This is a genomic window from Pseudomonas sp. AAC (assembly GCF_000725445.1).
In the GTDB taxonomy this organism is placed as follows: Bacteria; Pseudomonadota; Gammaproteobacteria; order Pseudomonadales; family Pseudomonadaceae; genus Pseudomonas; species Pseudomonas citronellolis.
Genome location: NZ_KL647096.1, coordinates 225,096 through 278,178, shown reverse-complemented (window position 1 = coordinate 278,178; position 53,083 = coordinate 225,096). Strand labels below are relative to the sequence as shown.

Here is a 53,083-nt window from a genome sequence, read left to right as displayed (position 1 = left end):
GTCCGGCGTGGCCTGGGCGAAGTTGCCGCCCAGGCCGATGAACACCCGCGCCTTGCCTTCGAGCATGGCGTTGATGGCTTCCACGGTGTTGTGGCCGTTGTGCCGCGGCACCTGGAAGGCGAAGCGTTTCTCCAGGGCATCGAGCAACGCCGCCGGCGGCCGGTCGTTGATGCCCATGGTGCGGTCGCCCTGCACGTTGCTGTGGCCGCGCACCGGGCACAGGCCGGCGCCGGGCCGGCCGATGTTGCCGCGCAGCAGCTGCAGGTTGACCACTTCCTGGAGGGTCGGCACCGAATGGCGGTGCTGCGTCAGGCCCATGGCCCAGCACATGATCACGCGCTCGGCGCGGCGGTACATGGTCGCCGCCGTCTCGATCTCGGCCAGGCTCAGGCCCGACTGGCGCTCGATGGCGTCCCAGGCGGTGGCGTCCAGCTCGGCCAGGTAGGCCTCGACGCCATGGGTGTGTTCGGCGATGAAGGCGTGGTCGAACACCGCCGGCTCGCCCTTGGCCTGGGCCTCGCGCTCCCACTGCAGGAGGAACTTGGCCATGCCGCGCACGGCGGCCATGTCGCCGCCCAGAGCGGGGCGGAAGAACGCGGTGTTCAGCGGCTCGGAGCCGTTGGTCAGCATCTCCAGGGCGTGCTGCGGGTGCTGGAAGCGTTCCAGGCCGCGCTCCTTGAGCGGGTTGAAGGCCACCACCTGGGCGCCGCGCTTCACTGCCTCGCGCAGTGGTTCGAGCATTCGCGGGTGATTGGTGCCGGGGTTCTGGCCGAACACGAAGATGGCGTCGGCGTGCTCGAAGTCGTCGAAGGTGACGGTGCCCTTGCCAACCCCGACGCTTTGCCCCAGGGCCACGCCGCTGGCCTCGTGGCACATGTTCGAGCAGTCCGGGAAGTTGTTGGTGCCGAAGGCGCGGACGAACAGCTGGTAGAGGAAGGCCGCCTCGTTGCTGGCCCGGCCGGAGGTGTAGAACTCGGCCTGGTCGGGGCTTTCCAGGCTGTTCAGGTGCTTGGCCACCAGGGCGAAGGCCTCGTCCCAGCTCACCGGGACGTAGCGGTCGCTGGCGCGGTCGTAGCGCATCGGCTCGGTCAGCCGGCCCTGGTACTCCAGCCAGTAGTCGCTCTGCTCGCGCAGCGCGCTGACGCTGTGGCGGGCGAAGAAGGCGGCGTCCACGCGGCGCTTGGTGGCTTCCCAGTTCACCGCCTTGGCGCCGTTCTCGCAGAACTTCACCCGGCCGTCCTCGGGGGAGTCGCCCCAGGCGCAGCCGGGGCAGTCGAAGCCGCCGTTCTGGTTGGTCTTGAGCAGCGCGCGCAGGTTCTTCAGCGGCTGCTTGCTGTCCAGCCAGAAGCGCGTGACGCTGATCAGCGCGCCCCAGCCGGCTGCCGGGCCCTTGTAGGGTTGGTAACGGGGGTTGATCGGTTGCAGGCTCATCGGGATGTCGGGTGTCGGTGGGAGGCCGGCGCCGGGCTGTAGACCCGCGGCGCGTTGTGGTGGGGGAGGTGGACCAGGTTCAGCCGGTGCCCGCGCGCCCACTCGACGGTGAGCGCGCTGGGCGCGGACAGGCTGACCAGGGTGGCGATGCCGGCGCGCACGGCCTTTTGGATCAGCTCCAGGCTGCAGCGGCTGGTGACCACCGCGAAGCCCTCGCGGCAGTCCAGGCGTTGCTGCTTGAGCGCGCCTATCAGTTTGTCCAGGGCGTTGTGCCGGCCGATGTCCTCGCGGCACAGGACGATGCTGCCGCTGTCGTCGACATACAGCGCCGCGTGCAGCGCGCCGCTGCGCTGCGCCAGGCTCTGCGCCTGGTCGATGCGCTGGCGCAGGCCCTGCAGATGGGCCGCAGGCGGCAGCGGCGCCGGCTCCAGCGGGCGCAGTTCGGGCAGCGCCTGCTCCAGCGCTTCCACGCCGCACAGGCCGCAACCGCTGGTGCCGGCCAGGCGCCGACGCAGGCGCTTGAGCGCCCAGAAGGCGCGGTTGGTGATCTGCACGTCGACGCTGACGGCGTCGGCGAGGCGCTTCAGGCGGATGTCATAGATGTCGTCGATGGACTCGACCAGGCCGGCGCTCAGGCTGAAGCCGCGGACGAAATCCTCGAGGTCGCCGGGCGAGGCCATCATCACGGCCTGGCTCAGGCCGTTGTAGGCGATGGCCAGGGCCACTTCCTCGGCCAGCACGGCGCTGCCGGAAGCGGGCCCGCTGCCCAGTTCGGCATAGGCGTAGGCGCCCTCGGCTGCGGCATCCGCGGGCACCGGGCGATCTGGCTGGCAAGGCATGGGGTGGGCACTGTATTCGAATAATGGCCCCAGCCTAAGCCTGGGGGCCGAGGGTGTCTAATCGGCAGCGCCTATGCCGTGATCGATGGCATCTATCACCAAGCTGGGCGGGGCGTTCCGTCGGGTGCCGCCGGCTTTCGGACGACTCCTATCGTTGTCTCCCCGGGTGGCGTCTAGACTTCCTGGCGGCGCGGGCGGCCTGGAGCCGGCCGCTGGAACCGTAACCGCAAGGAGAAAGGACATGGGCATTCTGTCATTCGTTAAGGAAGCCGGTGAGAAGCTGCTGGGCGGCCTGCTGGGCGACAAGGCGCAGGCCGCCGATTCGCTGAAGGAGCACGTGGCCAAGGTCGGCCTGGGCAACCCGAACATCCAGGTCAGCGTCGAGGGCGACAAGGTGATCGTCAGCGGCGAGGCGGCCAGCCAGGAAGAGAAGGAGAAGATTCTCCTGGCCCTGGGCAACGTCGAAGGCGTGGCCGGCGTCGAGGACAGCATCAGCGTGCCCCAGGCGGCGCCGGCGGCGCGCTTCGTGACGGTGAAGAAGGGCGACACCCTGAGCGCCATCGCCAAGGCCGAGTACGGCAACGCCAACGCCTACATGAAGATTTTCGAGGCCAACAAGCCGATGCTCAGCCACCCGGACAAGATCTACCCGGGGCAGGTGCTGCGGATTCCGGAGTAAGGCGGGCAGGCGGGGGATCGATACCCTGTAACGGCGCTCTTCGTAGGATGGGTTGAGCTTGCGAAACCCATGCGGCGGTGGTGATGGGTATCGCTTCGCTCTACACCATCCTACGACGGTGTTCTTCCTACAAGCCCTCGATCAATGCGCGGTAATCCTCCACCGCCGCGAACTCCGCCGTGTCCTTCGCCCCCTGGCGGCTGTCCGGCTGGCGTACCGCCAGCAGGTGGGCCACGCCGAAGGCGCGGGCGCTGCGCAGGATCGGCAGGCTGTCGTCGATGAACAGGCTGCGCGCCGGCTCGAAGCCGAAGTCGGCGTGCAGGGCCTGCCAGAACTGCTGGTCTTCCTTGGGGAAGCCGTAGTCGTGGGAGCTGATCAGGCGGTCGAACCAGGGCGCCAGCTCCACCCGCTCCAGCTTCAGCGACAGCGAATCGCGGTGCGCGTTGGTGATCAGCGCCACGCGCTTGCCGGCGCGGCGCAGGGCGGCGAGGAAGGTGTCGGCGTCCGGGCGCAGGGCGATCAGGTGCGCCACCTCGCGCTTGAGGTCGCGGACCGGCAGCTTCAGTTCGCGGCTCCAGAAGTCCAGGCAATACCAGTTGAGCTGCCCGGCGTTGTCGCGGAACAGCGGCAGCAGCTCGGCGTCGGCCTGCTCGCGGCTGATGCCGTGGTGCTCGGCGTAGCGCTGCGGCAGGTGCTCGAGCCAGAAATGGTTGTCGAAGTGCAGGTCGAGAAGGGTGCCGTCCATGTCCAGCAAGACGCTGTCGATCCCGGCCCAGTCCAGGCGTGGCATGTTCTGCCCTGTCGCGAAGTGCCGTCCTGTCGCCATCGGGGCGCAAGGATCGGCACGGATTATCGGAAAAGGCGGGTATCATAGCCCACCCGGACCCGCCCCAGGAGTCGTCCCATGCGTCAGAAACCCGAGGTGCTCGCCCGCGAGATCGTCGCCAAGAGCCGCCTGTTCGCAGTCGAAGAGCTGCAGTTGCGCTTCGCCAACGGCGTCGAGCGGACCTACGAGCGCCTGGTGGGCAAAGGCCAGGGTTATGGCGCGGTGATGGTGGTGGCGCTGCTGGACGCCGAGCACGCCGTACTGGTGGAGGAATACTGCGCCGGCGTCGACGAATACCAGCTGTCGCTGCCCAAGGGCCTGGTGGAGCCGGGCGAGGACGTGCTGGCCGCGGCCAACCGCGAGCTGAAGGAAGAAGCCGGCTACGGCGCCGGGCAGCTGGAGTACATCACCGAGCTGTCGCTGTCGCCGGGCTACATGAGCCAGCGCATCCAGGTGGTGCTGGCCCGCGACCTCTACGCCGAAAGCCTGCCGGGCGACGAACCCGAGCCGCTGCGGGTGGACCGCATCAACCTGCGCGAGCTGTCCAGCCTGGCGCAGAACGCCGCCTTCAGCGAAGGCCGCGCCCTGGCCGCGCTCTACCTGGTGCGCGACATCCTGATCCAGCGTGGGGAGCTGCAGCTCTGATGCAAGACCTGATTCCATCCGTCGTGGCGCTGGTGCAGCGCGCCGGCGAAGTCATACTGCCGTTCTGGCGCAGCGAACTGAAAGTGGACGAGAAGGCCGACGCCTCGCCGGTGACCGCCGCCGACCTGGCCGCCCACCGCGTGCTGGAAGAAGGCCTGCGGGCGCTGGCGCCGGAGGTGCCGGTGCTGTCCGAGGAGGATTGCGCCATCGCCCTGGCCGAGCGCAGCCAGTGGTCGCGCTGGTGGCTGGTCGACCCGCTGGACGGCACCAAAGAGTTCATCGCCGGCAGCGAGGAATTCACCGTCAACGTTGCCCTCATCGAGCACGGCAAGGTGCTGTTCGGCGTGGTGGGCATTCCGGCCACCGGCCGCTGCTATTACGGCGGCGCCGGTCTGGGCGCCTGGCGCCGGGATGCGAGCGGCGCGGTCGAACCGATCAGCGTGCGCACCGCACCTGCCGAAGCCTTTACCGTGGTGGCCAGCAAGCGCCACTCCAGCCCGGCCCAGGAGCGCCTGCTGGCCGGCCTGGGCGAGCGCTTCGGCGACCTGGCGCTGGCCAACATCGGCAGCTCGCTGAAGTTCTGCCTGCTGGCCGAAGGCTCGGCCGACTGCTACCCGCGCCTGGCGCCCACCTCGCAGTGGGACACCGCGGCGGCCCAGGGCGTGCTGGAGGGCGCCGGCGGCGAAGTGCTGGACCTGCGCGGCGAAGCCTTCACCTACGAGGCCCGCGAGGATTACCTGAACGGCTCCTTCCTGGCCCTGCCGAAGGCGGCGGCCTGGCGCGACGAGCTGATCCAGCTGGCCCGCGCGCTGGATTGATTTCCCACGCCCTGCGCACGAAATCGCTTCCCGTAGCGGACCTTGTCCGCGATAGCCGGACACACCGGCGTGGTTCGCGGATAAGATCCGCTCCTACGGGGCTGCAAGGGAAACACCCGTAGGATGGTGTTGAGCGAAGCGATACCCATCAGCGCAACCGCATGGGTTTCGCAGGCTCAACCCATCCTACGAAGAGCATCTCGGCGCAGCCGGCAAGACAGCTGCCCCTGGCAAGCGAAGCGGTTCGCGAGCAAGCTTGCGCCTACAGACAGATCATCATCGCCGTGACTTTCCATGCCTGAATTACCCGAAGTCGAAACCACCCGCCGGGGCATCGCGCCCTATCTCGAAGGCCAGCGCGTCAGCCGCGTGGTGGTCCGTGACCGGCGTCTGCGCTGGCCGGTGCCCGAGGACCTGGACGTGCGCCTGTCCGGGCAGCGCATCCTGCAGGTCACGCGGCGCGCCAAGTACCTGCTGCTGGAGGCCGAGGCGGGCACGCTGATCAGCCACCTGGGCATGTCCGGCAGCCTGCGCCTGGTGGAGTGCGGCCTGGCGCCGGCCAAGCACGAGCACGTGGACATCGAGCTGGAGTCGGGCCTGGCGCTGCGCTACACCGACCCGCGGCGCTTCGGCGCGCTGCTCTGGAGCCAGGCGCCGCTGGAGCACGAGCTGCTGCGCCACCTGGGCCCGGAGCCGCTGACCGACGCCTTCGAGGGCGAGCGCCTGTTCCAGCTGTCCCGCGGCCGCAGCATGGCGGTCAAGCCGTTCATCATGGACAACGCCGTGGTGGTCGGGGTGGGCAACATCTACGCCACCGAGGCGCTGTTCGCCGCCGGCATCGACCCGCGCCGCGAGGCCGGGAGCATTTCGCGGGCGCGCTACCTGAAGCTCGCCGAGGAGATTAAGCGCATCCTGGCCATCGCCATCGAGCGCGGCGGCACCACCCTGCGCGACTTCGTCGGCGGCGACGGCCAGCCCGGCTACTTCCAGCAGGAACTGTTCGTCTACGGCCGCGGCGGGGAGTTCTGCAAGGTTTGCGGCAGTACCCTGCGCGAGGTGCGCCTGGGCCAGCGCGCCAGCGTCTACTGTCCGCGCTGCCAACGCTGAGCGGGCGCTTTTCCGCTATTGCTATTGGGCGGTTCGCGAGCAAGAACTAGGCGTCCCCCCTCGCTCCTACGAAGAGCGGCCGCCTGTAGGAGCGAGCTTGCTCGCGAACCCTGCCCTGCACCCATAACAACAAGAAGGTCCATCGATGTCCGGCAACTACCTGCCCCGCAACCCTTTCGCCGAATGGCTCGGCCACGGCATGCTCAAGGCCGCCGGCTGGCGCATCGAAGGCGCCTTGCCGCCCCTCGACAAGTTCGTGGTGATAGGCGCGCACCACACGTCCAACTGGGATTTCATGCTGTTCCTGGCGGCCAAGTTCGTGCTGCGCCTGAACGCCCGCTGGTTCGCCAAGCACACCCTGTTCCGTTGGCCGTTCGGCGGCCTGCTGCGGCGCTGGGGCGGCATCCCGATCCAGCGCCACCTCAAGCTGAACACCGTGGAGCAGGCGGTGCAGGCCTTCCGCGACAGCCGCGAGATGATCCTGATCATCTCCCCCGAGGGCACGCGCAAGAAGGTCGAGCGCTGGAAGATGGGCTTCTACCACATCGCCCGCGGCGCCGGCGTGCCGGTGGTGCTGGCGGCGCTGGACTACGGCAACCGCCGCATCGTCATCGGCGAGCCGTTTTGGCCGAGCGGCGACGAGGCGGCCGACCTGCAGCGGATGCTGGCTTTCTACCGCCCCTTCGTGCCGAGGAAGCCGGAGCACGCCTTCCTCGGCGGTTGATGGCCATCACGCTGACAAGCCCTGTCGCGCTGATATAGTTAATGGCAGTCTGCCTGCCAACCCAGCATAAAAAAGGATTTACGCCATGAACCTGTTCCGCGCCCTGGCCGTCGTTCTGGCCCTGACCTTCGGTCTGTCGGCCGTTACCGCCCAGGCCTCCGACGCGATCAGCAACACCTCCAGCGGGGACCCGATCTACAGCACCGATTCGCCGCCGTTCTACAAGATGCTCGGCGACCTGATCATCGCCCGCCCGCTGCTGCTGGGCGCCACCGTGATCGGCACCGCGGCCTTCATCGTCAGCCTGCCGTTCACCGCCCTGGGCGGCAACGTCAAGGAAGCCGGCCAGGCGCTAGTGGTGGACCCGGGCAAGGCCACCTTCGTGCGCTGCCTGGGCTGCACCGAAAGCGGCTACAAGCAGGACTGACCCTGCGCGCCGGTACGCCGGCGCGCCCTTCCCGAGGGGGCCATGGCCCGTAGCGAACTGAAGAAGCACCTGCGCCCGCTGCTCCTGCTGCTGGCGGCGGGCGGGCTCGGCTACGCCTTCTGGTCCAGCGCCGGGCTGCTGCAGCTGGGCGCGGGCCTGGCGCTGTTCCTGTTCGGCATGCAGTGCCTGGAGGAGGGCCTGCGCGACCTGGCCGGCAGCCAACTGGAGCTGTGGCTCGAACGCAGCACCTCGACGCCGTCCAAGAGCCTGCTGTTCGGCCTGTGCGGCACCTTCGTGCTGCAGTCCAGCACCCTGGTCTCGCTGCTCACCATCGCCTTCATCAGCACCGGGCTGATCCATCTGGCCAGCGGCATCGCCATTCTCTTCGGCGCCAACCTCGGCGCCACCAGCGGCATCTGGCTGCTGGCCCTGGCCGGGCAGAACCTCAGCCTGAGCCCGCTGGCCCTGCCGCTGCTGGTGTTCGGCGTGCTGGCCAGCTTCAACGGGCCCAAGAGCAAGGCTGCCGGGCGCATCCTCATGGGCATCGCCTTCATCTTCCTCGGCATCGACCAGATCAAGGAAGGCTTCTCCAGCTTCGGCGACGCCATGGACATGACCGGCCTGCAGGCCGAAGGCGTGCTGGGCGCCTTGCTGTTCGTCGGCATCGGCACCCTGGTCACCGTGGTGCTGCAGTCCAGCCACGCCACCCTGATGCTGACCCTCGCCGCGCTGGCCGGCGGCCAGCTGGAGCTGGGCCAGAGCCTGGCCATCGCCATCGGCTCCAACGTCGGCAGCAGCGTGACCACCGCCTTCGTCGGCTCCCTGGGCGGCAACCGCAACGGTCAGCGCCTGGCCCTGGCCCACGTGCTGTTCAACGTAGTCAGCGGAGTGATCGCCTTCATCCTGCTGGCGCCGCTGACCTGGCTGGTGCGCTGGCTGACCGCCCAGGTCGGCCTGGGCGACAACCTGCTGATCCAACTGGCGGCCTTCCATACCCTGTTCAACGGCATGGGCGTGCTGCTGTTCTGGCCGTTGCAGACACGCCTGGCGCAGTGGCTGATCCGCTGGCTGCCGGACGTCGAGGAGCCTTCGGTGCTGATCACCGACCTGGCCCCGGCGACCGCGGTGCAACTGCCGGAGCGCACCCATGCGCGCTACCTCAGCGAGCGCGCCCTGGACTCGGCGGACGCCGCCGCCAGCGCGGTGACCCAGGAGTTGCAGCACCTGGGGCGCCTGAGCATCGAGGTGATCTGCCACGCGCTCTACCTGCCGGTGGACCTGCTCAACCAGCCGAAGGTGGACGAGGCCGCCCTGCACGCCGGGCCGGAGCGCTTCGCCATGGACGCCCAGGCGCTCTACCAGCAGCACATCAAGGGCGTGTACGGCGACCTGTTGAGCTTCATGGGGCGCCTGGAGACGCCGCTGGACGAGGCGCACCAGCATTTCTGGATGGCCTGCCAGGTGGCGGCGCTGCAACTGGTGGACGCGGTGAAGGACGCCAAGCACCTGCAGAAGAACCTGGGGAGGGCGCTGCAGGGCGAGCCTTCGGTGGCGCGGGAATGCTATCTGGAGCTGCGTCGCCACCTGCTGGGCGCGCTGCGCGAGGTGCGCGCCATCGGCGCCCTCGACCCCCGCCAGCTGCCGGAAGGCGCCTGGGCCGCGCGCCTGGCGCTGTTCGACGAGCAGGCCGCGGAATTCGACGGCGCCTTCCGCAACCGCCTGTTCGCCGCGGTGCGCCGCCACGAGCTGGACGGCGCCCAGACCAGCTCGCTGATGAACGACCTGGGCTACGCCAGCCGTATCGTGCAGAGCCTGCGCAACGTGCTGCAGCTGCGCGCCGAGCAGGGCCTGGACGGCGCCCTGCCCGAGCGCGACGCCGACGGGGCGCCCTCGCTGCTGGTGCCCTGACTCAGTAGTGCACCGTGGTCCCGGCGGCCAGGCCTATGCCGCGCGGGTCGCTGGCGGCATCCACGTTCCCGGTCTTCTTGCGCCACAGCAGCACCTGCTGGTTGCCGTAGGACGGGGCGACTTCCTTGAGGCTGTAGCCACGGCCGTTCAGCTCGGCCTTTTGCGCCTCGGTGAAGGTGCGCGGCTCGTGCTCCAGCACGTCGGGCAGGTACTGGTTGTGGTAGCGCGGCGCGCCCACCCAGCTCTGCACCGAGCGGCCGTCCAGGTACTGCAGCATGGCCAGCAGCACCATGCTGGGGATGCGGCTGCCGCCCGGGGTGCCGAAGGCCGCCAGTTCCTCGGGGCTTTCGATGAAGCTCGGGCTCATGCTCGACAGCGGACGCTTGCCGGGGGCGATGGCGTTGGCCGCGCTGCCGGCCAGGCCGTAGGCGTTGCTGCCCTGGATGTCGGCGGCGAAGTCGTCCATTTCGTCGTTGAGCAGCACGCCGGTGCCGGGCGGAGTGAAGGTGGCGCCGAACGGCAGGTTCACCGAGAGGGTGGCGGCCACCGCGTTGCCCTGTTCGTCGATCACCACGAAGTGCGTGGTGTGGTCGCCTTCGCGCCAGCTCGGCGCCGGCGGCAGGGACGCGCTGGGCGTGGCGCGGCGCGGGTCGATGCCGGCGGCCAGGCGCTTGAGGTAGTCGGGGGCGAGCAGTTGCTGCACCGGGTTGGCGATGCGGTCCGGGTCGCCGAGCATGCTGCGGTCGTGGTAGGCGCGGCGCAGGACCTCGGCCACGTAGTGCACGCGCTGGATGGGCTCGGCCTTCTGCCAGGGCAGCTGGGCCAGCATGCCCAGGCTCTGGGCGATGGCCACGCCGCCGGCCGAGGGCGGCGGCGCGCTGACCAGCTCGCGGCCGTCGCCCAGCGGGTAGCGCAGCGGCTGGCGCTCCACCACCTGGTAGCTGCGCAGGTCTTCCAGGCTCCAGACGCCGCCGGCGGCGCGCACGCCCTGCACCAGTTGCTCCGCCGTCTCGCCTTCGTAGAAGCCGCTGCGGCCGTAGCGCGCCAGGCGCGACAGGGTGTTGGCCAGGTCCGGCTGGCGCAGCAGGTCCCATTCCTCGGGCAGGTTGCCCTGCTGCAGGAAGATGCGCGAGGTCTCGCGGTCCTTGCGCATGGCTTCCAGGCGGCCGGCGGCGCGGGTGATGTAGATGCGGTCGACGGAAACGCCGTCGGTGGCCAGGCGGATCGCCGGCACCAGGTTGTCGGCCAGCGGCTTGCGGCCGAAGCGGCTGGTGAGCTCCACCAGGGCCGCGGGCAGGCCGGGGATGGCGGCGGCCAGCGGGCCGTTCAGCGACAGTTCCGGCTGCACCTTGCCGTTGCGCACGTACATCTGCGCGCTGGCGGCCAGCGGCGCGCGCTCGCGGGCGTCGATGAAGCGGTAGCTGGGCGTCGGCCCGGCCTGGCGCAGCAGGAAGAAGCCGCCACCGCCCAGGCCCGAGCTGTAGGGTTCGGCCACTGCCAGGGCGGCGGCGATGGCCACCGCGGCGTCGAAGGCGTTGCCGCCGCCGGCGAGGGTTTCCAGGCCGGCCACGGTGGCCGCCGGGTGGGCGCTGGCCACGGTGGCCTGGGCGACCGGCTGGCTGGCGGCATGGACGCTGGCGGCGCCGAGCAACAGCAGGCCGCAGGCGAGGGCGAGGGAACGGAAACTGTGGTTCAGCAGGGACATGGCATCTCACGAATCGTCGGGTGGCCCCGGACTGGCATCCGGGAAAAACCACGGGAGCGAATTGGGAGGATAGACAATCCCGCCGCGTCGCGGTTGCCGAATGCCCTGTGGGATTTCGGCGATCCGCCTGTCAAGCCCGCGCGGTCAGGCCTTGCCGGTGATCTTGAGGTACTTGTGCATCAGCTCGTCCTTGCTCTCGACATGGGCGTCGTCGAGGGGGATGCAGTCCACCGGGCAGACCTGCTGGCACTGCGGTTCGTCGTAGTGGCCGACGCACTCGGTGCACAGGTTGGGGTCGATCACGTAGATCTCCTCGCCCTGGGAGATGGCGCCGTTCGGGCACTCGGGTTCGCAGACGTCGCAGTTGATGCAATCGTCGGTGATTTTCAGGGACATCGAAAAACTCCGGCCTTGGCCCATGGCCAGGCTGTCAGCAACAGGAATGCTGCAATTTTGCCGCATTGGCGTGCGCGTTGCACGCCGGCCGGATCAATTGCCGCCTTCCCTGGCGGCGCCCGGTCAGCGCTTGAAGCGCTCGGCCAGGGCGCTGGACACCGCGGGATGGACGAACTTGGTGATGTCGCCACCCAGGGCGGCGATCTCGCGCACCAGGGTCGAGGAGATGTACGAATACTTCTCCGACGGGGTGAGGAACATGCTCTCCACGTCCGGGGCGAGCTGGCGGTTCATGTTGGCCAGCTGGAATTCGTATTCGAAGTCCGACACCGCGCGCAGGCCGCGCAGCAGGATGTTGGCGTTCTGTTCCTTGACGAAGTGCGCGAGCAGGGTGGAGAAGCCGACGACTTCGACGTTGGGCAGGTGCGAGGTGACCTGGCGCGCCAGCTCGACCCGTTGTTCCAGGGGGAACAGGGGGTTCTTCTTGGGGCTGGCGGCAACGGCGATGATCACCTGGTCGAACAGCCGCGAGGCCCGCTCGACCAGATCGGCATGGCCTTTGGTGATGGGGTCGAAGGTACCCGGGTACAGCACTCGGTTCATCGCAGCGTCCTGGTGGTTCAAGGGGCAGGCGTGGGCATTGGCGGGGCTGGATGGTAACGCAGCAGCCTGGATGGGCCAAGCGACCTTGGTAGTGCCCGCCGGCGCGGACTACCGGATTTTCCCGGGAGGAAACCGCCAGCCGGCGCGCAAGGCCCGTGGCAGAGCCTTCGCGCCGGGATCGGGGCTCAGGCCTTGCCCAGGCGCTCGGCGAGGCCGCTGGCCAGCTGCGCGGTCAGGCCGTAGACCGACAGCTGCGGGTTGGCGCCGATGCTGGTGGGGAACAGCGAGCCGTCGTGGATCGACAGGTTCTCCAGCTGGTGGTGGCGGCCGAGGCTGTCGCACACCGACTGCCGCGGGTCCTCGCCCATGGCGCAGCCGCCCATCACGTGGGCGCTGCCCAGGCGGGTGCGGTACAGCTCAAGGCTCAGGCCGTCGATCAGCGCGCGGGCTTCGGCGAGCGTCTTCACGTAGCCGGCGTCGGCATGCAGCGGCAGCACTGTCTTGGCGCCGGCGGCGAACTGCACCTCGGCCATGGTGTGGAAGGCGCGACGGATGCCGTCCCAGGTGTAGTCGGTCATGCGGTAGTCGAGCACCGGGGTGTCGTCGCCGCGCAGGCTCACACTGCCCACTGCGCTATCCGGGTGGAAGCCGTCGCGCATCAGGGCGAGGATCATGTTGGTGTGTGGCAGCTGTTCCATGCGCAGGGCGTTGTCGATGCCGAAGCGGCCGAGCAGGGTGGCCGCCAGGGCCGGCTGCAGCGGCGGCACTTCCAGCTTGTAGGACATGTGCCCGGCGGTGCCGTCGTCCCACTGGAAGTGGTCGGAGTAGATCGACTGCGGCGCGCCGTAGAAGGGGTTGACCACTTCGTCGAACTGCGCGGCGCTGAAGTTCACCACATGCAGGAAAGTGCGCTGGCCGACGCGGCCGTTGGGGTCCGGCGCCTTGGAGCGCAGCAGCACCGCCGGGCTGTTGATGCCGCCGCCGGCGAGCACGTAGTGGCGCGCCTTGACGGTGATCTTGCGGCCGCTGGGCGCCACGCAGCGCGCGTCCATGGCCAGGCATTCCAGGCCGCTGACCTTGCCGCCGTCGTGCAACAGGCGGTTGGCGCGGGCCAGGAACAGCAGCTCGCCGCCCTTGTCCAGGCTGGCCGGGATGGTGGTGACCAGCATCGACTGCTTGGCGTTGGTCGGGCAGCCCATGCCGCAGTAGCCGAGGTTCCAGCAGCCGCGCACGTTGCGCGGGATGACCTTCCAGTGGTAGCCGAGCTTCTCGCAGCCGCGGCGGATCACGTCGTTGTTGAAGTTCGGCGGCATGATCCAGGGCGCCACGCCCAGGCGTTCTTCCATCTTCGCGAACCAGGGGGCCATTTCCGCCGGGCTGTGGCCCTTCACCCCGTGTTCCCTGGCCCAGTGCTCCAGGGTGGCGTCGGGGGTGCGGAAGCTGGAGGTCCAGTTGACCAGGGTGGTGCCGCCCACGGCGCGGCCCTGGAGGATGGTGATGGCGCCGTCCTTGCTCATCCGCGCGATGCCTTCCTGGTACAGGCTGGAGTAGGCCTCCGGCTCCTGCATCTTGAAGTCGGAACTGGTCTTGAGCGGGCCTTCCTCCACCAGCAGCACCTTGTAGCCGGCGCCGCTGAGGATTTCCGCGGTGGTGCCGCCACCGGCGCCGGAGCCGATGACGACCACGTCGGCTTCCAGGGTCAGGTCGTTGTCCAGGCGCGAGCCATCGTGGACTTTCCAGCCGCGGGCCAGGCCCTCGGCGAACAGATCGGGTACGGGCATCAGGGGTACTCTCGGGAATTCTTGTTATGGGAGTGGCGGCGCTCAGACCTTCGGCGGCCCGGGGTAGCCGCAGTGCGCCCAGGATTCCGGGCGCCCGTACCAGGCCATCATCACCAGCTGCAGCAGCGAGCTGTGGCCCATCTTCAGCAGGCCGATGGAGCTGTTCTGCCAGCGTTCCAGGAAATGCTTCACGTCGTCCGCGCTGGCCTTCTCCCAACTGCCCCAGATGCCGGTGAGCGGGCCGCGGGTGACCGGCAGGGCCAGCACGTCGAACAACTGCACGGTGAGCTTGAGCATTTCCGGCGAGAGGTGGTCGAGGGTGTGGTCGAGGCCGGCGAGGCTGGCCTGCACCGCCTCGGCCATGCGCTCGGCCGGCACGGCGCCGGCCAGCATCACCGGGATCAGGGCGCGCAGGAAGGGCAGGTCGGACTCGCGGATGACCTTCATGCCGCTGGCCGGGGTGCTGGCCGAGCAGCCGCTGAGGGTGGCGGTGACGCCGGCGGTGGCCAGGAAGGCGCCGCCGAGCAGGCCGATCTTGAGCACGCCGCGCCGGGAAAGTCCCGGCGCGCTCAGGGAGGTGTCTGTCATTGTTGTTGTTTCACCTGGGTGGAATACGCGGTTTCAGCGGACGAACAGCTTGTAGACCAGTTTCTGCAGCGCCTTGCCGTAGGGCGGGTAGATCACCCGGGCGGCGTTGAAGCGCGGCTTGCTGAACACCGCCTTGGCCTTGCTGAAGGTGAGGAAGCCTTCGTGGCCGTGGTAGTGGCCCATGCCGGAGGGGCCGACGCCGCCGAAGGGCATGTCGTCCTGGGCGACGTGCAGCAGGGTGTCGTTCAGGCACACGCCGCCGGAGTGGGTCTGGGCCAGCACCTGCTCCTGCTCGCGCTTGTCGTAGCCGAAGTAGTACAGCGCCAGTGGTCGCGGCCGGTCGTTGATGTAGGCCAGGGCCTCGTCCAGGCGCTGGTAGGGGACGACCGGCAGCAGCGGGCCGAAGATCTCGTCCTGCATCACCTTCATGTCGTCGTCGACGTTCAGCAGCAGCGCCTGGGGCAGGCGCCGCCCGCTGGCTTCCGGCAGCAGGCGGATGACCTGCGCGCCCTTGGCCTGGGCATCGCTCAGGTAGCCGTTGAGGCGGGTCAACTGGCGTTCGTTGACGATGGCGGTGTAGTCGGGGTTGTTCTCCACCGTCGGGAAGAAGCCCTGCACCACGTCGCGGTAAGCGCTGACGAACTCCTCGACGCGCTGCTGCGGCACCAGCACGTAGTCCGGCGCCACGCAGGTCTGCCCGGCGTTGAGCGACTTGCCGAAGGCGATGCGCTCGGCGGCGTCCTTCATCGGCACGTTCTCGGAGATCAGCGCCGGCGACTTGCCGCCCAGTTCCAGGGTGACCGGGGTGAGGTTCTCCGCCGCGGCGCGCATCACGTGCTTGCCGACGCTGGTGGCGCCGGTGAACAGCAGGTGGTCGAAGGGCAGCTTGGAGAAGGCCACGCCGACGTCCACCTCGCCCTGGACCACGGCCACTAGGTCCTCGGGGAAGACCTTGGCCAGCAGTTCCTTGAGCGCTTGGGCGGTGGCCGGGGTGGATTCGCTCATCTTGATCATCACCCGGTTGCCGGCGGCCAGCGCGGCGGTCAGCGGGCCGATGGCAAGGAACAGCGGGTAGTTCCACGGCACTATCACCCCGGCCACGCCCAGCGGCTGGTACACCACCTTGGCCGAGGCCGGCATGAACTGGATGCCGACGCTGCGCCGCGAGGGCTTCATCCAGCGCGCCACGCGTTTGCGCGCGTAGTGCACGCCGTGCAGGCTGGGCATGATCTCGGCGAGCAGGGTCTCGTCGGCGGAGCGGTGGCTGAAGTCGCGGGAAATGGCCTCGATGATCGGCTGCTGCTCGCGCACCAGCAGGTCGGCCAGGCTCTTGAGCCATTGCTGGCGCTGGCCGGCGCTGGGCTGCGGGTTGGCGCGGTAGGCCTGGCGCTGGCGCTCGAACAGGCTCTGAAGCTGGTTGATGTCCTGCTGCGTCTGCTGCAGGTAGGCGATGTCGGCGACCATGGCGGGCTCCTCGGCGGACCGGCTGGGGGAAGCGCTCCGAGTGGGTGGGGCGCTTCGCGTTGTGCTTGTCGCTGGATTTTTAGAGCAATTACTCTAAAGTGTCAAATAGCATGCCGCGTCAGCGCCGCGCGGCCCACCCAACGAAAAGCTGGGCGGCCGCCTGGAGTGTTACGCCGGCTGCATCGCACGTAGCAATCCGTGTACCTTTGCCCCTTGCCGTAGAAGAGTGATTCCGAGTCCGCGCATGGCCCCACGCATCAAGACCCGCGACCGCATCGTCCAGGAGAGCCTGGCGCTGTTCAACGCCCAGGGCGAGCGCAGCGTCACCACCAACCACATCGCCGCGCACCTGGGCATGTCCCCGGGCAACCTGTACTACCACTTCCGCAACAAGCAGGCGATCATCGCCGAGCTGTTCGCCGAGTACGAGGCGCGCGTCGACGACTTCCTGCGCCTGCCCGAAGGCCGCGGGCTGACCATCGAGGACAAGACCTTCTACCTGGAGGCGCTGCTGGCGGCCATGTGGCGCTACCGCTTCCTGCACCGCGACCTGGAGCACCTGCTGGAAAGCGACGCGGAGCTGGCCGCGGCCTACCGCGCCTTCGCCCGCCGCGCGCTGGTGAACGCCAAGGCCATCTACCGCGGCTTCGTCGAGGCCGGGATATTGCGGATGGACGAAATCCAGCTGGAGGCCCTGACCCTCAACGCCTGGATCATCCTCACCTCCTGGGTGCGCTTCCTCTGCACCACCCAGGAAGTCACCGGCGACCTCAGCGAGGAACTGCTGCGGCGCGGCATCTACCAGGTGCTGGCGCTGGAGAGCGGGCACATCGCCGAGGATTCGCAGGCGGCGGTGGAGCGGATTGCCGAACGGCTGTATGTGCCGTTGACGGAAAGTTCTTCGCAGGGCGCGTGAGTTATCCACAGGGGTGATCGCGGACTGCGTCCTACGTTTGGCTTTTCGTAGGAGCGAGCTTGCTCGCGAACGGTGTTTGCCGGTGAGTGCTTGGTGTTCGCCCAAGAGCGCCCTCTCCCTAACCCTCTCCCTGAAGGGAGAGGGGACCGTTGGGCAGGGTTGGAGGTCCCGCAGTCAGCCGGCAACACCGAAGGTTTCCGGCTGAAACCTTGCCTTGTCTCGGCACGGACAAGCCCCCTCTCCCTTCAGGGAGAGGGCTGGGGAGAGGGAAAGGAATTCAACGTCGCACCGAAGCAACCGGCATACGCCCGTTCGCGAGCAAGCTCGCTCCTACGAAAAGCCGTATCGCCCTTCGCAGATATCACCCCTTGCGCGGCCCCGGCACCAGCGGCTGGCGCAGTTCCAGGCCATGCCGGAGGAAGAACCCCTCCACCCCATCGGTGGCATCGGTGTACAGGCGCGCGCCGGGATGGTCGGCGATGAAGCGCTGCATCAGCGAAGTGCCGATACCTCGCCCTTGGTGGCCAGGCAGCACCGCCAGCTCCGCCAGCCAGGTGGTCTGGGCGTTCTCCGGCTCGGCGCGGAGCAGGCCGACCACCTGCTCGCCCTCGCTGGCCAGCAGCACGTAGCCGGAAGATTCGCAGAGATCGCGCAACTCGTCCGCGTCGTTCGGGTGGCCCCAGCCGACGGCGCGGTAGAGCGTGGCTATGCCGGCGCACTGGGTATCGTCCAGCGACGTGGCGCGGTGGATGCGGATGGTCGCTTCGCTCATGGCTTCCCCTCCTTGCCCTTTGGCGCTTCCAGCCTGGACCATCGCTGGCCGGCAGATGCTGATCCCGGTCAAGCTCGCGTCAGCCGGCGCTGCCATGCAGGGCCAGCAGCCAGTCGGGGATGCGCCTTTCCAGATAGTAGTCCGGCCGCCCTGGCGTGCCGCCGATGAAGCCCACGTGGCCGCCGTGCTCGTGCAGCTCCAGCTCGGTGCTGGCGGAGAGCTCGTCCGCCGGCGGGATGCTGCCGGCGTCGATGAAGGGATCGTCGCTGGAATGGATGATCAGCGTCGGGGTGCGGATGCCGCCCAGGTAGAAGCGGCTGGAGGCGCGCTTGTAGTAGTCGTGGGCGTCGGCGAAGCCGTGCAGCGGCGCAGTGACGCGGCCGTCGAAGTCCCAGAAGGTGCGCATGCCGTCCAGCGGCCCCAGGCGCTCCAGCGCCGCCAGGTGCTCCTGGGCGCCGCGCTGGGCGAAACTCTGCTGCTTGTTGCGCACGTAGGCCACCAGTTCGCGCATGAAGTGCGCCTGGTAGATGCGCGAGAAGCCGATGCCGATGCGGTCGGCGCAGCGGTCCAGGCGGAACGGCACCGACACCGCCGCGGCGCCGCGCAGGGGGCAGTCCTGGCCCTGCTCGCCGAGGTACTTGAGCAGCACGTTGCCGCCCAGCGAATAGCCCACCGCATATAGCGGCGCCAGGGGACGCATGCGCCGCAGGTGTTCGATGACCGCCGCCAGGTCCTCGCTGATGCCCGAGTGGTAGCCGCGCGGCAGCAGGTTGGGTTCGCCCGAGCAGCCGCGCCAGTTCAGCGCCACGCTGGCCCAGCCGCGGGCCTGCACGGCGAACTGCAGGCCGCGGATGTAGTGCGAGTCGGAAGAGCCGGTCAGCCCATGGACGGCCAGCACCAGCGGCGTGCGCGCACTGTGCGGGCCGTGCCAGTCGAGGTCGAGGAAGTCGCCGTCCTCCAGCCACAGCCGCTCGCGCTCGCGGCGCAGCACCGGCGCCTTGCGCAGCAGCGAGCCGTAGAGCGTCTGCAGATGCGGGCCGGGGAGCCACCAGGCGGGTTGGAAGGGCAGAGTCATGCGGGCACGGCTCAGTTGCGGATGAGGTTCATGATCAGGTGGATCATCAGTTCTTTCTGTCGCGGATCGCTTTGCGCCACCAGCAGGGCGATGGCGGCCAGGGCGTTGTCGTTGATCTTCAGTTCGCCGTCGTGCTTGAGGTGATGCTGGTTGCGCTGCAGGAACCAGATGAACAGGAAGGCGCCGATACGCTTGTTGCCGTCGGTGAACGGATGGTTCTTGATGATGAAGTAAAGCAGGTGCGCAGCCTGCTCCTCGATGCTGGGGTAGAGGAACTGGCCGGCGAAGGACTGCGTGACGTTGCCGAGAATGCCGAGGAAGCTGTCGTCCTTGGGGCGGCCGAACAACTCGCTTGCCTCGCCCTTGGCCAGCAGGTCGGTCTTCAGGGCCGTGATCGCAGCTTGGGCATCGGCGGGTTCGATGGCGTAGCGGATGCTTTCATCGAAACCTTCCGCGGGCAGGCGCTCGCTGTCGAACTGGTTGAGCAGCACGAAGGTGCGCGCATAGCCGGCGATGACGCTCACCAGGCCCCGGGCCTCGGGCAGGCTGGCCTGGTCGATGAGGTTCTGCTGGAACAGCGTCAGCGTCCGCTCCAGTTCGCGAACCCGTGCCTGCTGGGCTTTCAGGCGTTGCTCGTTGAGTGCGTAACCCTGGACCAGGTAGTCCTTGAGTACCTGGTTCGCCCAGATGCGGAAGCGTGTGCCTTGCCGGGAGTTGACGCGGTAGCCGACGGAGATGATGGCGTCGAGGTGATAATGCTTGAGCCGGCGCTGCACCTTTCGCCGGCCTTCCTCGCGAACTACTAAGAAATCCTTAGTAGTTGCCTCTTCCTGCAACTCGCCTTCCCGGTAGATGTTCCTCAGGTGCATCAGCACGTTTTCCGGCGTCGTGGCGAACAGCTCTGCCATCTGCCTCTGAGTCAGCCAGGCGCTTTCGCCTTCCAGACGAACTTCGGTGGTCTGGCCGCCGTCATCCGCCTGGTAAATGGCGATGGGGCTCTGCGTCGGTTCGTCCATTGGCTGCTCCTTGCGCCTGGTGGTTTGGCTTATCGGCTGCTGCGCCGCCACAGCGCGTAATGCACATTCCCCGCCTGCTTTTCCCGGTGCAGCCGCCAGTTGACCGGCAGGCCGAGGCTGGAAGGGGCGCTTTCGCTCTCGGTGTAGATCCAGGCGTCAGCAGCCAGCCAGCCGTTTTCCTCCAGCAGGCGGCAGCTGTTCTGCAGCAGGTCCTGATGGAAGGGCGGGTCGAGGAATACCAGGTCCACCGGCGCCGGGGCCGGCTTGGCCAGGTAGGTGAGGGCGTCCTGCAACTGCACTTCGCCGTTCTCGCACTTGAGGGTGGCCAGGTGGCCGCGCAGGGCGGCCACGGCTTCGCGGTTCAGGTCCAGGGCCAGGCCGCTGCTGGCGCCGCGGGACAGGGCTTCGAGGAACAGCGCGCCGCTGCCGGCGAAGGGGTCGAGCACGCGGGCGCCGGGAACGTAGGCGGCCAGCCAGTTGAACAGCGTCTCGCGCACCCGGTCGGGGGTCGGGCGCAGGCCCGGGCCGTCGGGGAAGGCGAAGCGGCGGCTGCGCCACTCCCCGCCGATGATGCGCAGCTGGCCCTGGCCGCCGTGCTGGCGGGCGTTGGCGGGGGCGGGCGCCTTGGGTCTTCTGTTCATCAGTGCTCCGGAACGCCGAGGGGCTGTTCGGCCGGTTTGTCGGTGGGCGGCGGCAGCGGTTTCTGCGGCACCGTGGGGCCGGCGGTGACGATGACGAAGGCGTCCGGGTCGATGTGGCGCTGCATGGCCGCCTTGACCTTGTCCACGTCCAGCGCCTGGACCTGGGCCAGGAAGGTCTCCAGGTAGTCCGAGGGCAGGCCGTAGAAGCCGATGGCGCCGAGCTGGCCGACGATGTCGGCGTTGCTCGCGGTGGACAGCGGGAAGCTGCCGGCCAGTTCGCGCTTGGCGTCGTCCAGTTCCTTCTGCGTCGGGCCGTTCTTCACGTAGTCGCGGACGATGTCCTGGACCAGCTTGAGGGTGCCTTCGCTGAGTTCGGCGCGGGTCTGCAGGCCGATGGTGAAGGGCCCGCGCGCCTGCATGCCGGTGAAGCCGGAGGACACGCCGTAGGTCAGCCCGCGCTTCTCGCGCACCTGGTCCATCAGGCGGGTGCCGAAGCCGCCGCCGCCGAGGATCTGGTTGCCCAGGTACAGCGCCGGGTAGTCCGGGTCGTTGCGGGTGATGCCCAGCTGGGCCAGCAGCAGGTGGGTCTGCTTGGAGGGGAACTCGATGTGGCTGGGGCCCGGCTTGGGCACGGCCGGCTGGGCCACCGGCGGCAGCGCCGGGCCCTTGGGCAGCGCGGCGGAGACCTTGGCGGCGATGGCCTCGGCCTCGGCGCGGCTGAGGTCGCCGACCAGCGCGATCACCGTGTTGCCGGCGGCGTAGCCCTTCTGGTGGAAGGCGCGCAGCTGGGCGACGCCGATCTTCGGCACCGACTGCTCGTTGCCGTCGCTGGAATGGGCGTAGGGGTGGTCGCCGTAGAGGCGCTTGAACAGTTCCAGGCCGGCCAGCTTGCCGGGGTTCTGCTTCTGGTATTCGAAGCCGGCCAGCACCTGGTTCTTAATGCGCGCCAGGGCTTCCTCTGGGAAGGTCGGCTGGCCCACTACCTGGTCGAACAGGGCGACGGCGGCCTCGCGCTTGTCCTTCTCGCTCAGGCTGCGCAGGCCGGCTACCGCCATGTCGCGGTAGGAGCCGTTCATGAAGTCGGCGCCCAGGTCCTCGAAACCGGCGGCGATGGCGCTGGTGTCCTTGCCCGGCACCCCTTCGTTGAGCATGGCGTTGGTCAGCATGGCCAGGCCCGGGGCGTCGCCGTCCTGGCTGCTGCCGGCGGCGAAGGTCAGGCGCAGGTCGAACATCGGCAGCTCGTGGGCTTCGACGAAGAGCACGCGGGCGCCTTCGGCGGTGGTCCAGCGCTGGATGTCCAACTGGCGGTGGCCGGGCTTCTTGCCGGCGGCCTCGGCCAGCGACTGCAGGCCGCTGGGTGCCGCGGCGGCCGGCGTTTGCGGGGCGGGGTTGCTGCCGCCGGCGGGGCGGCTGACGCAGAACGCCAGGCCGGCGATCAGCAGGAGGACGACCAGGCCGAGCAGGCCGTAGCGCAGGCCATTTCGTTCACTCATTTGCTCGGCTCCTTGTCGGTATCGGCTTGCGGCAGCACCTGGGCGAGGGTCAGGCGCGAACGGACGAAATAAGTGCGGGCGGCTTTCTGGATATCTTCGGCCGTGACCTGGCGGATGGCTTCCAGGTCCTGGTCGGCAAGGCGCCAGGACAGGCCGACGCTCTCCAACTGGCCGATGCTGCTGGCCTGGGCGGCGATGGAATCGCGCTCGAAGACCAGCCCGGCGATCAGCTGGGCGCGCACGCGCTCCAGTTCTTCCTGGCTGGGCGAGGTGGTCTTGAGTTCGTCGAGCTGCTGCCAGAGGGCCTTCTCCACCTGCTCCAGGGTCTTGCCCTTTTGCACGTTGGGGGTGGCGCTCAGGGTGAACAGGGTGTCGCCGCGGGCGAAGGCGTCGTAGGAGGCGGAGGCGCCGGCCACCAGTTCCTGGCCGCGCTCCAGGCGCGAGGACAGGCGGGCGCTGTAGCCGCCGTCGAGCAGCGCGGAGATCAGCCGCAGGGCATGCACCTCGCGCGGGTTCTCGCTGCTGCCCAGGCTGGGCACGTTGAAGCCCATGATCAGGCTGGGCAGTTGGGTGCGCACCTCGAGGGTGAGGCGGCGCTCACCCGGGTCGGGCACTTCCAGCGGTTTGCGCGCCGGTGGCAGTTTGCGCCGCGGGATGTCGCCGAACCAGCGCTGGGCCAGGGCCTTGACCTCCTCGGGCTGGACGTCGCCGACCACCACCAGGGTGGCGTTGTTCGGCGCGTACCAGGCCTTGTACCAGGCGCGCAGGTCGTCGATGGTCATGCGCTGCAGGTCGGCCATCCAGCCGATGGTCGGCGAGTGGTAGCCGCTGGACAGGTAGGCCGCGGCCTTGAAGCGCTCGTAGGCGAGGGCGTAGGGCTTGTCCTCGGTGCGCAGGCGGCGCTCTTCCTTGATCACCTCGATCTCGCTCTTGAACTGGTCGGCCGGCAGCGTCAGGTGCGCCATGCGGTCGGCCTCCAGTTCGAAGGCCACCGGCAGGCGGTCCTTGGCCAGCACCTGGTAGTAGGCGGTGTAGTCGTCGGTGGTGAAGGCGTTCTCCTCGGCGCCGAGGTCGCGCAGCACGCGCGAGGCCTCGCCCGGGCCCATCTTGCTGCTGCCCTTGAACATCATGTGCTCCAGAGCGTGGGACAGGCCGGTGAGGCCGGGCGTCTCGTAGCTGGAGCCGATCCTGTACCAGAGCTGGGAGACCACCACGGGGGCGCGGTGGTCTTCGCGAACCACCAGCTTCAATCCGTTGTCCAGTACGTATTCGTGGGTCGGCTGGGGTTCGGCGGCGACGGCGAACAGCGGCAGGCAGAGTACGCCCCAGAGCAGGCCGAGCGCGCGGCGGGGAGGATTCTTCATGGTCGAACAGGTCCTTGCTGGTGGCCCGAAGGGCGGTGGCATGGCTGTCGGGCAGCCGCCTAACCCCGGCAGGCGAGGAGATGCTAGGATACCCATCCGTTTTCCGGGCGGCCACGTCCCGTGCCGCTCCCTTGAGATGCAAGCCATTCATGTTTGGTTCCAACGACGACAAGAAGGCCCCGCAGGGCGGGGAGAAGAAAGGCCTGTTCAGCTGGTTCCGCAAGAAACCCCAGGCCGAAGAAACCGTAGCGCCAGCCCCCGAGGCCGAGGCGGCTGCCGCGCAGCCGGCGGAAAGTCCGGCGCAGCCTGAGCAACCCGCGGCGGCCGACGCGCCCCGTCCGGCCCCTGTCGACGAGCTGAGCACGCCGCTGCCCGTGGCCCCCGCCGAGCCGTTGGCGTCGGCGCCGCAGGCCGAAAGCGTGCCGGCCGAGCCGCTGGAGCCTGTTCGCCCGGCCGAGCCGCAGCCCCCGGTGGAAGCGGCCGCGCCAGTCGTCCCCGCCGCGCCCGTGGTCGAGCCTGTCCCGGCTCCGGCTCCGGCTCCGGCTCCGGCTCCGGTCGCGGAGCAGCCGGCAGCCGCCGAGCCCGCGCCCGTCGCCGTCGAGAAGCCCGCCGCTCCGACCGAAGCGGCCAAGCTCGGCTTCTTCGCCCGCCTCAAGCAGGGCCTGTCGAAGACCAGCGCCAGCCTCGGCGAGGGCATGGCCAGCCTGTTCCTGGGCAAGAAGGCCATCGACGACGACCTGCTCGACGAGATCGAGACGCGCCTGCTGACCGCCGACGTCGGCGTCGAGGCCACCACCGCCATCGTGCAGAACCTGACCCGGCGCGTGGCGCGCAAGGAACTGGCCGACAGCGAAGCGCTGTACAAGGCCCTGCAGGAAGAACTGGCCGGCCTGCTGCGCCCGGTGGAACAACCGCTGGCCATCGCGGCCGGCAAGCAGCCCTATGTGATCCTCGTGGTCGGGGTGAACGGCGTGGGCAAGACCACCACCATCGGCAAGCTGGCGAAGAAGCTGCAGCAGGACGGCAAGAAGGTCATGCTGGCTGCCGGCGACACCTTCCGCGCCGCTGCCGTTGAACAGCTGCAGGTCTGGGGCGAGCGCAACAACATCGCGGTGATCGCCCAGCACACCGGCGCCGACTCGGCCTCGGTGATCTTCGACGCCGTGCAGGCCGCCAAGGCCCGTGGCGTCGACGTGCTGATCGCCGACACCGCCGGGCGCCTGCACACCAAGGACAACCTGATGGAAGAGCTGAAGAAGGTGCGCCGGGTCATCGGCAAGCTGGACGACACGGCTCCCCACGAGGTCCTGCTGGTGCTGGATGCCGGCACCGGGCAGAACGCCATCAACCAGGCCAAGCAGTTCAACAACGCCGTGGAACTCACCGGCCTGGCCCTGACCAAACTGGACGGCACCGCCAAGGGCGGGGTGATCTTCGCCCTGGCCAAGCAGTTCGGCCTGCCGATCCGCTACATCGGCGTCGGCGAAGGGATCGACGATCTGCGCACCTTCGAGGCCGACGCTTTCGTCCGTGCATTGTTCGAGACCCGGGAGACCGCATGATCCGCTTCGAGCAGGTCGGCAAACGCTATCCCAACGGCCACGTCGGCCTGCATGACGCTTCGTTCCGCATCCACCGCGGCGAGATCCTCTTCGTCACCGGCCACTCCGGCGCCGGCAAGAGCACCCTGCTGCGGCTGATCCTGGCGATGGAGCGGCCGACCTCCGGCAAACTGCTGCTCGGCGGCCAGGACCTGGCGCGCATCACCACCGCGCAGATTCCCTTCCTGCGCCGGCAGATCGGCGTGGTGTTCCAGAACCACCAGTTGCTCAACGACCGCACGGTGTTCGACAACGTCGCCCTGCCGCTGCAGATTCTCGGCCTGCCCAAGGCGGAGATCGCCCAGCGGGTGGAAGCGGCGCTCGACCGTGTGAGCCTCAAGGAAAAGGCCGAGGACCTGCCGTCGGACCTCTCCACCGGCCAGCAGCAGCGCGTCGGCATCGCCCGCGCGGTGGTGCACCGCCCGGCCCTGCTGCTAGCCGACGAGCCCACCGGCAACCTCGACCCGCGCCTGGCCTCGGAGATCATGGGCGTGTTCGAAGACATCAACCGCCTTGGCACCACCGTGCTGATCGCCAGCCACGACCTGGCGCTGATCGCGCGCATGCGCCATCGGATGATCACCCTGCAGCGCGGGCGGATCATCGCGGACCGCGAGGAGGAGGCCTGATGAACGATCAGCAACTGCCGCACGCTCCGGAAGAGGGCACGCAGCCGAAGAAGAGCCGCGAGCGCGTGGAGAAGGAATCCACCGACTGGGGCCAGCTGTTCAGCGCCTACGGCGAAAGCCATCGCGCCAGCCTGGTGGACAGCCTCAAGCGGATGTTCGGCCACCCCTTCGGCAGCTTCTTCACCTGCCTGGTGATGGGCATCACCCTGAGCCTGCCCATGGGCCTGTCGCTGCTGCTGGGCAACGTCGAGCGCCTGGGCGGCTCCTGGCAGCGCGCGGCGCAGATTTCCCTGTACCTGGACCTGAAGACCAGCGAGAGCCAGGGCCAGGACCTGCGCGAACAGATCGAGCGCATGCCCGACGTGATCGAGGCGCAGCTGATCAGCCGCGAGGACGCGCTGAAAGAGCTGCAGGAACAGTCCGGCCTGGGCGAGGCGCTCAAGGAGCTGCCAGAGAACCCGCTGCCGGCGGTGATCTCGGTGACGCCCAAGCAGGTCGACCGCAACCAGCTCGATGCCCTGCGTCAACGCCTGGCCGAGCTGCCGGGTGTACAACAGGCGCAACTGGACCTGGTGTGGGTCGAGCGGCTGTCGGCCATCCTCAAGCTGGGCGACCGCTTCGTCTTCGGCCTGACCGTGGTGCTGGTGCTGACCCTGCTGCTGGTGATCGGCAATACCATTCGTCTGCACATCGAAAACCGCCGTAACGAAATCGAAGTGATCAAGCTGGTCGGCGGGACCGACGGCTACGTGCGTCGGCCCTTCCTTTATATGGGCGCGCTCTACGGCCTGGGCGCCGGCATCCTGTCCTGGGCCCTGCTGGAGTTCGGGCTGAACTGGCTGAACGCCTCGGTGGTCAACCTGGCCGGCCTCTACGGCAGCGATTTCACCCTGGCCGGCGTGCCCTTGAACGACGGCCTGTCGCTGACCATAGGCGCGGTGCTGCTGGGCTGGATCGGCGCCTGGCTGGCCGTGGCGCGGCACCTGCGGGAGCTGGCGCCGCGCTGACAAACGACTGATTTGCCCGGTTTTCTTCAAGGCTGTAAAGGAACTTTTACACCCGCTTGCAGTCAGATCGCTCAGTGCTACACTGCGCGAGTTTCGTGAATCGGAGGATTCGCATGACCACTTCTTTGCAACCTGTCTATGCCCTGGCTCCCGGCGCGAACCTGGAAGCCTACGTGCACTCGGTGAACAGCATCCCGCTGTTGACGCCGGAGCAGGAGCGCGAACTGGCCGAACGCCTCTTCTATCAGCAAGATCTGGAAGCGGCACGGCAAATGGTGCTGGCGCACCTGCGCTTCGTCGTGCACATCGCCCGGAGTTATTCCGGGTACGGCCTGGCCCAGGCCGATCTGATCCAGGAGGGCAACGTCGGCCTGATGAAGGCCGTGAAACGCTTCAACCCGGAAATGGGTGTGCGTCTGGTGTCCTTCGCCGTGCATTGGATCAAGGCGGAAATCCACGAGTTCATCCTGCGCAACTGGCGGATCGTCAAGGTCGCCACCACCAAGGCGCAGCGCAAGCTGTTCTTCAACCTGCGCAGCCAGAAGAAGCGTCTGGCCTGGCTGAGCAACGACGAAGTCGAACGCGTCGCCGAGAGCCTGGGCGTGGAAGCCCGGGAAGTGCGCGAGATGGAAAGCCGCCTGAGCGGCCAGGACATGGCCTTCGACCCGGCGGCCGACGCCGACGACGACAGCGCCTACCAGTCGCCGGCGCACTACCTGGAAGACCATCGCTACGACCCGGCGCGCCAGTTGGAGGAAGCGGACTGGAGCGACAGCTCCACCGCCAGCCTGCACGAGGCGCTGGAAGGCCTGGACGAGCGCAGCCGCGACATCCTCCACCAGCGCTGGCTGGCCGAGGAGAAGGCGACGCTGCACGACCTGGCGGCCAAGTACAACGTGTCCGCCGAGCGCATCCGTCAGCTGGAAAAGAACGCGATGAACAAGCTCAAGGGGCGCATCGAGGCATAAGCGCCCGCTGCACCGCTAGACTGAAGACCGCACCCCTCGGGGTGCGGTTTTTTTCTGCCCGCGAATGCCCGGAGACCCGATGCCCCGACTACGCCCGGCCCATGGCCTGCTGATCCTCGCCTTCGCCCTGCTGGCCTTCGCCGCCGGCCTGTGGGTGGCGCGCTCCACGGCGCCGCTGCCGCCCCCGGCCTGGCTGGAGGACTGGCAGCGCGAGGTGTTCGGCCCCCTGGCCGACGGCACCCTGGACCTCGGCCAGTTGCACAGCTGGCAGGAAGGCGCACTGTGGCTGACCCGCGACCAGCAGGGCGCCCAGCTGAGCTACCGCGGCACCCTGGGCACGCCCGACGGGCCCTGGCGCATGGAGGCCGAGCTGGTGTTGAGCGATGAAGAACGCAGCAGCCTGCAGAAGGCCACGGGCATAGCGCCGGGGGCGCCCGACCAGCCGCTCAGCGACGCCATGCTGGAACAACTGCGCCGGCAGGTGGTGGCCTCGGTGCTGCTGGCGCCCAGCCAGACGCTGAGCGTCGGCCGCCTGGTGGCCAGCTTCGGCCCGCCGCGCCTGCGTTTGCAGACCGACGGCGGCGAGGCGTGGATCTACCCCGAGCGCGGTCTGACGCTGCTGCACCGCAATGGCGAACTGGTCTGGCTGCAGGTGGTGCCGCGGGAGAGCCTGGCGCACTGAGCGTGGCTCAGCGCAGGCGCTCCAAGTAATCGGGGCCGCCGAGCTGCCACATCTGCTGGCGAATCCAGGCGGCGCGCTGGCGCACGTAGCCGCTGGGGCGCGCGGCGCTCCACTGGCGCGGGTTGGGCAGCACCGCAGCGAGCTGCGCGGCCTGCTGCGCCGACAGGCGGCTGGCGTCGACGCCGAAGTGATGGCGCGCGGCGGCCTGGGCGCCGAACACGCCGTCGTCCCACTCAGCGCTGTTCAGGTAGACCTCGAGGATGCGCTGCTTCGGCCACAAGGTCTCCAGCAGCACCGTGAACCAGGCTTCCAGGCCCTTGCGCAGCCAACTGCGGCCGGACCAGAGGAACAGGTTCTTGGCGGTCTGCTGGCTGATGCTACTGGCGCCGCGGAGGCTCTTGCCACGGCCGTTGTGGGCCAGGGCCTGCTCGATGGCCGGCAGGTCGAAGCCGTGGTGCTCGGCGAACTTCTGGTCCTCGCCGGCGATGACCGCCACCTTGAGGTTGTCGGAAATCGCGTCCCAGCTGCGCCAGTCGCGCTGCAGGTCGATGGGCTGGCCGTTGAACCAGGACTGCACTTTGCGCTCGACCATCAGCATGCTGCCCGGCGGCGGCACCCAGCGCAGGACGACGACCACGGCCACACTGCCCAGGGCGAAATAGACGAGGAACTTGAACAGGCGGCGGAGTAGGTTGCGCATGCTGGGGTTTGCCCGGGCGATAGTGCGCGTCATTATAACGGCCCTGACCTATCGGGGAGTTTCCCATGTTGCGTACCTTCCTGCTGTTCGCCGCCTTCTTCGGTTTCACCGGCGTAGCTCTCGGCGCTTTCGTCGCCCACGGCCTGAAGAGCCGCCTGAGCGCCGACTACCTGGCGATCTTCCAGACCGGCGTGCATTACCAGATGCTCCATGCCCTGGCCCTGTTCGGCGTGGCGCTGCTGTCGGCGCACCTGGGCGGCCGCCTGGTGGGCATCGCCGGCGGGTTCTTCGTCGCCGGCATCCTGATCTTCTCCGGCAGCCTCTACCTGCTGACCCTGACGTCCACCCCGGTGCTCGGCGCCATCACGCCCATCGGCGGCGTCTGCTTCCTCGCCGGCTGGCTGTGCCTGGGCCTGGCGGCCTGGAGGCTGGCGGGCTGACCCGGACGTCAGAATCGCCGGCCGATGCCCCGCTTGCGCCTTGGTCATCGCCGGCTCTCGGGCTAGAATGCCCACCCCCTCCAATCGCGACGGTGCTGCCCATGCGTATCCAGTTGAACGGCGAACCCTACGAGCTGCCCGACGGCCAGAGCGTGGCCCACCTGCTCGAACGCCTGGAACTGGGCGGGCGCCGCGTCGCGGTCGAACTGAACCTGGACATAGTGCCGCGCAGCCAGCACGCCGCCACCGCCCTCAAGGAGGGTGACCAGGTGGAGGTGGTGCACGCCATCGGCGGCGGCTAGGCCGTCGCTTCCCCGATTCAGGCCCCGCCCCACCCGCTTTTGCTGAGGAAAGATCCGATGAGCCAAGCCTCTTCCACCCTGCCGGTCGACAAGCCTTTCACCCTCGCCGGGCGCACCTATGAATCGCGCCTGCTGGTCGGCACCGGCAAGTACCAGGATCTCGACGAGACGCGCCGCGCCATCGAGGCCTCCGGCGCGCAGATCGTCACGGTGGCGGTGCGCCGCACCAACATCGGCCAGAACCCCGACGAGCCCAACCTGCTCGACGTGATCCCGCCGGACCGCTACACCATCCTGCCGAACACCGCCGGCTGCTACGACGCCGTGGAAGCGGTGCGCACCTGCCGCCTGGCCCGCGAGCTGCTGGACGGCCACAACCTGGTCAAGCTGGAAGTGCTGGCCGACCAGAAGACGCTGTTCCCCAACGTCGTGGAAACCCTCAAGGCCGCCGAAGTGCTGGTCAAGGACGGCTTCGACGTGATGGTGTACACCAGCGACGATCCCATCATCGCCCGCCAGCTGGCCGAGATGGGCTGCATCGCGGTGATGCCGCTGGCCGGCCTGATCGGTTCCGGCCTGGGCATCTGCAACCCCTACAACCTGCGCATCATCCTCGAAGAGGCTACGGTGCCGGTGCTGGTCGACGCCGGCGTAGGCACCGCTTCCGACGCCACCATCGCCATGGAACTGGGCTGTGAGGCAGTGCTGATGAACACCGCCATCGCCCACGCGCAGAACCCGGTGATGATGGCCGAGGCCATGAAGCACGCCATCGTCGCCGGTCGCCTGGCCTACCTGGCCGGGCGCATGCCGCGCAAACTGTACGCCAGCGCCTCCTCGCCGATGAGCGGCCTGATCGGCTGACCCCGGCGCGGCGCCCCGAGCGGGCCGGTTCGCCAAGCGCGGGCCGGCCCGTCGTCACTTTCACTGCCCCGTTTTTTCCAAGGTCCGAACATGAGCGATACCCAGCAGCCCCAGGCCGAGCAGGCCACCGACCGGCCGATGCGCACCATCAAGAGCTTCGTGATGCGCGCCGGGCGCATGACCGAAGGCCAGCAGCGCGGCCTCGACCAGGGCTGGCCGCGCTTCGGCCTGGAACTGGTCGACGGCCCGCGCGACTTCGACCAGGTGTTCGGGCGCAAGGCCCCGCGCACCTTCGAGATCGGCTTCGGCATGGGCCACGCCACCCTGGAGATGGCCGCCGCGGCGCCGGACCAGGACTTCATCGGCGTCGAAGTGCACCGCCCGGGCGTGGGCGCGCTGCTCAACGGCATGCTGACGCAGAATCTCACCAACATCCGCGTCTACAGCTGCGACGCCCTGGAAGTGCTGCGCGACTGCGTGGCCGACGCCAGCCTGGACCGCGTGCTGCTGTTCTTCCCCGACCCCTGGCATAAGGCGCGCCACCACAAGCGCCGCATCGTCCAGCCGGCCTGGGCGGAGTTGGTGCGCAGCAAGCTCAAGGTCGGCGGCGTCCTGCACATGGCCACCGACTGGGAACAGTACGCCGAGCACATGCTGGAAGTGATGAACGCCGCGCCCGGCTACCGCAACCTGTCCCCGGACAACACCTACGTGCCGCGCCCGGAAGAGCGCCCGGTGACCAAGTTCGAACGCCGCGGCGAGCGCCTGGGCCATGGCGTCTGGGACCTGAAGTTCCAGCGCGTCGACTGAGCCATCGAAACGTCCTACATGGGAATGGCGTGGGTGGGGCGGCGCGTGTCGACTGCGCCGCAATGCTTTTCGTAGGATGGGTTGAGCCTGCGAAACCCATGCGGCCGTGGTGATGGGTATCGCTTCGCTCAACCCATCCTACGAGGGCGTTCCCCTGCCCCTGTAGGAGCGGGCCCTGCCCGCGATATCGCGCGCAGGGCGCGCTCCTACATGGCAATGGCGTGGGTGGAGCGGCGGCGTGTCGACTGCGCCGAGGTGCTCTTCGTAGGATGGGTTGAGCCTGCGAAACCCATGCGGTTGCGGTGATGGGTATCGCTTCGCTCAACCCATCCTACGTCAGTGTTTCCCCTGCCCCTGTAGGAGCGGGCCCTGCCCGCGATTGCACGCAGGGCGCGCTCCTACCGCGGAATCAGTCGATCAGCTCCGCGCCGACCACGGTGATGTCCGGCAGGCTCAGCGGCGCCGGGGTGATCTGCAGGTACTTGATGCTGCTGCGCGGGATCAGCAGCAGGTCGCCGTCCACCTCGATGCTCAGGCAGGGCGACTCCAACTGCTTGCGGATGCCCTGCGCTACCTCCACCGGGTCCTCGCTCTGTTGCGGGAAGCGCAGCGCCAGGCGCTGGCCGTCGACGAAGTGCAGGTACAGGTGCTTGATCGGTTTCATGGCGTTTCCCCAGCTGCGCGTTGGCTACTGGGGAAACACTAGCAGGCCCGTCAGCTGCGGTCGGCGATCATGCCGATGATGAAGAACAGCAACAGCAGCACCGGCGCCAGGGTGTAGTTGTTGAAGTAGTTCAGGCCGTGGGCCACCCAGGGGGTGACGAAGACCATGGCCAGGCCGTAGCCCACGGCGCAGATGAGCACGAACAGCAGGGTGCGGAAGACGAAGTTGAGGCTGCCGATGCGCTGCTGCACCCAGGCGTTGATCGCCGGGCCGAACAGCACCAGCAGGGTGGCCATGATCGCCAGGGCGATATCGGACAGATGGCTGCGGCTCCAGCGGGAGGCGCTGGCGATCAGGTCGAGGGCGAAGTCCATGCAGGCTCCTTGGTCGGGGGCGGTCGACGGGGGAGTTTACCCGAGCGACAGGTGGGTGGTTCAGCTGTCGGGCTTTTTTCGCAGCAGCAGTTGCAACGTCTTCCAGGCCAGTTTCTTGTCGCGCAGCAGCAGAAGCTGCTTGATCAGGCGCAGCGGCAGGTGGCGCCGGTAGCTGGCGAAGAGTTCGGGGCGGTGCTGGCTGTAGTAGCGGTACTCCGACTCGTAGATGCTTTCGTAGCGGGCCCGGGATACCTGGTTGCGGCTGCTGATCGAGAGGTTCTGGCGGATTCCCGCGGCCATGACGTAGACCTGCTTGCCGTCGGACAGCGCGCGGTGGAAGGCCCAGTGGTCCAGGTAATCCAGCGGGAAGGCGGGATTGAAGCCGCCGATCCGGTCCAGCCAGGTCGTGCGCCAGCAGGCGCCGGAGTTGATCGCGGTCATCTGCTGCCTGCGATAGCCGGTCTCGATGCCCTCCGCACTGGCGCGGACACGGCTGTTGTCCATGGGCGAGACCTGGCGCTGGCCATCGCTGACCCGCGGCACCATGCAGACGCAATCGGCGGCCAGGCCGTCCGCCCGTTCCGTCAGTTCGTGGAAATACGCCTCGGGCAGCCGGGTGTCCTGGTCGAGCAGCAGCAACCAGTCGTGGCCTTGCTCGCAGGCGTCGCGCAGCGCCAGGTTGTAGGCGGCGGCGAGGCCCGGGTTGCTCGGGTCGTGTCTGTAGTTCACGGCGATGGGGTATTCGCCGGGCGGCAGCGCCTGGGGCGTTGGGCTGTTGTCGTGGATGACCAGGCTGACGTCATGGGTGGCCAGCAGGTCCTGGTTCTGCATGAGGCTGCGGAAGCTCTCCGAGTCGCCGAGCTTCTGCTTGTAGATCACCAGGACGATGGTCGCTCGCATGCCGCGCGCAGGCCTCAGGGCAGGAACTGCTGCAGCAGGTCGTTGAGGAACAGCTGGCCGCGCTCGGACGGCCGCAGGCGCTCGTCGTCCTCGGCCAGCAAGCCCTGGGCGCGGGCTTCGCGGCAGGCTTCGGCGATGGCTTGCAGCGGCAGGCCGGTGCGCTGCTCGAACAGCTCTGCCGGGACGCCGTCCACCAGGCGCAGGGCGTTCATCATGAACTCGAAGGGCAGGTCGGCCGCTTCCAGCACCCGTTCGCCGGCCTGGAAGGCCTTGGCCGGGTTCAGGTAGTCCTTCGGCAGGCGCGTCTTCCAGGTGCGCAGGATGCGGCCTTCGGGGCTGCTGAGCTTGGCGTGGGCGCCGGCGCCGATGCCGAGGAAGTCGCCGAAGGTCCAGTAGTTGAGGTTGTGCCGGGCGCGCAGGCCGTCGCGGGCGTAGGCCGAAGTCTCGTACTGGACGTAGCCGGCCTGCGCTAGCCGGGCCTGGCCGGCTTCCTGGATTTCCCAGAGGGCGTCGTCTTCCGGCAGTTCCGGCGGCTGGCTCCAGAACACCGTGTTCGGCTCCATGGTCAGCTGGTACCAGGACAGGTGCGTCGGGGCCAGGGCGATGGCCTGCTCCAGGTCGGCCAGGGCGTCGGCCACGCTCTGGTCGGGCAGGCCGTGCATCAGGTCGAGGTTGAAGTTGTCGAAGCCGGCGCGGCGCGCCATGTCCGCCGCGCGCACCGCCTCGTCGCCATCGTGGATACGCCCCAGGGCCTTGAGCTTGTCGGCCTGGAAACTCTGCACGCCGATGGACAGGCGGTTGATGCCCAGGGCCCGGTAGTCGGCGAACTTGGCCTGTTCGAAGGTGCCGGGGTTGGCCTCAAGGGTGATTTCGATGTTGTTTTCGAAACCGACTTCGCGCTCCAGGCCTTCGAGGATGCGCCCCAGGGCACTGGCGGAGAACAGGCTGGGCGTGCCGCCGCCGAAGAAGATCGAGGTCAGCCTGCGGCCGTGGACGTGCTGCCGGTCAGCCGCCAGGTCGGCCAGTAGCGCCTGGACGTAGGCGTCCTCGGGCAGCTCCGGACCGGCGGCGTGGGAGTTGAAGTCGCAGTACGGGCATTTGCGCACGCACCAGGGGATATGGATGTAGGCCGACAGGGGCGGGAGCTGAAAGCCGGAAGCTGGAAGCTGGTGGCTTTCAGCTTCGAGCTTCGAGCTTTCAGCTGCTTTCATAACCCCAACCGCTGTTTCAGCAGCGCCATGGCGCGGGCGCGGTGGCTCAGGCGGTTCTTCTGCTCGGGGGGCAGTTCGGCGCTGGAGCAGCCGCTTTCCGGCACCCAGAACAGCGGGTCGTAGCCGAAGCCGTGCTCGCCGCGGGCCTCGTGGAGGATGCTGCCTTCCCAGATGCCTTCGCAGAGGATCGGCAGCGGGTCGTCGGCATGCCGCACCAGGGCCAGGACGCTGACGAACTGCGCGCCACGCTGGTCGTCCGGCACGCCCTGCAGGGCGTCCAGCAGCTTGGCGTTGTTCGCCGCATCACCCTTGCCGTCGGCGTAGCGCGCGGAGTAGATGCCCGGCGCGCCGCCGAGGTAGTCCACCGCCAGGCCCGAGTCGTCGGCCAGCGCCGGCAGCCCGGAGATGCGCGCGGCGTTGCGCGCCTTGAGGATGGCATTCTCGACGAAGGACAGGCCGGTTTCCTCCGGCTCCACGTCGCTGAACTCGCCGATGGAGCGCACCTTCACGTGGGCGCCCAGCATGGCCTGGAGTTCCTTGAGTTTGCCGGCGTTGTGACTGGCCAGCACCAGTTGTTCGAGCTTGATCATTCGTCTGGGTAGATTTCCTGGAGGAACTCGAAGCTTTGCGGGGCTTCGGAGCCTTTCTGTACCTGGATGTCGAAGGTCAGGGTGTCACGGCCTTCGATGGGGAACTGGGCGATGTGGTAGACCGCGCCTTCTTCCACCACGCGCTTGAAGGTCAGCGGGATCGGTTGGCCCATGAGGTTCTTGGCGGTGCCGGAGACGGTGACCTGGGCCGGCTTGCCGCTGGCGTCCAGCGGCACGATGTTGACCACGCCCTGGGCCTTGCTGCGCACCACGCCGACGGCCGCGGCGACCTTGGGCTGGAGGAAGCTGGAGTTGTAGACGCTGTAGTGGACCTTGAGGTCCCCCAGCGTGGTGGCCTGCTCGGCGAAGGCCGGCAGTGCCAGGAACAGGCAGAACAGCAGGGAGGCTAGGCGGCGCATGGTTTTCTTCTCCTGGGTTCGGGGCCCCGGGCGGTTCAGACGGCGATGCGGTGGTCCGGCAGGCTTGGACCGCTGACCCGGTAGATGCCGATTTCACCCAACAGATTAGGCCAAACTCGGCACGACCAGCGATGACGGTGGTCACGATCCACCGCCAGGCGGTCGAGCACCCGCAGGCGCTTCTCGCGGCACAGCGCCTCGAAGTCCTTGAAGGTGCAGAAGTGGATGTTCGGCGTGTTGTACCAGGTGTAGGGGAGGAATTCCGACACCGGCATGCGGCCGTTGCGCGCCAGGTACCAGCGGCAGCGCCAGTGGCCGAAGTTGGGGAAGGTGATGATGCAGGTGCGGCCGACGCGGAGCATCTCTTCGAGGATTCTGTCCGGGTAGTGCACGGCCTGCAGGGCCTGGGTCATGACCACCACGTCGAAGCTGTTGCTGGCGAAGCTGCCGAGGCCCTTGTCCAGGTCCTGCTCGATGACGTTAACGCCACGTTCGACGCATCTGGCGATGTTTTCGCCATCGATTTCCAGGCCATAGCCGGTGACCTGCTTGTGCTCGGCCAGCCAGGCGAGCAGTTCGCCGTCGCCGCAGCCCAGGTCGAGCACCCGGCTGCCGGCGGGGATCCAGTCTTGGATGATGTCCAGGTCGGCGCGCATGGGGCTTCCTTATACGCTGATGCGGTTCATGTAGGCGCTGAAGGCCTGGAGGTAGCGGGGGATCGGCATGAGGAAGGCGTCGTGGCCCTGGGGTGCGTCGATCTCCAGGTAGCAGACGTTCTTCTTCGCCGCGATCAGGGCGTCGACGATCTCCCGCGAGCGCGCCGGGGAGAAGCGCCAGTCGGTGGTGAAGGACATCAGGCAGAAGTCCGCCTTCACCCCGGCCAGGGTGCGCACCAGGTCGCCGTCGTGGGCGGAGGCCGGGTCGAAATAGTCCAGCGCCTTGGTCATCAGCAGGTAGGTGTTGGCGTCGAAGCGGGTGGAGAATTCCTCGCCCTGGTAGCGCAGGTAGCTCTCGACCTGGAATTCGACGTTGTAGAGGTCGTAGTTGAGCTTCTCGGCCTTGCGGTCGCGGCCGAATTTCTCGCCCATGGCGTCATCGGACAGGTAGGTGATGTGCCCGACCATGCGCGCCAGGCGCAGGCCGTGGCGCGGGATCACGCCCTGTTCCTGGAAGTGGCCGCCGAGGAACTCCGGGTCCGAGAGGATGGCCTGGCGCGCCACTTCGTTGAAGGCGATGTTCTGCGCAGAGAGCTTGGGCGCGCTGGCGATGCACAGGCAGTGGCGCACGCGCTCGGGGTAGCTGATGGTCCACTGCAGCGCCTGCATGCCGCCCAGGCTGCCGCCGACCACCGCGGCCCACTGATTGATGCCCAGGCGATCAGCCAGGCGAGCCTGGCTGTTGACCCAGTCTTCCACGGTGACCACCGGAAAATCGGAGCCGTAGATGCGCCCGGTCTCCGGGTCGAGGCTGGTGGGGCCGGTGGAGCCGTTGCAGCCGCCGAGGTTGTTCAGCGCGACCACGAAGAACTTGCGGGTGTCGATGGCCTTGCCCGGGCCGATGCAGCTGTCCCACCAGCCCGGCTTGCGCTCGTCGGGGCTGTTGTAGCCGGCGGCGTGGTGGTGGCCGGAAAGCGCATGGCAGATCAGCACGGCGTTGCTAGCCGTGGCGTTCAGCTCGCCGTAGGTCTCGATCACCAGCTGGTATTCGGGCAGCGTCCTGCCGCTGGCCAGGGCCAGGGGTTCGCTGAAGTGCAGCGTCTGGGGAGAGACCAGACCGACGGAATCTTCGGGGAAGACTGTTGGCATCGACCCAGCTCATGAATAAAAGGAGGGCGCCAGTCTAAAGAGGGTGGCCAGAGAGGGCAAGGTTGCTCAGCCAGGCAGGTTCTGGCGGATTTTCAGCGCCCATTCCGGGGTTTCGGATTCATCGCAGTAGCATTTGGAAAGTCGCCCGTCGCGGGTTCTGAATAGCGGGCGGGGTTCCTGTCGATCCACGGAGTTGTCGAACACGTAGAGTCGGTCCACCCAATTGGCCAGTGCATCGCAATTGACTATGGATTTGAAGTAGCGCGAGACGATTTTGCTGATGCGCACTTCGTGGCCGCCATCCATATAGCGGAAAGTGATGCGTGAGGCATTGATGGCTGGGTGCGTAGTGCTGACGAAAAATACCCTGACGAAATAGCCGGCATCCTTGGCCCGAGCGATGAAGTCCAGTTTGTCATCCGTGGAAAGCACCGTCTCGAAGGCCAGGCTCGTCCCCTCGACCAAGGCTTTCTCACGCAGTTGCTGGGCCTTGTTGGCCGCTTCGATGGCTGCCTCTTCGGAGTTCCAGCCCCCGAATTCCCGTTCGGCGATTTCATCCGGATTGATGAAGATGCAGCCTTCCAGCCACTGATGTTCGCGAAGCTGCTCGGTGATGGAGGTCTTGCCGGAGCCATTGGGGCCGGCGAAGACGATCAGCCTGGGTTTTTCCATGCTTCAGGTTTTGGGCTGGGGGCGCTGGTCACGACGCTTGCGGCTGTCTTCGAAAGCGGCGTTCAACGATGCCCTGAGCTGCTGGTCGACGCGGGATATCCGCTGCCGGGCGGCCTGACGAACCTCGCTCAGCAGGTCGGACAACTGCTCCTCGCTGGGTTCGTTGGGGTTGGAGATCAGGTTGTAGTTCGACATGGGCGGTACTCCCCATCGATAGGACCTTCCGAGCATAGGGAGTCTGCCTGGAAAAACCAAGTTCAGGCGCGCTGCGAGCCGGGCAGGGCGACCACGCGGGCCTGGCGCTGCAGCGGCGAGGGGCGGCGCAGCAGGCGGAGGATTTCCGAGGCTTCGGCCAGCTGTTTTTCCAGCTCTTCCTGGTAGCGCGCCATGAGCAGGGCGCGCTGGCGCACCTGCTGGGTTTCCTGGGCCAGGGCCTTCAGGCGCAGCATGTGGGTTTCCAGCAGCTGCTTGTTCTCCAGGGTGTACTGCATCAGCGGCATCAGGGCGTCGGTGGCCCAGCGCTCGACTTCTTCGCGCACGCGCTGGTGCAGGAGGATGACTTCCTGGGCCAGGGTGGCGATGAAACGCCGCGTCAGCAGGCGCTGTTCGGTGAGCAGGGTCTTGAGCTGCAGGCGGAAGCGGTCGGCCTGCTCGCGCAGCCGGGCCAGTTCGCGCTGGTAGGCGGCGACGTCGAAGCGCGGGGCGTCCAGGGCGTTCAGCGGGTTTTCCTGGTTGTGCCGCTGGTAGATGGCCTCGACCATGCGGTTACCCAGCTCGGCCTCGTGCTGCAGGCTGTGCAGGTCGCCCTCCACGGCCTGGAAGAAGTTCAGGATGGCCTGGTTGATGCCCAGGGTGGTCCAGCTGCCGCGCAGTTTCTCGTGGACCTTGGCCAGGTGCCGCTCCAGGCGTTCGGCGCGCACGGTCTGGCCGAGCAGCTCGCCCTGGCGGCGCAGCAGGCGCTGGTTGGTCTTCAGGTTGAGCAGGCGGCGGTGGTGCAGGCCGTGGTCTTCCTTGGTCCGCGCGGTCAGCTCGAACAGCAGCTGGCCGCTGTCCTGCTGCTGGCCTTCGAGCTGCGCCTGCTGTTCGCGCAGGCGCTCCAGGCGGGCGCGCAGGCTGTGCTGGCTGTTGTTCAGCAGGGCCAGCACCTGGCCGAGCACCGCGCCCTCCAGCAGGCGCTCCTTGTCCGCCACTATGCGCTCGCAGAGCAGGTTCTCCAGGTTTTCCAACTGGCTGCGGGCGAGCAGTTCGGCGTCGTTGCGCACCTTGGCCAGCAGCGCCTGCTTGGCCGACAGCGGCAGCACGCTGTCGCGGGGGATGCCCAATTGCCGAGCGGTGGCGTCGCGGATGCGCTGGATGGCGTTGTGCACGAAGGTATCGCCGGCCAGGTCGTCCCAGAGCACGTCGACCTTGTTCAGCACCGCATACAGGGTGCACTGGCCGTCTTCCACCAGGTGCCGCACGTGGTCCTGCCAGACCGCCAGGTCCGAGGCGGTGACGCCGGTGTCGGCGGCCAGCAGGAAGACCACCGCCTGGGCGCTGGGCAGCATCGACAGGGTCAGTTCCGGCTCGCTGCCCAGGGCGTTCAGCCCGGGGGTGTCGAGGATGCGCAGGCCCTGGCGCAGCAGCGGGTGGTCGAAGTTGACCAGGGCGTGGCGCCAGGCTGGCACGCGCACATGCCCGGGGCGTTCGGCGGCTTCCAGCATGTCCGGGAGGAAGCCCAGCTGGATCGCCTGCTCCACCGGCAGGCTCTTGGTCCGGGCGGTCTGCGCGAAGGCCTGGGCCATGTTGGCCGGGTCGGAGGTGTCCAGGGGGATGTTCACCCAGTGCCGCGGCACCTGCTTGAAGCGGGCGATGCTGGCGTCGGCCACCCGCGTCTCGATGGGCAGCAGGCGGATGTAGGGGCGTTCGGAGCGCGGGTCGAAGAAGATCTCGGTGGGGCACATGGTGGTGCGCCCGGCCTGGGAGGGCAGCATGCGCTGGCCGTACTCGGAGAAGAACAGGCTGTTGATCAGCTCGGTCTTGCCGCGTGAGAACTCGCCGACGAAGGCCAGGGTGATGTGGTCCAGGCGCAGCAGGCGCAGGGCGCGCTCCAGGCGCGCGTCTATGTCCGCGCTGTTCAGCCGGCTCTGCTCCAGCCAGCTGCGATAGCGGATGATGTCCCGGACCAGTTCCCGCTTCCAGGTGACGTAGGCGTCGATCTGCTGACTGAGTCGCTCCATGCTCATCCAGGCGGTCCTGTGGCTTGCGCGTCCTGCGCGGGAGAAGAATGCCTGGATTATGAAGCGCGGCGAGGTGGCGTCAATTGGCCTGTATCACATTCCTATATGTAAGGTCGGTCAAGGCGACCGAGCGGTTATCCCCAGCTCGGCCGGCAGCCGCGCCGGCCGAGGGATGCGCACGCGTTTCTGGCGGTTCAGTTCGCCGCTCACGAGTATTACCGCGCTTTTCGGCACGCCGAAGGCCTTGCCGAGGAACGCCAGCAGGTGGGCGTTGGCCTTGCCCTCCACCGGCGGGGCGGTGAGGCGGATCTTCAGGCGCTCGCCGTGCAGCCCGGCGAACTCGTCGCGGCTCGCCTTGGGCTGCAGGTGGCAATCGAGGATCAGGTCCTCGCCGTCCCAGCGGTAGAAGCTCATTACATGAATGGGCTCAGGATCTGCGGCATGCCGGTCATGGCGGCGAGGTTGCCGATCACCAGCATGTCGAGCAGCTTCAGCGCGATGAAGGCGAAGATCGGCGAGATGTCCAGCCCGCCGAGGTTCGGCAGCAGCTTGCGGAAGGGCGCCAGCAGCGGCTCGCAGATCTGGTTCACCAGCTGCGCGCCGGGGTTGTAGCTGCCCGGGGCGACCCAGGAGAGGATCACGCTGATGATCAGGGCGAAGAAGAACACCTTGAGGAACAGCGAGGTCACGGCGATCACCGACCACACCAGCAGTTGCAGGACGTAGCCGCCGACGCCGTAGCCCATCAGCGTCAGGGTGACGATCATCAGCACCAGCTGGACCAGGATGGCCAGCACCAGGGACGCCAGGTCGATGCCGCCGAAGCCGGGGATCACCCGGCGCAGCGGGTTCAGCAGCGGCTTGGTGGCGCGCACGATGAACTGGCTCAGCGGGTTGTAGAAGTCGGCGCGCACCAGTTGCAGGATGAAGCGCAGCAGGACGATCAGCAGGTAGAGGCTGCCGAGGGTCTGGATGACATAGATGGCAGCGGTGGAAAGTCCGGTCATGTAAGGCTCCTCATTGCCCCAGTTGTTCGGCCAGTTCGGCGGAACGGTGGTCGGCGGCGGCCAGGGCGCGCTCGACCAGTGCTTCGAATCCATTCGCCTGGAAGGAAGTGATGGCGGCTTCGGTGGTGCCCTTGGGCGAAGTCACGCGGCGGCGCAGTTCGGCCGGGCCGACGTCGCTGGCTACCGCCATGCGCGCGGCGCCCAGGGCGGTCTGCAGGGTCAGGCGGGCGGCGACTTCGTGGCTCAGGCCGAGCTTCTCGCCGGCGGCGGTCATGGCTTCCATCAGCAGGAAGAAGTAGGCCGGGCCGCTGCCGGAGACGGCGGTGACGGCGTCGATCTGCTTCTCTTCGTCCAGCCACAGGGCGATGCCCACGGCGCCCAGCAGCTGTTCGGCCTGCTGACGCTGGGCCGGGCTGACCTGGGCGGTGGCGTACAGGCCGCTGGCGCCTTCGCCCAGCAGCGCCGGGGTGTTGGGCATGCAGCGTACCAGCAGCTCGGTGCCCAGCCAGCGCGACAGGCTGGCGCAGGGAATGCCGGCGGCGATGGAGACGATCAGCTGACCCGGTTCGAGCAGCGCGGCCAGGGGCTCGCAGACCTGCTTCATGACCTGCGGCTTGACCGCCAGCACCACCACGTCGGCGCCGGCGATGGCGCTGGCGTTGTCCTCGAACACCTCGATGCCGTGCTCGGCGGCGATCTTCGCGCGCTGTTCGGCGCCCGGGTCGCTGGCGCGGATGTGACTGGCGGGCACGCCCTGGGCGCGCAGGCCACCGATCAGGCTGGCGGCCATGTTGCCGGCGCCGATGAAAGCGATGCGGGTGCTGCTCATGGGTTGTGTTCCTTGATCAAGAATGGGGACCGTAGTCGCGCGCGCCGAACAGCGCGGTGCCGATGCGCACCCAGGTGGCGCCTTCGGCGATGGCGGCTTCGAGGTCGTGGCTCATGCCCATGGACAGGGTGTCCAGGCCGAGGTTCAGGGCAGTCAGGAGTTCCCGCAGGCGGGCGAAGGCGGCGCGCTGGGCGGCGACGTCCTCGGTGGGTTCGGGGATGGCCATCAGCCCGCGCAGCTTCAGGTTGGGCAGGGCGGCCACGGCGCGGGCCAGGGCCGGCAGTTCCTCGGGGGCGCAGCCGGACTTGCTGGCCTCGCCGCTGACGTTCACCTGCAGGCAGACGTTGAGCGGCGGCAGGTGCGCCGGGCGCTGCGCGGAAAGGCGCTCGGCGACCTTCAGGCGGTCCACCGAGTGCACCCAGTGGAAGTGCTCGGCGATGGGCCGCGTCTTGTTCGACTGGATGGGGCCGATGAAGTGCCAGGTGAGCGCCAGGTCGGCCAGTTCCACCTGCTTGCCGAGGGCTTCCTGCAGGTAGTTCTCGCCGAAATCGTCGAGGCCGGCGGCATGGGCTTCGCGGATGTCGGCGGCGGGCTTGGTCTTGCTCACCGCCAGCAGCGCAACGCTGCCGGAAGGCCGCCCGCAAGCTTGCTCCGCCTCACGGATACGCTCGCGAACCTTTGCAATATTCTCTGCTATCGTGGACATTACCTGCGCTCTGAGGCCCGGCTGCTGCAAGTTCAGCGGCATTCTACCTGCTTGCATTGGATTGGGGAGTCCCATGGATATTACCGAGTTGCTCGCCTTCAGCGCCAAGCAAGGCGCTTCGGACCTGCACCTCTCGGCCGGCCTGCCGCCGATGATCCGCGTCGACGGCGACGTGCGCCGCATCAACCTGCCGCCGCTGGAGCACAAGCAGGTGCACGCGCTGATCTACGACATCATGAACGACAAGCAGCGCAAGGATTTCGAGGAATTCCTGGAAACCGACTTCTCCTTCGAAGTGCCGGGCGTGGCGCGTTTCCGCGTCAATGCCTTCAACCAGAACCGCGGCGCCGGCGCCGTGTTCCGGACCATTCCCTCCAAGGTGCTGACCATGGAGGATCTGGGCATGGGCGAAGTGTTCAAGCGGGTTTCCGACGTGCCGCGCGGGCTGGTGCTGGTGACCGGGCCGACCGGTTCGGGCAAGTCCACCTCGCTCGCGGCGATGCTCGACTACCTGAACAACACCAAGTACAGCCACATCCTCACCGTCGAGGACCCGATCGAGTTCGTCCACGAATCGAAGAAGTGCCTGGTCAACCAGCGCGAGGTGCACCGCGACACCCTCGGCTTCAACGAGGCGCTGCGCTCGGCCCTGCGTGAGGACCCGGACATCATCCTGGTCGGCGAGATGCGCGACCTGGAGACCATCCGCCTGGCGCTGACCGCCGCGGAAACCGGCCACCTGGTGTTCGGCACCCTGCACACCACCTCCGCGGCCAAGACCATCGACCGTATCGTCGACGTGTTCCCCGCCGAGGAGAAGGCCATGGTCCGTTCCATGCTCTCCGAATCGCTGCAGGCGGTGATCTCGCAGACGCTGCTGAAGAAGATCGGCGGCGGCCGGGTGGCGGCCCACGAGATCATGATCGGCACCCCGGCGATCCGCAACCTGATCCGCGAGGACAAGGTGGCGCAGATGTACTCGGCCATCCAGACCGGCGGCGCGCTGGGCATGCAGACCCTCGACATGTGCCTCAAGGGCCTGGTCGCCAAGGGCCTGGTGACCCGCGACGCGGCGAAGGAAAAGGCGAAGATTCCGGAAAACTTCTGATTCTCCCCGGGCCCGGTGCCCGGCCAGGCGGCACGGCACACGCACGGGCAGCCTGGATGACAGTCGAATCGCACAGTGCGTGAACGAATCAGGTTGGATCGATCATGGAATTCGAGAAGCTTCTGCGGCTGATGGTGGAGAAGGGCGCCTCGGACCTCTTCGTCACCGCCGGCGTGCCCCCGTCGATGAAGGTCAACGGCAAGGTGCTGCCGGTGACCAAGACCCCGCTGTCGCCCGAGCAGACCCGCGAGACCGTGCTGGCGGTGATGAACGAGCAGCAGCGCCGCGACTTCGCCGAGCACCACGAGTGCAACTTCGCCATCAGCGCCCGCGGCATCGGCCGTTTCCGCGTCAGCGCCTTCTACCAGCGCAACCTGGTGGGCATGGTGCTGCGCCGCATCGAGACCAACATCCCGACCATCGAGGACCTCAAGCTGCCGGAGATCCTCAAGAAACTGGCCATGACCAAGCGCGGGCTGGTGATCTTCGTCGGTGCCACCGGCACCGGCAAGTCCACTTCGCTGGCGGCGATGATCGGCTACCGCAACAAGAACTCCACCGGGCACATCATCTCCATCGAGGACCCGATCGAGTACATCCACCAGCACCAGGGCTGCATCGTCACCCAGCGCGAGGTGGGGCTGGATACCGACACCTTCGAGGTGGCGCTGAAGAACACCCTGCGCCAGGCGCCGGACGTGATCATGATCGGCGAGGTGCGCTCGCGCGAGACCATGGAGCACGCCGTGGCCTTCGCCGAGACCGGCCACTTGTGTCTGGCCACCCTGCATGCCAACAACGCCAACCAGGCGCTGGAGCGGATCATCCACTTCTTCCCGGCCGACCGGCACCAGCAGATCTGGATGGACCTGTCGCTGAACCTCAAGGCCATCGTCGCCCAGCAACTGGTGCCGACCCCGGACGGCAAGGGCCGCCGCGCGGTGATCGAGGTGCTGCTGAATACTCCGCTGGCCGCCGACCTGATCCGCAAGGGGGAGGTGCATGAGCTGAAGCCGTTGATGAAGCGCTCCACCGAGCAGGGCATGCAGACCTTCGATCAGGCGCTGTACCAGCTCTATTCCCAGGGTGAGATCACCTATGAGGATGCGCTGGCCTATGCCGACTCGGCCAACGATCTGCGGTTGATGATCAAGCTTGGGTCGGAGACCGATGCGGATCATCTGTCGAGCATGACTCAGGGGTTGACCCTGGAGCTGAGCGAAGACGATCCGAATCGCCGCTTCCGCTGAGCAGCTCCCTCGCCGCAACCCGCAATTATCGTGAACGCCGGAGCGTAGGGCGAATAACCGTTCGCGGTTATCCGCCGATATACGGAGGCCTCGGCCCGCGCCCAGGTCAACCCTGGAGTCGCCGGGGGCCAAGGCCAAACGGCGGATAACGCCATAGGCGTTATGCGCCCTACGGTCCTTTGACCGAAAAGCCTGTCCGCGGCTTTGTATTCCCCGCGACTTTTCTTACAGTGGCGGTAAACCCGCCGCGATCGCGCCGGTCGAATCCAGGAATCCCTGCCAAGGAGCGCTCCATGCCCAATACCCCCGACACCCACAGCAAGGTCATCGGCTACCTGCTGTGGATCTTCGGCTTCACCGGTTCCCACCGCTTCTACTATGGCAAGCCGGTCAGCGGGACCATCTGGTTCTTCACCCTCGGGCTGTTCTTCATCGGCTGGATCATCGACCTGTTCCTGATTCCCTCGATGGACGACGAGGCCGACCTGCGCTACCGCAGCGGCGCCCTGGACTACAACGTGGCCTGGATACTGCTGACCTTCCTCGGTGTGTTCGGCGTGCACCGCATGTACATGGGCAAGTGGCTGACCGGCATCCTCTACCTGTGCACTGGCGGCCTGTTCTTCCTCGGCGTGCTCTACGACTTCTGGACGCTCAACGCCCAGGTCTCCGAGCGCAACGGCCCGCAGCGGCTGTAAGAGTTCCTTGCCGGAAAGCCCGCCTTCCCAGGCTGTGTGAAAACCCGAGCGGCTCTTCGAAGAGTGCGTTCCTACGTGAAATCTGAAAAGGCTTGGCTATTCAGCCAACCCAGAATCCGCGTAGAAACGCGAAATCCAGGTTGTTTTTTAACCAGCTGGACCGATCCGGAGGTTTTCACACAGCCTGTTCCGGCGGGCTTTTTCGTCAGCCGGCATGGCGATGGGCGCGCCGCCGGCCTATGGTCAGGAAGACCATAAAGGCGCGCCGCCGGGCGATCCCCGCGGCGCCGACAAGGAGTGGATGCCATGAGCAACGAACTTCGTCCTGCCGTACTCGACCTGATCGGCAACACGCCGCTGGTGCAGGTCAGCCGCTTCGATACCGGCCCCTGCACGCTGTTCCTCAAGCTGGAATCGCAGAACCCCGGCGGCTCGATCAAGGACCGCATCGGCGTGGCCATGATCGAGACCGCCGAGCGCGACGGTCGCCTGCAGCCCGGCGGGACCATAGTCGAGGCCACCGCCGGCAACACCGGCCTGGGCCTGGCCCTGGTGGGCCGCGCCAAGGGCTACCGGGTGGTGCTGGTGGTGCCGGACAAGATGTCCAGCGAGAAGGTCCTGCACCTCAAGGCCATGGGCGCCGAGGTGCACATCACCCGCTCCGACGTCGGCAAGGGCCACCCGGAGTACTACCAGGACGTGGCCGCGCGCCTGGCCGCGGAAATCCCCGGGGCCTTCTTCGCCGACCAGTTCAACAACCCGGCCAACCCCCTGGCCCACGAGACCAGTACCGCCCCGGAAATCTGGCAGCAGACCGGCCACGACCTGGACGCCATCGTCGTCGGCGTCGGCTCCGCCGGCACCCTCACCGGGCTGACGCGCTTCTTCCGCCAGGTGCAGCCGAACCTGGAGATGGTCCTGGCCGACCCGGTGGGCTCGGTGATGGCCGGCTACGTGCGCGACGGCACCCTCGGCGAGGTCGGTTCCTGGGCGGTGGAAGGCATAGGCGAGGACTTCATTCCCTCCATCGCCGACCTCTCCAGCGTGCGCCACGCCTATTCCATCAGCGACGAGGAGAGCTTCGCCCATGCCCGCGAACTGCTGCGCGCCGAAGGCATTCCCGGCGGTTCCTCCACCGGCACCCTGCTGGCCGCCGCCTTGCGCTACTGCCGCGAGCAGACGCAGCCCAAGCGCGTGCTCAGCTTCGTCTGCGACACCGGCACGCGCTACCTGTCCAAGGTCTACAACGACCAGTGGATGACCGACCAGGGCCTGCTGCAGCGCAAGCGTTACGGCGACCTGCGCGACATCATCGCGCGGCGCTTCGAGGAGGGCCGGGTGATCAGCGTGGGGCCGGACGACACCCTGCTCACCGCCTTCCAGCGCATGCGCCTGGCCGACGTCTCGCAGCTGCCGGTGCTGGCCAACGGCAGGCTGGTCGGGGTCATCGATGAATCCGACATCCTGCTGGGCGTGCACGCCGACGCCAGCCATTTTCGCCAGCCGGTGGCCAGCGCCATGACCACCCGCCTGGAAACCCTGGCCCCGGACGCCAGCCTGGCCGAACTGCAGGCCGAGCTGGACCGCGGCCTGGTCGCCATCATCGCCGACGCCTCGGGCTTCCATGGCCTGATCACCCGTTTCGACTTGCTCAACCACCTCCGGAGAACGCTCCCATGAGCCAGGATTCCAAGGCCTCGCGCGGTTTCGCCACGCGGGTCATCCACGCCGGCCAGGCGCCCGATCCTTCCACCGGCGCGCTGATGCCGCCGATCTACGCCAACTCCACCTACCTGCAGGACAGCCCCGGGGTGCACAAGGGCCTGGACTACGGGCGTTCGCACAACCCCACGCGCTGGGCCCTGGAGCGCTGCGTGGCGGACCTGGAGGGCGGCAGCAAGGCCTTCGCCTTCGCCTCCGGGCTGGCGGCCATCTCGGCCACCCTGGAGTTGCTCGATGCCGGCTCGCACATCGTGTCCGGCAACGATATCTACGGCGGCACCTTCCGCCTGTTCGAGCGCGTGCGCCGGCGCAGCGCCGGGCACGAATTCAGCTTCGTCGACCTCACCGACATCGGCGCCATCGAAGCCGCGCTGCGCCCGGAAACCCGCATGGTGTGGATCGAGACGCCGAGCAACCCGCTGCTGCGCCTGGCCGACCTGGAGGCCATCGCCCGCCTGTGCCGCAGCCGCGGCATCCTCTGCGTGGCCGACAACACCTTCGCCAGCCCGCGTATCCAGCGCCCGCTGGAGCTGGGCTTCGACGTGGTGGTGCACTCGACCACCAAGTACCTGAACGGCCACTCCGACGTCATCGGCGGCATCGCCGTGGTCGGCGACAACCCGGAACTGGCCGAGCGCCTGGGCTTCCTGCAGAACGCCGTGGGCGCCATCGCCGGCCCCTTCGACGCCTTCCTCACCCTGCGTGGGGTGAAGACCCTGGCCCTGCGCATGGAACGGCACTGCGCCAACGCCCTGGAACTGGCCCAGTGGCTGGAACGCCAGCCGCAGGTGGCCCGGGTGCACTACCCGGGCCTGCCCTCGCACCCGCAGCACGAACTGGCCAAGCGGCAGATGAACGGCTTCGGCGGGATGATCTCGATGGACCTGGCCACTGACCTGGCCGGCTCGAAGCGCTTCCTGGAGAACGTGCGCATCTTCGCCCTGGCCGAGAGCCTGGGCGGGGTGGAGAGCCTGATCGAGCACCCGGCGATCATGACCCACGCCACCATTCCGCCGGCTACCCGGGCCGAGCTGGGGATAGGCGATGCGCTGGTGCGGTTGTCGGTGGGGGTGGAGGATGTCGAGGATCTGCGTGCGGATTTGGCGCAGGCGTTGGCGACTATCTAGAGGCGGGGGCTTTTCGTAGGAGCGAGCTTGCTCGCGAAGGGTGTCTACCGGCCATGCATGGTGCATGAGGTCGCCTCCCTCCCTCTCCCCAGCCCTCGGCTGCGCGCCCCGCCCTGAAGGGAGAGGGGCTTGTTCGTGCCGAGAGGAGGGTGGTTTCAGCCGGTAATTACTGTGCTAGCCGGCTAACGTCGAAATATCAGCATCTGCCCAACGGTCCCCTCTCCCTTCAGGGAGAGGGTTAGGGAGAGGGCGCTCTAAAGCCCAGCCCCGAAAGCTCCCGGCAAGCCCCCTTCGCGAGCAAGCTCGCTCCTACAGGAAAAGAAAAAGCCCGCCGGATAGCGGGATTCTTCTTCATGCCTGGGCAACTCAGATGGCATGCACGATATGTCCATCCACCAGCGTGCAACGCACCGCGCCCGGCAGGCAGTGGCCCATGAACGGGCTGTTCTGCCCGCGGGAGTACCAGGTCTCGCCGGCCAGGGTCTGGCCCTCGGCCTCGAACAGCACCAGGTCTGCCGCCTCGCCCACCGCTATGCGGCCAGCCGGCAGGCGCAGCGCGGCGGCCGGGCCGGTGGTCAGGCGCGCCAGCAGGGTCGGCAGGTCTAGCAGGCCGTCCTGCACCAGGGTCATGGCCAGCGGCAGCAGCAGTTCGACGCTGCTGATGCCCGGCTCGGTGTCGGCGAAGGGGGCGTTCTTGGCGTCCGCCTCGTGGGGCTGGTGGTGGCTGGCGATGGCTTGTATCACGCCGCTCTTCACCGCTTCGCGCAGGGCGTCGCGGTCCTTGCGCGAGCGCAGCGGCGGCTGCACGTGGTAGAGGCTGGAGAAGTCGGCCAGGGCCTCGTCGGTGAGGATCAGCTGGTACAGCGCCACGTCGGCGGTCACCGGCAGGCCGCGGGCCTGGGCCTGGGCGATCATCTCCACGCCGCGGGCGCTGGTCAGCTGGCTGAAGTGCGCGCGCACGCCGCTCTGCTCCACCAGCAGCAGGTTGCGGGCCAGGGCCACGGTCTCGGCGCTCTCGGGGATGCCGGCCAGGCCGCGGAAGCTGGCGGTGGGGCCGTCGTGGGCCAGGCCGCCCTGGGCCAGTTCGGCATCCTGGGAGGTGAAGATCACCGTCAGGTCGAAGGTCGCCGCGTACTCCAGCGAGCGCAGCAGCACGCGGTTGCTGGCCAGCGGCGCCAGGCCGTTGCTGAAGGCCACGCAGCCGGCGTCGCGCAGGGCGGCCAGTTCGGACAGCTGCTCGCCGGCCAGGCCGCGGGTCAGCGCGCCTATGGGGAAGACCTTGGCGTTGCCGGCCTCGCGGGCGCGGTCGAGGATCAGCTCGGCCACCGCCGGGGTGTCCAGCACCGGCTTGGTCTGCGGCGGGCAGCACAGGCTGGTGACGCCGCCGGCGCTGGCGGCGCGGGTTTCGCTCTCGATGTTGCCCTTGCGGCTGTAGCCCGGCTCGCGCAGGGCCACGTTCAGGTCCACCAGGCCGGGCGCGGCGATCAGGCCGGCGGCGTCCAGCTCCTGGGCGGCGTGGAAATCGGCCGGGGCCTGGCCCAGGGCGATGATCCTGCCGGCTTCTATATGGACGTCGCAGACCTGGTCCAGGCCGCTGGCTGGGTCGATGACGCGGGCGCCGTGAATGCTGACGGTCATTGCGCGTCCTCCTGTTCCAGCTGGCGTTGGGCGTTCTGCCCGCTCATGGCCATGGACAGCACGGCCATGCGGATGGCGATCCCGTAGGTCACCTGGTTGAGGATCACCGACTGCTCGCCGTCGGCCACCGCGGATTCGATCTCCACGCCGCGGTTGATCGGCCCCGGGTGCATGACGATGGCATCGGGCTTGGCCAGCTTCAGGCGCTTCTGGGTCAGGCCGTAGAGCTTGAAGAACTCGCCTTCGCTGGGCAGCAGGCCGCCCTGCATGCGCTCGCGCTGCAGGCGCAGCATGATGACCACGTCGACGTCCTTGAGGCCTTCGTTGGCGTCGGTGAACACCTTCACCCCGTAGACCTCCTCCAGGCCGATCGGCAGCAGGGTGCGCGGGGCGATGACGCGGATGTCCGGGCAGCCGAGGGTCTTCAGCGCCAGCATGTTCGAGCGCGCCACCCGCGAGTGCAGGACGTCGCCGACGATGGCCACCGAGAGGTTCTCGAAGCTGCCCTTGTGGCGGCGGATGGTGAGCATGTCGAGCATGCCCTGGGTCGGGTGCCCGTGGCGGCCGTCACCGCCGTTGATCACAGCCACCCTGGGGCTGACGTGCTCGGCGATGAAGTGCGCCGCGCCGGAGTCGCTGTGGCGCACGACGAACATGTCGGCGGCCATGGCCTCGAGGTTGCGCAGGGTGTCGGTGAGGGTCTCGCCCTTGCTGGTCGAGGAGGTCGACACGTTCAGCGTGATGACGTCGGCGGACAGGCGCTGGGCGGCCAGTTCGAAGGTGGTGCGGGTGCGCGTGGAGTTCTCGAAGAACACGTTGCACACGGTCTTGCCGCGCAGCAGCGGGACCTTCTTCACCGCGCGCGCGCCGACTTCGAGGAAGGAGTCGGCGGTGTCGAGGATTTCGGTCAGCAGCTCGCGGGGCAATCCGTCGAGCGAGAGGAAGTGGCGCAGCTGGCCCTGGTCGTTGAGCTGCAGCGGGCGCTTGGCGTCTGTCGGCATGGGGCAGGCCCTGAATGGTGGAAAGGGTGGCGCGCGCGTTCAGAGCGCGCTGATGAGAGTGCGCTCGAGGACGAGTGGTGCGGGACCGCGCAATTTTACCCTTTCATTGGGGGCCAGCGACAGGGTCTGGCCGACCACGTCGGGGCGGATCGGCAGCTCGCGGGCGTTCAGGTCCAGCAGGCAGACCAGGGTCACGCTGGCCGGGCGGCCGTAGTCGAACAGCTCGTTGAGCGCGGCGCGGATGGTGCGGCCGCTCATCAGCACGTCGTCGACCAGGACCAGGTGCTGGCCGTCGATCTCGAACGGCAGTTCCGACGGACGGACCTGCGGGTGCAGGCCGCTGCGGGTGAAGTCGTCGCGGTAGAAGGAGACGTCGAGGATGCCGAGGATCTCCTCGCTGTGCAGTTCCTTGAGCAGGGCCTGGGCGACCCAGATGCCGCCGGTGTGGATGCCGACGAAGCGCGGCGTGTCTATGCCGCGCTCGGCGAGGTGGTTGCGCAGGTCGGTGGCCATGCGCGGCAGGAGTTCGGCGGGACTGGGCAGGTTCATGACATCTCCTGGATGACTCGTGGCGGTCCAGGCTGGGCCGCCGTGGATTCCTCGGGCGCCCGTGTGCGGCGGGTACCCGCTCAAGATTAGCGCGTGTGCCGCGGCTGGCACTGCCGCAGGTCAAGCGCCGCCGTGGGCCTCCAGCCAGCCCTCGAGCAGCAGGGCCGCGGCCAGGGCGTCCACCGGGCGTTCGCGGTAGCCGTCGCGCTGGCCCTGGGCCAGGCGCTCGCCCTTGGCGGCGTAGGTGGTCAGGCGTTCGTCGTGGGTGTGCACCGGCAGGTTGTAGCGGCCGTGCAGGCGGCGGGCGAACTTCTCGGCGCGCTCGCTCATCTCGCTGGGCGTGCCGTCCATGTTCAGCGGCAGGCCGACGACGATGGCGTCCGGCTGCCATTCCTTGATCAGCGCCTCGACGCGGTTCCAGTCCGGCACGCCGTTCTGCGCCTTGAGCACGCAGAGTTCGCGGGCCTGGCCGGTGACCGCCTGGCCGACGGCGACGCCGATCTGCTTGGTGCCGTAGTCGAAGCCCAGCAGCAGGCGCGGCGCGCCCATCAGGCGTGCCCGGCCTGAGCGGTGAGCAGGCTGAGGTTGATCCCCAGGCGCTGCGCGGCGGCGGCCAGGCGCTGCTCGGCGGGCACGTCGAAGAGCACTTCCAGGTCCGCCGGGCAGGTAAGCCAGGCGTTGTCGGCCAGCTCGGCCTCCAGCTGGCCGGCTTCCCAGCCGGCGTAGCCGAGGGCGATGACGCTCTGCGCGGGGCCGCTGCCGTCGGCGATGGAGAAGAGCACGTCCTGGGAAGTGGAAAGGTTCAGCTCGCCCAGCTCCAGGGTGGCCTGGAACAGCTGCCCGGCCGGATGCAGGACGAAGCCGCGGTCGGTCTGCACCGGGCCGCCGCTGTAGACGGTGATGCCCTGGCAACGCGCCGGCGGCAGGGGCTCGGGGCGCAGTTGCTCGAGCACGTCGCTGAGGTTCAGGCCGCTGGGGCGGTTGATCACCAGGCCCATGGCGCCCTGCTCGTTGTGCTCGACCAGGTAGGTCAGGGTCTGGGCGAAATTGGGATCGGCCATGTGCGGCATGGCGATCAGGAAATGGTGCTTGAGGTAGGTGGGCGCTGTATTCATGGCGCTAGTTTCAGGCTTGGGCGCGCGGCCTGCAAGCCGCCCGGAGGGGGCTATCGGCTCGACAGGCGGTCGCCGCGCTCGAAGCGCCAGGTGCGGATGATTTCCAGGCGGTCGATGTCCGCCAGGTCGCCGCTGAACGGGGCGAAGGGCGCGGCCAGGCGGACGATGCGCTGGGCGGCCTGGTCGAGCAGCGGCTGCCCGGAGGACTCCAGTACCTGCACCTCGTACAGCGAGCCGTCGCGGTTGATCGACACCAGC

The 53,083-nt window shown here is 68.0% G+C and carries 59 protein-coding genes (2 of these 59 only partly in view); 22 read left to right on the top strand and 37 right to left on the bottom strand.

The window, feature by feature from the left end; genetic code table 11:
• On the bottom strand, positions 1–1,431 hold the 5' portion of the coding sequence (locus FG99_RS11110; protein WP_043269564.1) for an FdhF/YdeP family oxidoreductase. It extends 891 nt beyond the left edge of the window; the window shows 1,431 of its 2,322 coding nt (coding positions 1–1,431); it begins with the start codon at positions 1,429–1,431; the stop codon falls past the left edge of the window.
• Complete coding sequence (gene fdhD / locus FG99_RS11105) at positions 1,428–2,270, bottom strand: formate dehydrogenase accessory sulfurtransferase FdhD (RefSeq protein ID WP_043269562.1); 843 nt, start codon at positions 2,268–2,270, stop codon at positions 1,428–1,430. The genes FG99_RS11110 and fdhD overlap by 4 nt, the downstream gene beginning before the upstream one ends.
• A 241-nt stretch (positions 2,271–2,511) precedes the next feature.
• Here fdhD and lysM point away from each other — a divergent pair, with 241 nt between their 5' ends.
• A complete protein-coding gene (gene lysM, locus FG99_RS11100) occupies positions 2,512–2,949 on the top strand; it encodes a peptidoglycan-binding protein LysM (protein ID WP_043269560.1) in 438 nt (145 codons plus the stop codon).
• A gap of 127 nt (positions 2,950–3,076) precedes the next feature.
• Here lysM and yrfG read toward each other — a convergent pair whose 3' ends face one another.
• Positions 3,077–3,739 (bottom strand): GMP/IMP nucleotidase, encoded by a 663-nt coding sequence (gene yrfG / locus FG99_RS11095; RefSeq protein WP_043269559.1) that lies wholly within the window; start codon positions 3,737–3,739, stop codon positions 3,077–3,079.
• A gap of 114 nt (positions 3,740–3,853) precedes the next feature.
• Between yrfG and nudE the strand changes: the two genes are divergently transcribed.
• The 6 genes from nudE to FG99_RS11065 all read left to right on the top strand — a co-directional run bounded on the left by nudE (position 3,854) and on the right by FG99_RS11065 (position 9,404).
• A complete protein-coding gene (nudE, locus tag FG99_RS11090; protein ID WP_009615159.1) occupies positions 3,854–4,420 on the top strand; it encodes an ADP compounds hydrolase NudE in 567 nt (188 codons plus the stop codon).
• The gene (gene cysQ / locus FG99_RS11085; RefSeq protein WP_043269556.1) at positions 4,420–5,238 is read left to right on the top strand and encodes a 3'(2'),5'-bisphosphate nucleotidase CysQ; all 819 of its coding nucleotides are present in this window, start codon (positions 4,420–4,422) and stop codon (positions 5,236–5,238) included. Before nudE ends, cysQ begins: the two co-directional genes overlap by 1 nt.
• Positions 5,239–5,532: 294 nt before the next feature.
• On the top strand, positions 5,533–6,345 hold the full coding sequence (gene mutM, locus FG99_RS11080) for a bifunctional DNA-formamidopyrimidine glycosylase/DNA-(apurinic or apyrimidinic site) lyase (protein ID WP_043269554.1): 813 nt from the start codon (positions 5,533–5,535) through the stop codon (positions 6,343–6,345).
• A gap of 145 nt (positions 6,346–6,490) precedes the next feature.
• Entirely contained in the window at positions 6,491–7,069 is a 579-nt protein-coding gene (locus tag FG99_RS11075; protein WP_009615168.1) for a lysophospholipid acyltransferase family protein, read from the top strand.
• A gap of 85 nt (positions 7,070–7,154) precedes the next feature.
• Positions 7,155–7,496 (top strand): hypothetical protein, encoded by a 342-nt coding sequence (locus tag FG99_RS11070; protein ID WP_043269552.1) that lies wholly within the window; start codon positions 7,155–7,157, stop codon positions 7,494–7,496.
• Positions 7,497–7,538: 42 nt separating this feature from the next.
• Positions 7,539–9,404, top strand: coding sequence for a Na/Pi cotransporter family protein (locus tag FG99_RS11065; protein ID WP_043269550.1), 1,866 nt, complete (start codon positions 7,539–7,541; stop codon positions 9,402–9,404).
• A gap of 1 nt (position 9,405) precedes the next feature.
• Here FG99_RS11065 and ggt read toward each other — a convergent pair whose 3' ends face one another.
• The 6 genes from ggt to FG99_RS11035 all read right to left on the bottom strand — a co-directional run bounded on the left by ggt (position 9,406) and on the right by FG99_RS11035 (position 15,941).
• Entirely contained in the window at positions 9,406–11,109 is a 1,704-nt protein-coding gene (ggt, locus tag FG99_RS11060; RefSeq protein WP_043269548.1) for a gamma-glutamyltransferase, read from the bottom strand.
• Between the two features lie 144 nt (positions 11,110–11,253).
• Positions 11,254–11,505, bottom strand: coding sequence for a YfhL family 4Fe-4S dicluster ferredoxin (locus FG99_RS11055; protein WP_043269546.1), 252 nt, complete (start codon positions 11,503–11,505; stop codon positions 11,254–11,256).
• A 123-nt stretch (positions 11,506–11,628) separates the two neighbouring features.
• Entirely contained in the window at positions 11,629–12,108 is a 480-nt protein-coding gene (coaD, locus tag FG99_RS11050) for a pantetheine-phosphate adenylyltransferase (RefSeq protein WP_009615178.1), read from the bottom strand.
• Positions 12,109–12,293: 185 nt separating this feature from the next.
• The gene (locus tag FG99_RS11045; protein ID WP_043269544.1) at positions 12,294–13,889 is read right to left on the bottom strand and encodes a GMC family oxidoreductase; all 1,596 of its coding nucleotides are present in this window, start codon (positions 13,887–13,889) and stop codon (positions 12,294–12,296) included.
• Positions 13,890–13,931: 42 nt separating this feature from the next.
• Positions 13,932–14,477: a twin-arginine translocation pathway signal protein gene (locus FG99_RS11040; protein WP_043269542.1), complete on the bottom strand. Its 546-nt coding sequence runs from the start codon at positions 14,475–14,477 to the stop codon at positions 13,932–13,934.
• Between the two features lie 33 nt (positions 14,478–14,510).
• On the bottom strand, positions 14,511–15,941 hold the full coding sequence (locus FG99_RS11035) for a coniferyl aldehyde dehydrogenase (RefSeq protein ID WP_043269540.1): 1,431 nt from the start codon (positions 15,939–15,941) through the stop codon (positions 14,511–14,513).
• A 244-nt stretch (positions 15,942–16,185) separates the two neighbouring features.
• Between FG99_RS11035 and FG99_RS11030 the strand changes: the two genes are divergently transcribed.
• Complete coding sequence (locus tag FG99_RS11030; protein WP_043269538.1) at positions 16,186–16,857, top strand: TetR/AcrR family transcriptional regulator; 672 nt, start codon at positions 16,186–16,188, stop codon at positions 16,855–16,857.
• 361 nt (positions 16,858–17,218) lie between these two features.
• Here the strand turns inward: FG99_RS11030 and FG99_RS11025 are convergent, their stop codons facing one another.
• The 6 genes from FG99_RS11025 to FG99_RS11000 form a co-directional block, all read right to left on the bottom strand.
• A complete protein-coding gene (locus tag FG99_RS11025; protein WP_051878777.1) occupies positions 17,219–17,629 on the bottom strand; it encodes a GNAT family N-acetyltransferase in 411 nt (136 codons plus the stop codon).
• Positions 17,630–17,708: 79 nt separating this feature from the next.
• The gene (locus FG99_RS11020; protein ID WP_043269536.1) at positions 17,709–18,704 is read right to left on the bottom strand and encodes a hydrolase; all 996 of its coding nucleotides are present in this window, start codon (positions 18,702–18,704) and stop codon (positions 17,709–17,711) included.
• Between the two features lie 11 nt (positions 18,705–18,715).
• Positions 18,716–19,720 (bottom strand): virulence RhuM family protein/type II toxin-antitoxin system death-on-curing family toxin, encoded by a 1,005-nt coding sequence (gene rhuM, locus FG99_RS11015; RefSeq protein WP_043269534.1) that lies wholly within the window; start codon positions 19,718–19,720, stop codon positions 18,716–18,718.
• 29 nt (positions 19,721–19,749) lie between these two features.
• Complete coding sequence (gene rsmD, locus FG99_RS11010) at positions 19,750–20,361, bottom strand: 16S rRNA (guanine(966)-N(2))-methyltransferase RsmD (protein ID WP_043269532.1); 612 nt, start codon at positions 20,359–20,361, stop codon at positions 19,750–19,752.
• Positions 20,361–21,854 (bottom strand): M16 family metallopeptidase, encoded by a 1,494-nt coding sequence (locus tag FG99_RS11005; RefSeq protein WP_043269530.1) that lies wholly within the window; start codon positions 21,852–21,854, stop codon positions 20,361–20,363. Before FG99_RS11005 ends, rsmD begins: the two co-directional genes overlap by 1 nt.
• Entirely contained in the window at positions 21,851–23,260 is a 1,410-nt protein-coding gene (locus FG99_RS11000; protein WP_177330901.1) for a M16 family metallopeptidase, read from the bottom strand. Before FG99_RS11000 ends, FG99_RS11005 begins: the two co-directional genes overlap by 4 nt.
• Positions 23,261–23,367: 107 nt before the next feature.
• On the opposite strand from FG99_RS11000, the gene ftsY reads away from it, so the two are divergent.
• The 5 genes from ftsY (at position 23,368) to FG99_RS10975 (ending at position 28,105) form a co-directional block, all read left to right on the top strand.
• The gene (ftsY, locus tag FG99_RS10995; RefSeq protein ID WP_043269526.1) at positions 23,368–24,780 is read left to right on the top strand and encodes a signal recognition particle-docking protein FtsY; all 1,413 of its coding nucleotides are present in this window, start codon (positions 23,368–23,370) and stop codon (positions 24,778–24,780) included.
• A complete protein-coding gene (ftsE, locus tag FG99_RS10990) occupies positions 24,777–25,448 on the top strand; it encodes a cell division ATP-binding protein FtsE (RefSeq protein WP_009615202.1) in 672 nt (223 codons plus the stop codon). The genes ftsY and ftsE overlap by 4 nt, the downstream gene beginning before the upstream one ends.
• Positions 25,448–26,455, top strand: coding sequence for a permease-like cell division protein FtsX (ftsX, locus tag FG99_RS10985; protein WP_009615204.1), 1,008 nt, complete (start codon positions 25,448–25,450; stop codon positions 26,453–26,455). Before ftsE ends, ftsX begins: the two co-directional genes overlap by 1 nt.
• A gap of 113 nt (positions 26,456–26,568) precedes the next feature.
• Positions 26,569–27,423 (top strand): RNA polymerase sigma factor RpoH, encoded by an 855-nt coding sequence (rpoH, locus tag FG99_RS10980; RefSeq protein ID WP_009615206.1) that lies wholly within the window; start codon positions 26,569–26,571, stop codon positions 27,421–27,423.
• A gap of 79 nt (positions 27,424–27,502) precedes the next feature.
• A complete protein-coding gene (locus tag FG99_RS10975; RefSeq protein WP_043269524.1) occupies positions 27,503–28,105 on the top strand; it encodes a hypothetical protein in 603 nt (200 codons plus the stop codon).
• 7 nt (positions 28,106–28,112) lie between these two features.
• Here FG99_RS10975 and mtgA read toward each other — a convergent pair whose 3' ends face one another.
• Positions 28,113–28,838, bottom strand: a complete 726-nt coding sequence (gene mtgA, locus FG99_RS10970; protein WP_043269522.1) for a monofunctional biosynthetic peptidoglycan transglycosylase — start codon at positions 28,836–28,838, stop codon at positions 28,113–28,115.
• A gap of 32 nt (positions 28,839–28,870) precedes the next feature.
• On the opposite strand from mtgA, the gene FG99_RS10965 reads away from it, so the two are divergent.
• The 4 genes from FG99_RS10965 to trmB all read left to right on the top strand — a co-directional run bounded on the left by FG99_RS10965 (position 28,871) and on the right by trmB (position 31,221).
• Positions 28,871–29,245, top strand: a complete 375-nt coding sequence (locus FG99_RS10965) for a DUF423 domain-containing protein (protein WP_043269519.1) — start codon at positions 28,871–28,873, stop codon at positions 29,243–29,245.
• Positions 29,246–29,346: 101 nt separating this feature from the next.
• The gene (gene thiS / locus FG99_RS10960) at positions 29,347–29,547 is read left to right on the top strand and encodes a sulfur carrier protein ThiS (protein WP_009615213.1); all 201 of its coding nucleotides are present in this window, start codon (positions 29,347–29,349) and stop codon (positions 29,545–29,547) included.
• Positions 29,548–29,604: 57 nt separating this feature from the next.
• Positions 29,605–30,411, top strand: a complete 807-nt coding sequence (locus tag FG99_RS10955; protein ID WP_009615215.1) for a thiazole synthase — start codon at positions 29,605–29,607, stop codon at positions 30,409–30,411.
• Positions 30,412–30,549: 138 nt separating this feature from the next.
• Positions 30,550–31,221: a tRNA (guanosine(46)-N7)-methyltransferase TrmB gene (gene trmB / locus FG99_RS10950; RefSeq protein WP_218187146.1), complete on the top strand. Its 672-nt coding sequence runs from the start codon at positions 30,550–30,552 to the stop codon at positions 31,219–31,221.
• Positions 31,222–31,630: 409 nt separating this feature from the next.
• Here the strand turns inward: trmB and FG99_RS10945 are convergent, their stop codons facing one another.
• The 15 genes from FG99_RS10945 to FG99_RS10875 all read right to left on the bottom strand — a co-directional run bounded on the left by FG99_RS10945 (position 31,631) and on the right by FG99_RS10875 (position 42,617).
• On the bottom strand, positions 31,631–31,885 hold the full coding sequence (locus tag FG99_RS10945; protein ID WP_009615219.1) for a hypothetical protein: 255 nt from the start codon (positions 31,883–31,885) through the stop codon (positions 31,631–31,633).
• Between the two features lie 50 nt (positions 31,886–31,935).
• Entirely contained in the window at positions 31,936–32,259 is a 324-nt protein-coding gene (locus FG99_RS10940) for a DUF3392 domain-containing protein (RefSeq protein ID WP_009615221.1), read from the bottom strand.
• Positions 32,260–32,319: 60 nt separating this feature from the next.
• Positions 32,320–33,159 (bottom strand): glycosyltransferase, encoded by an 840-nt coding sequence (locus FG99_RS10935; RefSeq protein ID WP_043269515.1) that lies wholly within the window; start codon positions 33,157–33,159, stop codon positions 32,320–32,322.
• Between the two features lie 14 nt (positions 33,160–33,173).
• Positions 33,174–34,370 carry a radical SAM family heme chaperone HemW gene (gene hemW, locus FG99_RS10930; protein ID WP_043269513.1) on the bottom strand — a complete coding sequence of 399 codons (1,197 nt, stop codon included), beginning with the start codon at positions 34,368–34,370 and terminating at the stop codon, positions 33,174–33,176.
• Positions 34,367–34,960 carry an RdgB/HAM1 family non-canonical purine NTP pyrophosphatase gene (gene rdgB / locus FG99_RS10925; protein WP_009615226.1) on the bottom strand — a complete coding sequence of 198 codons (594 nt, stop codon included), beginning with the start codon at positions 34,958–34,960 and terminating at the stop codon, positions 34,367–34,369. Before rdgB ends, hemW begins: the two co-directional genes overlap by 4 nt.
• Complete coding sequence (locus tag FG99_RS10920; RefSeq protein WP_009615227.1) at positions 34,957–35,379, bottom strand: DUF4426 domain-containing protein; 423 nt, start codon at positions 35,377–35,379, stop codon at positions 34,957–34,959. Before FG99_RS10920 ends, rdgB begins: the two co-directional genes overlap by 4 nt.
• Before the next feature lie 35 nt (positions 35,380–35,414).
• Positions 35,415–36,035, bottom strand: coding sequence for a methionine biosynthesis protein MetW (metW, locus tag FG99_RS10915; protein WP_043269511.1), 621 nt, complete (start codon positions 36,033–36,035; stop codon positions 35,415–35,417).
• A 9-nt stretch (positions 36,036–36,044) separates the two neighbouring features.
• Positions 36,045–37,184: a homoserine O-succinyltransferase MetX gene (locus FG99_RS10910; protein WP_043269509.1), complete on the bottom strand. Its 1,140-nt coding sequence runs from the start codon at positions 37,182–37,184 to the stop codon at positions 36,045–36,047.
• A gap of 66 nt (positions 37,185–37,250) precedes the next feature.
• Positions 37,251–37,856, bottom strand: a complete 606-nt coding sequence (locus FG99_RS10905) for an ATPase (protein ID WP_043269507.1) — start codon at positions 37,854–37,856, stop codon at positions 37,251–37,253.
• 3 nt (positions 37,857–37,859) lie between these two features.
• Positions 37,860–38,051 (bottom strand): hypothetical protein, encoded by a 192-nt coding sequence (locus FG99_RS10900; protein WP_009615231.1) that lies wholly within the window; start codon positions 38,049–38,051, stop codon positions 37,860–37,862.
• Positions 38,052–38,113: 62 nt separating this feature from the next.
• A complete protein-coding gene (locus FG99_RS10895; protein WP_043269505.1) occupies positions 38,114–40,081 on the bottom strand; it encodes a dynamin-like GTPase family protein in 1,968 nt (655 codons plus the stop codon).
• Between the two features lie 111 nt (positions 40,082–40,192).
• A complete protein-coding gene (locus FG99_RS10890) occupies positions 40,193–40,489 on the bottom strand; it encodes a DUF167 domain-containing protein (protein ID WP_043269503.1) in 297 nt (98 codons plus the stop codon).
• Positions 40,489–41,082 carry a YggT family protein gene (locus FG99_RS10885; protein ID WP_009615234.1) on the bottom strand — a complete coding sequence of 198 codons (594 nt, stop codon included), beginning with the start codon at positions 41,080–41,082 and terminating at the stop codon, positions 40,489–40,491. The genes FG99_RS10890 and FG99_RS10885 overlap by 1 nt, the downstream gene beginning before the upstream one ends.
• Positions 41,083–41,092: 10 nt before the next feature.
• Positions 41,093–41,911: a pyrroline-5-carboxylate reductase gene (proC, locus tag FG99_RS10880; RefSeq protein ID WP_043269501.1), complete on the bottom strand. Its 819-nt coding sequence runs from the start codon at positions 41,909–41,911 to the stop codon at positions 41,093–41,095.
• A 16-nt stretch (positions 41,912–41,927) separates the two neighbouring features.
• Entirely contained in the window at positions 41,928–42,617 is a 690-nt protein-coding gene (locus tag FG99_RS10875) for a YggS family pyridoxal phosphate-dependent enzyme (protein WP_043270312.1), read from the bottom strand.
• Between the two features lie 73 nt (positions 42,618–42,690).
• On the opposite strand from FG99_RS10875, the gene pilT reads away from it, so the two are divergent.
• The 5 genes from pilT to FG99_RS10850 all read left to right on the top strand — a co-directional run bounded on the left by pilT (position 42,691) and on the right by FG99_RS10850 (position 48,522).
• Positions 42,691–43,725, top strand: coding sequence for a type IV pilus twitching motility protein PilT (pilT, locus tag FG99_RS10870; protein WP_009615237.1), 1,035 nt, complete (start codon positions 42,691–42,693; stop codon positions 43,723–43,725).
• A 104-nt stretch (positions 43,726–43,829) separates the two neighbouring features.
• Positions 43,830–44,975, top strand: a complete 1,146-nt coding sequence (locus FG99_RS10865; protein ID WP_009615238.1) for a PilT/PilU family type 4a pilus ATPase — start codon at positions 43,830–43,832, stop codon at positions 44,973–44,975.
• A gap of 293 nt (positions 44,976–45,268) precedes the next feature.
• Positions 45,269–45,673, top strand: coding sequence for an NINE protein (locus FG99_RS10860; RefSeq protein WP_043269499.1), 405 nt, complete (start codon positions 45,269–45,271; stop codon positions 45,671–45,673).
• 306 nt (positions 45,674–45,979) lie between these two features.
• Entirely contained in the window at positions 45,980–47,353 is a 1,374-nt protein-coding gene (locus FG99_RS10855; protein WP_043269497.1) for a pyridoxal-phosphate dependent enzyme, read from the top strand.
• Positions 47,350–48,522, top strand: coding sequence for a cystathionine gamma-synthase (locus FG99_RS10850; protein ID WP_043269495.1), 1,173 nt, complete (start codon positions 47,350–47,352; stop codon positions 48,520–48,522). The genes FG99_RS10855 and FG99_RS10850 overlap by 4 nt, the downstream gene beginning before the upstream one ends.
• Positions 48,523–48,888: 366 nt before the next feature.
• On the opposite strand, the gene FG99_RS10845 is transcribed toward FG99_RS10850, so the two are convergent.
• From FG99_RS10845 to FG99_RS10820, 6 genes are all read right to left on the bottom strand, one after another.
• Positions 48,889–50,160 carry a dihydroorotase gene (locus tag FG99_RS10845; protein WP_043269493.1) on the bottom strand — a complete coding sequence of 424 codons (1,272 nt, stop codon included), beginning with the start codon at positions 50,158–50,160 and terminating at the stop codon, positions 48,889–48,891.
• The gene (locus tag FG99_RS10840) at positions 50,157–51,161 is read right to left on the bottom strand and encodes an aspartate carbamoyltransferase catalytic subunit (RefSeq protein ID WP_043269491.1); all 1,005 of its coding nucleotides are present in this window, start codon (positions 51,159–51,161) and stop codon (positions 50,157–50,159) included. The genes FG99_RS10845 and FG99_RS10840 overlap by 4 nt, the downstream gene beginning before the upstream one ends.
• A 39-nt stretch (positions 51,162–51,200) precedes the next feature.
• Complete coding sequence (gene pyrR, locus FG99_RS10835; protein WP_009615244.1) at positions 51,201–51,710, bottom strand: bifunctional pyr operon transcriptional regulator/uracil phosphoribosyltransferase PyrR; 510 nt, start codon at positions 51,708–51,710, stop codon at positions 51,201–51,203.
• A gap of 120 nt (positions 51,711–51,830) precedes the next feature.
• Positions 51,831–52,259, bottom strand: a complete 429-nt coding sequence (gene ruvX / locus FG99_RS10830) for a Holliday junction resolvase RuvX (RefSeq protein ID WP_009615245.1) — start codon at positions 52,257–52,259, stop codon at positions 51,831–51,833.
• Positions 52,259–52,825 (bottom strand): YqgE/AlgH family protein, encoded by a 567-nt coding sequence (locus FG99_RS10825; protein ID WP_009615246.1) that lies wholly within the window; start codon positions 52,823–52,825, stop codon positions 52,259–52,261. The genes ruvX and FG99_RS10825 overlap by 1 nt, the downstream gene beginning before the upstream one ends.
• Positions 52,826–52,875: 50 nt before the next feature.
• Positions 52,876–53,083 carry the final stretch of an energy transducer TonB gene (locus FG99_RS10820; protein ID WP_009615247.1) on the bottom strand. 686 nt of this gene lie beyond the right edge of the window, so only the last 208 of its 894 coding nucleotides appear in the window; its start codon lies beyond the right edge, outside the window — the gene reads right to left on this strand; the stop codon is at positions 52,876–52,878.

What these genes read in the sequence shown, in the direction of transcription:
- fdhD (WP_043269562.1), bottom strand. Translation starts at nt 2,270, where the DNA reads ATGCCTTGCCAGCCAGATCGCCCGGTGCCCGCGGATGCCGCAGCCGAG.
- lysM (WP_043269560.1), top strand. Translation starts at nt 2,512, where the DNA reads ATGGGCATTCTGTCATTCGTTAAGGAAGCCGGTGAGAAGCTGCTGGGC.
- yrfG (WP_043269559.1), bottom strand. Translation starts at nt 3,739, where the DNA reads ATGCCACGCCTGGACTGGGCCGGGATCGACAGCGTCTTGCTGGACATG.
- nudE (WP_009615159.1), top strand. Translation starts at nt 3,854, where the DNA reads ATGCGTCAGAAACCCGAGGTGCTCGCCCGCGAGATCGTCGCCAAGAGC.
- cysQ (WP_043269556.1), top strand. Translation starts at nt 4,420, where the DNA reads ATGCAAGACCTGATTCCATCCGTCGTGGCGCTGGTGCAGCGCGCCGGC.
- mutM (WP_043269554.1), top strand. Translation starts at nt 5,533, where the DNA reads ATGCCTGAATTACCCGAAGTCGAAACCACCCGCCGGGGCATCGCGCCC.
- FG99_RS11075 (WP_009615168.1), top strand. Translation starts at nt 6,491, where the DNA reads ATGTCCGGCAACTACCTGCCCCGCAACCCTTTCGCCGAATGGCTCGGC.
- FG99_RS11070 (WP_043269552.1), top strand. Translation starts at nt 7,155, where the DNA reads ATGAACCTGTTCCGCGCCCTGGCCGTCGTTCTGGCCCTGACCTTCGGT.
- FG99_RS11065 (WP_043269550.1), top strand. Translation starts at nt 7,539, where the DNA reads ATGGCCCGTAGCGAACTGAAGAAGCACCTGCGCCCGCTGCTCCTGCTG.
- ggt (WP_043269548.1), bottom strand. Translation starts at nt 11,109, where the DNA reads ATGTCCCTGCTGAACCACAGTTTCCGTTCCCTCGCCCTCGCCTGCGGC.
- FG99_RS11055 (WP_043269546.1), bottom strand. Translation starts at nt 11,505, where the DNA reads ATGTCCCTGAAAATCACCGACGATTGCATCAACTGCGACGTCTGCGAA.
- coaD (WP_009615178.1), bottom strand. Translation starts at nt 12,108, where the DNA reads ATGAACCGAGTGCTGTACCCGGGTACCTTCGACCCCATCACCAAAGGC.
- FG99_RS11045 (WP_043269544.1), bottom strand. Translation starts at nt 13,889, where the DNA reads ATGCCCGTACCCGATCTGTTCGCCGAGGGCCTGGCCCGCGGCTGGAAA.
- FG99_RS11040 (WP_043269542.1), bottom strand. Translation starts at nt 14,477, where the DNA reads ATGACAGACACCTCCCTGAGCGCGCCGGGACTTTCCCGGCGCGGCGTG.
- FG99_RS11035 (WP_043269540.1), bottom strand. Translation starts at nt 15,941, where the DNA reads ATGGTCGCCGACATCGCCTACCTGCAGCAGACGCAGCAGGACATCAAC.
- FG99_RS11030 (WP_043269538.1), top strand. Translation starts at nt 16,186, where the DNA reads ATGGCCCCACGCATCAAGACCCGCGACCGCATCGTCCAGGAGAGCCTG.
- FG99_RS11025 (WP_051878777.1), bottom strand. Translation starts at nt 17,629, where the DNA reads ATGAGCGAAGCGACCATCCGCATCCACCGCGCCACGTCGCTGGACGAT.
- FG99_RS11020 (WP_043269536.1), bottom strand. Translation starts at nt 18,704, where the DNA reads ATGACTCTGCCCTTCCAACCCGCCTGGTGGCTCCCCGGCCCGCATCTG.
- rhuM (WP_043269534.1), bottom strand. Translation starts at nt 19,720, where the DNA reads ATGGACGAACCGACGCAGAGCCCCATCGCCATTTACCAGGCGGATGAC.
- rsmD (WP_043269532.1), bottom strand. Translation starts at nt 20,361, where the DNA reads ATGAACAGAAGACCCAAGGCGCCCGCCCCCGCCAACGCCCGCCAGCAC.
- FG99_RS11005 (WP_043269530.1), bottom strand. Translation starts at nt 21,854, where the DNA reads ATGAGTGAACGAAATGGCCTGCGCTACGGCCTGCTCGGCCTGGTCGTC.
- FG99_RS11000 (WP_177330901.1), bottom strand. Translation starts at nt 23,260, where the DNA reads ATGCCACCGCCCTTCGGGCCACCAGCAAGGACCTGTTCGACCATGAAG.
- ftsY (WP_043269526.1), top strand. Translation starts at nt 23,368, where the DNA reads ATGTTTGGTTCCAACGACGACAAGAAGGCCCCGCAGGGCGGGGAGAAG.
- ftsE (WP_009615202.1), top strand. Translation starts at nt 24,777, where the DNA reads ATGATCCGCTTCGAGCAGGTCGGCAAACGCTATCCCAACGGCCACGTC.
- ftsX (WP_009615204.1), top strand. Translation starts at nt 25,448, where the DNA reads ATGAACGATCAGCAACTGCCGCACGCTCCGGAAGAGGGCACGCAGCCG.
- rpoH (WP_009615206.1), top strand. Translation starts at nt 26,569, where the DNA reads ATGACCACTTCTTTGCAACCTGTCTATGCCCTGGCTCCCGGCGCGAAC.
- FG99_RS10975 (WP_043269524.1), top strand. Translation starts at nt 27,503, where the DNA reads ATGCCCCGACTACGCCCGGCCCATGGCCTGCTGATCCTCGCCTTCGCC.
- mtgA (WP_043269522.1), bottom strand. Translation starts at nt 28,838, where the DNA reads ATGACGCGCACTATCGCCCGGGCAAACCCCAGCATGCGCAACCTACTC.
- FG99_RS10965 (WP_043269519.1), top strand. Translation starts at nt 28,871, where the DNA reads ATGTTGCGTACCTTCCTGCTGTTCGCCGCCTTCTTCGGTTTCACCGGC.
- thiS (WP_009615213.1), top strand. Translation starts at nt 29,347, where the DNA reads ATGCGTATCCAGTTGAACGGCGAACCCTACGAGCTGCCCGACGGCCAG.
- FG99_RS10955 (WP_009615215.1), top strand. Translation starts at nt 29,605, where the DNA reads ATGAGCCAAGCCTCTTCCACCCTGCCGGTCGACAAGCCTTTCACCCTC.
- trmB (WP_218187146.1), top strand. Translation starts at nt 30,550, where the DNA reads ATGCGCACCATCAAGAGCTTCGTGATGCGCGCCGGGCGCATGACCGAA.
- FG99_RS10945 (WP_009615219.1), bottom strand. Translation starts at nt 31,885, where the DNA reads ATGAAACCGATCAAGCACCTGTACCTGCACTTCGTCGACGGCCAGCGC.
- FG99_RS10940 (WP_009615221.1), bottom strand. Translation starts at nt 32,259, where the DNA reads ATGGACTTCGCCCTCGACCTGATCGCCAGCGCCTCCCGCTGGAGCCGC.
- FG99_RS10935 (WP_043269515.1), bottom strand. Translation starts at nt 33,159, where the DNA reads ATGCGAGCGACCATCGTCCTGGTGATCTACAAGCAGAAGCTCGGCGAC.
- hemW (WP_043269513.1), bottom strand. Translation starts at nt 34,370, where the DNA reads ATGAAAGCAGCTGAAAGCTCGAAGCTCGAAGCTGAAAGCCACCAGCTT.
- rdgB (WP_009615226.1), bottom strand. Translation starts at nt 34,960, where the DNA reads ATGATCAAGCTCGAACAACTGGTGCTGGCCAGTCACAACGCCGGCAAA.
- FG99_RS10920 (WP_009615227.1), bottom strand. Translation starts at nt 35,379, where the DNA reads ATGCGCCGCCTAGCCTCCCTGCTGTTCTGCCTGTTCCTGGCACTGCCG.
- metW (WP_043269511.1), bottom strand. Translation starts at nt 36,035, where the DNA reads ATGCGCGCCGACCTGGACATCATCCAAGACTGGATCCCCGCCGGCAGC.
- FG99_RS10910 (WP_043269509.1), bottom strand. Translation starts at nt 37,184, where the DNA reads ATGCCAACAGTCTTCCCCGAAGATTCCGTCGGTCTGGTCTCTCCCCAG.
- FG99_RS10905 (WP_043269507.1), bottom strand. Translation starts at nt 37,856, where the DNA reads ATGGAAAAACCCAGGCTGATCGTCTTCGCCGGCCCCAATGGCTCCGGC.
- FG99_RS10900 (WP_009615231.1), bottom strand. Translation starts at nt 38,051, where the DNA reads ATGTCGAACTACAACCTGATCTCCAACCCCAACGAACCCAGCGAGGAG.
- FG99_RS10895 (WP_043269505.1), bottom strand. Translation starts at nt 40,081, where the DNA reads ATGAGCATGGAGCGACTCAGTCAGCAGATCGACGCCTACGTCACCTGG.
- FG99_RS10890 (WP_043269503.1), bottom strand. Translation starts at nt 40,489, where the DNA reads ATGAGCTTCTACCGCTGGGACGGCGAGGACCTGATCCTCGATTGCCAC.
- FG99_RS10885 (WP_009615234.1), bottom strand. Translation starts at nt 41,082, where the DNA reads ATGACCGGACTTTCCACCGCTGCCATCTATGTCATCCAGACCCTCGGC.
- proC (WP_043269501.1), bottom strand. Translation starts at nt 41,911, where the DNA reads ATGAGCAGCACCCGCATCGCTTTCATCGGCGCCGGCAACATGGCCGCC.
- FG99_RS10875 (WP_043270312.1), bottom strand. Translation starts at nt 42,617, where the DNA reads ATGTCCACGATAGCAGAGAATATTGCAAAGGTTCGCGAGCGTATCCGT.
- pilT (WP_009615237.1), top strand. Translation starts at nt 42,691, where the DNA reads ATGGATATTACCGAGTTGCTCGCCTTCAGCGCCAAGCAAGGCGCTTCG.
- FG99_RS10865 (WP_009615238.1), top strand. Translation starts at nt 43,830, where the DNA reads ATGGAATTCGAGAAGCTTCTGCGGCTGATGGTGGAGAAGGGCGCCTCG.
- FG99_RS10860 (WP_043269499.1), top strand. Translation starts at nt 45,269, where the DNA reads ATGCCCAATACCCCCGACACCCACAGCAAGGTCATCGGCTACCTGCTG.
- FG99_RS10855 (WP_043269497.1), top strand. Translation starts at nt 45,980, where the DNA reads ATGAGCAACGAACTTCGTCCTGCCGTACTCGACCTGATCGGCAACACG.
- FG99_RS10850 (WP_043269495.1), top strand. Translation starts at nt 47,350, where the DNA reads ATGAGCCAGGATTCCAAGGCCTCGCGCGGTTTCGCCACGCGGGTCATC.
- FG99_RS10845 (WP_043269493.1), bottom strand. Translation starts at nt 50,160, where the DNA reads ATGACCGTCAGCATTCACGGCGCCCGCGTCATCGACCCAGCCAGCGGC.
- FG99_RS10840 (WP_043269491.1), bottom strand. Translation starts at nt 51,161, where the DNA reads ATGCCGACAGACGCCAAGCGCCCGCTGCAGCTCAACGACCAGGGCCAG.
- pyrR (WP_009615244.1), bottom strand. Translation starts at nt 51,710, where the DNA reads ATGAACCTGCCCAGTCCCGCCGAACTCCTGCCGCGCATGGCCACCGAC.
- ruvX (WP_009615245.1), bottom strand. Translation starts at nt 52,259, where the DNA reads ATGGGCGCGCCGCGCCTGCTGCTGGGCTTCGACTACGGCACCAAGCAG.
- FG99_RS10825 (WP_009615246.1), bottom strand. Translation starts at nt 52,825, where the DNA reads ATGAATACAGCGCCCACCTACCTCAAGCACCATTTCCTGATCGCCATG.